The sequence below is a fragment of the Anaerolineae bacterium genome (genome assembly GCA_016931895.1).
Taxonomy (GTDB): Bacteria; Chloroflexota; Anaerolineae; order 4572-78; family J111; genus JAFGNV01.
On the sequence record JAFGDY010000007.1, the window covers coordinates 1 to 49,503 of the forward strand.

31 protein-coding genes and 1 tRNA gene are annotated in these 49,503 nt (G+C 55.9%); 17 read left to right on the forward strand and 15 right to left on the reverse strand.

What is annotated here, in order from left to right; genetic code table 11:
• The 3 genes from JW953_00405 to JW953_00415 all read right to left on the reverse strand — a co-directional run.
• Positions 1-318: hypothetical protein (locus tag JW953_00405; GenBank protein ID MBN1991134.1), on the reverse strand; the 318-nt coding region annotated here is incomplete at its 3' end.
• A gap of 20 nt (positions 319-338) precedes the next feature.
• Positions 339-2,090, reverse strand: coding sequence for an aldehyde dehydrogenase (locus JW953_00410; GenBank protein ID MBN1991135.1), 1,752 nt, complete (start codon positions 2,088-2,090; stop codon positions 339-341).
• A 146-nt stretch (positions 2,091-2,236) separates the two neighbouring features.
• Complete coding sequence (locus tag JW953_00415) at positions 2,237-2,893, reverse strand: FHA domain-containing protein (GenBank protein MBN1991136.1); 657 nt, start codon at positions 2,891-2,893, stop codon at positions 2,237-2,239.
• A 199-nt stretch (positions 2,894-3,092) separates the two neighbouring features.
• Between JW953_00415 and JW953_00420 the strand changes: the two genes are divergently transcribed.
• Positions 3,093-4,079 carry a serine/threonine protein kinase gene (locus JW953_00420; protein ID MBN1991137.1) on the forward strand — a complete coding sequence of 329 codons (987 nt, stop codon included), beginning with the start codon at positions 3,093-3,095 and terminating at the stop codon, positions 4,077-4,079.
• Between the two features lie 38 nt (positions 4,080-4,117).
• Here the strand turns inward: JW953_00420 and JW953_00425 are convergent, their stop codons facing one another.
• Positions 4,118-6,931, reverse strand: a complete 2,814-nt coding sequence (locus tag JW953_00425) for a hypothetical protein (GenBank protein ID MBN1991138.1) — start codon at positions 6,929-6,931, stop codon at positions 4,118-4,120.
• A 59-nt stretch (positions 6,932-6,990) separates the two neighbouring features.
• On the reverse strand, positions 6,991-7,218 hold the full coding sequence (locus JW953_00430) for a hypothetical protein (GenBank protein MBN1991139.1): 228 nt from the start codon (positions 7,216-7,218) through the stop codon (positions 6,991-6,993).
• Positions 7,219-7,583: 365 nt separating this feature from the next.
• Between JW953_00430 and JW953_00435 the strand changes: the two genes are divergently transcribed.
• The 3 genes from JW953_00435 to JW953_00445 are packed head-to-tail and all read left to right on the forward strand — an operon-like array spanning position 7,584 to position 10,893.
• Positions 7,584-8,615 carry a FeoA domain-containing protein gene (locus tag JW953_00435; GenBank protein MBN1991140.1) on the forward strand — a complete coding sequence of 344 codons (1,032 nt, stop codon included), beginning with the start codon at positions 7,584-7,586 and terminating at the stop codon, positions 8,613-8,615.
• A complete protein-coding gene (locus tag JW953_00440) occupies positions 8,615-9,460 on the forward strand; it encodes a 50S ribosome-binding GTPase (GenBank protein ID MBN1991141.1) in 846 nt (281 codons plus the stop codon). Before JW953_00435 ends, JW953_00440 begins: the two co-directional genes overlap by 1 nt.
• The gene (locus tag JW953_00445) at positions 9,457-10,893 is read left to right on the forward strand and encodes a ferrous iron transporter B (protein MBN1991142.1); all 1,437 of its coding nucleotides are present in this window, start codon (positions 9,457-9,459) and stop codon (positions 10,891-10,893) included. The genes JW953_00440 and JW953_00445 overlap by 4 nt, the downstream gene beginning before the upstream one ends.
• Position 10,894: 1 nt before the next feature.
• Here JW953_00445 and JW953_00450 read toward each other — a convergent pair whose 3' ends face one another.
• Positions 10,895-14,815, reverse strand: coding sequence for a cyclic nucleotide-binding domain-containing protein (locus JW953_00450; protein ID MBN1991143.1), 3,921 nt, complete (start codon positions 14,813-14,815; stop codon positions 10,895-10,897).
• Positions 14,812-16,185, reverse strand: a complete 1,374-nt coding sequence (locus JW953_00455) for a hypothetical protein (protein ID MBN1991144.1) — start codon at positions 16,183-16,185, stop codon at positions 14,812-14,814. The genes JW953_00450 and JW953_00455 overlap by 4 nt, the downstream gene beginning before the upstream one ends.
• 160 nt (positions 16,186-16,345) lie before the next feature.
• Between JW953_00455 and JW953_00460 the strand changes: the two genes are divergently transcribed.
• The 4 genes from JW953_00460 (at position 16,346) to ftsY (ending at position 18,833) form a co-directional block, all read left to right on the forward strand.
• A tRNA-Lys gene (locus tag JW953_00460) sits at positions 16,346-16,418 on the forward strand.
• A 48-nt stretch (positions 16,419-16,466) separates the two neighbouring features.
• Positions 16,467-16,808 (forward strand): hypothetical protein, encoded by a 342-nt coding sequence (locus JW953_00465; protein ID MBN1991145.1) that lies wholly within the window; start codon positions 16,467-16,469, stop codon positions 16,806-16,808.
• 72 nt (positions 16,809-16,880) lie between these two features.
• Entirely contained in the window at positions 16,881-17,831 is a 951-nt protein-coding gene (gene mvk, locus JW953_00470; protein ID MBN1991146.1) for a mevalonate kinase, read from the forward strand.
• An 87-nt stretch (positions 17,832-17,918) separates the two neighbouring features.
• On the forward strand, positions 17,919-18,833 hold the full coding sequence (gene ftsY / locus JW953_00475; protein ID MBN1991147.1) for a signal recognition particle-docking protein FtsY: 915 nt from the start codon (positions 17,919-17,921) through the stop codon (positions 18,831-18,833).
• Positions 18,834-18,837: 4 nt separating this feature from the next.
• Here ftsY and JW953_00480 read toward each other — a convergent pair whose 3' ends face one another.
• On the reverse strand, positions 18,838-19,407 hold the full coding sequence (locus tag JW953_00480) for a hypothetical protein (protein ID MBN1991148.1): 570 nt from the start codon (positions 19,405-19,407) through the stop codon (positions 18,838-18,840).
• A gap of 67 nt (positions 19,408-19,474) precedes the next feature.
• On the opposite strand from JW953_00480, the gene scpB reads away from it, so the two are divergent.
• Both scpB and JW953_00490 read left to right on the forward strand, forming a co-directional pair.
• Positions 19,475-20,035 carry an SMC-Scp complex subunit ScpB gene (gene scpB, locus JW953_00485; protein MBN1991149.1) on the forward strand — a complete coding sequence of 187 codons (561 nt, stop codon included), beginning with the start codon at positions 19,475-19,477 and terminating at the stop codon, positions 20,033-20,035.
• Between the two features lie 96 nt (positions 20,036-20,131).
• Positions 20,132-22,045 carry a GAF domain-containing sensor histidine kinase gene (locus tag JW953_00490; protein ID MBN1991150.1) on the forward strand — a complete coding sequence of 638 codons (1,914 nt, stop codon included), beginning with the start codon at positions 20,132-20,134 and terminating at the stop codon, positions 22,043-22,045.
• Between the two features lie 66 nt (positions 22,046-22,111).
• Here JW953_00490 and JW953_00495 read toward each other — a convergent pair whose 3' ends face one another.
• Positions 22,112-22,681: a 50S ribosomal protein L9 gene (locus tag JW953_00495; protein MBN1991151.1), complete on the reverse strand. Its 570-nt coding sequence runs from the start codon at positions 22,679-22,681 to the stop codon at positions 22,112-22,114.
• A 265-nt stretch (positions 22,682-22,946) separates the two neighbouring features.
• Between JW953_00495 and JW953_00500 the strand changes: the two genes are divergently transcribed.
• Positions 22,947-24,317: a dipeptidase gene (locus JW953_00500; protein MBN1991152.1), complete on the forward strand. Its 1,371-nt coding sequence runs from the start codon at positions 22,947-22,949 to the stop codon at positions 24,315-24,317.
• Here JW953_00500 and JW953_00505 read toward each other — a convergent pair whose 3' ends face one another.
• Positions 24,318-26,093, reverse strand: a complete 1,776-nt coding sequence (locus JW953_00505; GenBank protein MBN1991153.1) for a hypothetical protein — start codon at positions 26,091-26,093, stop codon at positions 24,318-24,320. It lies immediately after the preceding gene.
• 265 nt (positions 26,094-26,358) lie between these two features.
• Here JW953_00505 and JW953_00510 point away from each other — a divergent pair, with 265 nt between their 5' ends.
• Positions 26,359-29,052, forward strand: a complete 2,694-nt coding sequence (locus tag JW953_00510; protein MBN1991154.1) for a hypothetical protein — start codon at positions 26,359-26,361, stop codon at positions 29,050-29,052.
• Here JW953_00510 and JW953_00515 read toward each other — a convergent pair.
• The 5 genes from JW953_00515 to JW953_00535 form a co-directional block, all read right to left on the reverse strand.
• Positions 29,049-30,938, reverse strand: coding sequence for a hypothetical protein (locus tag JW953_00515; protein MBN1991155.1), 1,890 nt, complete (start codon positions 30,936-30,938; stop codon positions 29,049-29,051). The genes JW953_00510 and JW953_00515 overlap by 4 nt on opposite strands.
• A complete protein-coding gene (locus JW953_00520; protein ID MBN1991156.1) occupies positions 30,935-33,907 on the reverse strand; it encodes a hypothetical protein in 2,973 nt (990 codons plus the stop codon). Before JW953_00520 ends, JW953_00515 begins: the two co-directional genes overlap by 4 nt.
• 29 nt (positions 33,908-33,936) lie before the next feature.
• Positions 33,937-37,017, reverse strand: a complete 3,081-nt coding sequence (locus tag JW953_00525; GenBank protein MBN1991157.1) for a glycosyltransferase family 39 protein — start codon at positions 37,015-37,017, stop codon at positions 33,937-33,939.
• A 267-nt stretch (positions 37,018-37,284) separates the two neighbouring features.
• Positions 37,285-41,982, reverse strand: a complete 4,698-nt coding sequence (locus JW953_00530; protein ID MBN1991158.1) for a LysM peptidoglycan-binding domain-containing protein — start codon at positions 41,980-41,982, stop codon at positions 37,285-37,287.
• 614 nt (positions 41,983-42,596) lie between these two features.
• Positions 42,597-42,974 carry a DUF2294 domain-containing protein gene (locus JW953_00535; protein ID MBN1991159.1) on the reverse strand — a complete coding sequence of 126 codons (378 nt, stop codon included), beginning with the start codon at positions 42,972-42,974 and terminating at the stop codon, positions 42,597-42,599.
• A gap of 370 nt (positions 42,975-43,344) precedes the next feature.
• Between JW953_00535 and JW953_00540 the strand changes: the two genes are divergently transcribed.
• The 5 genes from JW953_00540 (at position 43,345) to JW953_00560 (ending at position 49,396) form a co-directional block, all read left to right on the forward strand.
• Positions 43,345-46,005: a cation-translocating P-type ATPase gene (locus tag JW953_00540; GenBank protein MBN1991160.1), complete on the forward strand. Its 2,661-nt coding sequence runs from the start codon at positions 43,345-43,347 to the stop codon at positions 46,003-46,005.
• 130 nt (positions 46,006-46,135) lie between these two features.
• Positions 46,136-46,477 carry a DUF2294 family protein gene (locus JW953_00545; GenBank protein ID MBN1991161.1) on the forward strand — a complete coding sequence of 114 codons (342 nt, stop codon included), beginning with the start codon at positions 46,136-46,138 and terminating at the stop codon, positions 46,475-46,477.
• Positions 46,478-46,492: 15 nt separating this feature from the next.
• Positions 46,493-47,536, forward strand: coding sequence for an AI-2E family transporter (locus JW953_00550; GenBank protein MBN1991162.1), 1,044 nt, complete (start codon positions 46,493-46,495; stop codon positions 47,534-47,536).
• Between the two features lie 172 nt (positions 47,537-47,708).
• Complete coding sequence (locus tag JW953_00555) at positions 47,709-48,938, forward strand: cation:proton antiporter (protein MBN1991163.1); 1,230 nt, start codon at positions 47,709-47,711, stop codon at positions 48,936-48,938.
• 194 nt (positions 48,939-49,132) lie between these two features.
• Positions 49,133-49,396, forward strand: a complete 264-nt coding sequence (locus JW953_00560; protein MBN1991164.1) for a hypothetical protein — start codon at positions 49,133-49,135, stop codon at positions 49,394-49,396.
• Positions 49,397-49,503 lie beyond the last annotated feature (107 nt).

Below are 49,503 nucleotides of genomic sequence, written 5' to 3' on the forward strand. Positions count from 1 at the left end.
TGCCGTATAGAGCAACAGCCGCCCCAGCATCCGTTTGCGCATTTCCGGATTAAAAATAAAGGTGACGAGCCATAAAATCAAAAGGCTAACAACCAGGTAAAAACCCAACCTGCCAATATCTGGGGCGGGTGTTATTTCTTGGGCTTCTGCTTGTTCAATGGGCGTTTCGCCGGCCAACAGGTCTTTAAAGAGCCAAACCGGAAAAGGCTGGCTGGTCTCATGCAGGGTAGAACCGGACAGGCCTGCCGCCAAAAGTATCGTCGCCAGGGTGGTGATCCCTAAAAATAAGAACGGCCACAGTTTCACAGTCTTTGTCACGTTTTGTCTCGAATCCAAACCTAACCCCGCAGCGCCGACCAGAAGATACTCGGTAACTGCCAGGGAGAGGGGGATTTTTGAAACTTAATCAGTTTTGGGCCAAGCTCGTGGCCGGTTTTGTGCGTCACAAACCAGATGGGCGTGGGCCTAAAAATAAACGGCGCGCGAATAACCGACTTTTGGGGCCGGGAGAACATGAGGGTGTTATGCACCACGCCTATCCCCGACTGCACGTCGTAAATATCGTGGCCGGGAAAGCCGCCCCAGGTGGGCGTTACCAGGCCGTAGCCAACCACAGCCCATTGATTAATGGCCACCGTGCCATACCGCAGATTGGCCACCGCTCGTTCAACAGCGGCGGCAGTGGCCGGGTCTTTGAGCGAGGCCGGATGGACGATGAGGGTGGCGTTGAGCGTGCCCCAGAGACGATTGTTGGCAAATTCAACCGCCTGGTCTATGTAGGCCGGGATAGTGGGCGCGTCAAGAGCGGTTTCGGCAAAAACACTGCAAAAGGCTTCGGTGGTGAAGCAGATGTCATTTTGACTGTAGGGGTCAATATTGGCAATCAGGGTCCAGGGTAGTTTGCCGTCAATGGAGGGGCCAAACTGTTCGGCCTCGGGATGGGCGGAAAGAAAGGCCCGGTAACGTTCTGTTGCGCCGGTATAGTAAGCTGTACGCGCGGGAATTTGGCTGAGGCGCTGGCGGATTTTGTCTAAAAGTTGGTCTCGTTGGGGCCAGGCCCGCTGATTGATGATGACCCGCGTGGTGAGGCAATTGAAACCGGCGTTAACGGCCAGCATGGAGGCCAAGTGAGTGGCATGATAAATCAGATCGTTTTTAGACCAGGGACCCGGCACCACAATGGCCGGGCTGACGTTGCCCAGTTCGCCCGTAACTCGTTTGGTGAGCAGCGGCCGGCGTTCGGCTTTTCGTTTGGCCCCTGCCGGGCCGGCCCCAAAAACAATGGCCTCAAAGGTTTTGTCGGAGCCGGTCAGGTGAATCTCGTCAAGGCCGGGGTGATGGGCCAGGTAAGCGCCTTCAGTCGCGCCGCCGGTGACCACCTGTAAAAAACCACGCTCAATGAGGGCGCGGAAGGCCTCTTTAAACAGCGGGTCCAGGTAGGCATTGATGGGATTAGTTTTGTAAACCACCACCTGATTTTCCACAAAAAGTTTGTACAAAAAATCGGCGGGGCCAAGGCAGGAGTAATTTCCGGCTCCCAGGACCAGGGCCACTTTGCCTGTGCCATTTTTATGTTGATAAACCAGGGCCTGGGTTTGGGGCAGTTCTGCCGGGGTAAGGCCTGACTCCATCCACACTTCGGCGCTGATGCCGGGATAAAAGAGGCGGTCGTAAAGCGTTTGGGGAAACACCCGGGCCACTACCTGGCCGTTGGGCCGCACCGTAACCGGCCCGGGAATCCGGGGATGTCCATAGGTTTCAATGTCCAGCAAAGATTGTCGCAGCAGCCGCAGGTTTTGCAGCACCAGGTAAGGCCCGCCCAGCCACTCCTCAATAGCCGCCGGATGGTTTATAGAAATTCCTTTGGCCTCGCAGCACAGCGCAACCCACGGCTCGGCAATGGCTGCCAGGTGGTCAATGAGCGTATCTATAAGGTCAATCCGCTCCTGGACTCCAACTGCTACCCAGGCCTCCTTACGGGCCTGGAGTGTTTCTACGGCAGCATCCAGAGCCGGCTGGGATGGCGGCGGACTGGGCTGAATAACTTCAGAAAGGGGGGCTGATTTGGGCAATGTTGTAGCTAGAGACATAACTGTTTCCTTGTTCAGGAGTGATTATCTACCATTTCAATGAGCCGCTGTTTTTTCTTCAACGGTATCTGCATTTTAGGCTAGCATTGGGTAAATGAGCAAAATCGCAGAGAGGCAGATTGGGGTGAATCCAATTCCAATTTGGCCTAAACAATGCTATTATCCAATCTGAAACCATAACCCCGCACTGTCACAATAAAGTTGTGCTCCGGGTCTATCTCGGCCAGCCGCTGGCGTAAGCGGCGGACCAGGGCGTCAATGGCGTCGTCGGTTACGCCGGCGGGGTCTTCATCCGGCCAGGACGCTTCCACTACCTCGGCCCGACTGTAAACCTTGCCCGGTTTTTCCACCAGCAGCGCCAGCAATTGGTATTGCTGATTGCTGAGCGGGGGGCTGACCAACTGGCCGTGCACGTAAACTTGCCGTTCGGTTGGGTCAACGTGCAATCCCAGCCCTTTTTGGCCGGGCAAAGGCGCTGTGGCTTCGCTATCTACATAAAGCAGTTCCAGGCCGGGGGCCAGTTGAATTACATCGCCGTCGCTCAAGGGGTGGGGCTTAACCACCCGCTGTCCATTGATAAAAACCCCATTTTTACTGCCCGCGTCTTCCAGCACAAATTGCCCCCCCCGGCGATGCAGCACGGCGTGGGTGCGCGAAATCCAGCGCACCGGAATACTGACCGCGCAATCGGGCGAGCGGCCAATGCTGATGACCGCCTCGGTATCGTGCAAAATCCATTGGTCTTTAATAATATCCCCTTCCCGCCAAATCAAAAGCGCCTGTTCAGTTTGTAGATTTTTCATATTACCCTCCTGTTTGACAACTCCCGCTGAGTTGATAGATTTTTTGGGTAAGTCTACGTGCTTCTTGCCAACCTTGAATATCTTCAAAACGTTTGATTAAAGGCATTTCAGTTTCCTCGATAGCCGGATTTTCTTCTTGGTGAGAGATGAAATATAATATCTAAATACTCAATACCTGACACCTTTTACGGAGTATGCTTTGCCCACAAATCTCCAACCTGGCGACATATTACGCGAACGATATAAAATTGCCGGCTTGATTGGGGCCGGGGGGATGGGCGCGGTTTATCTGGCCGATGATACCCGGCTGGTGGGACGTCAATGCGCCATCAAAGAAACTCAACTCCTGCCGACCCTTAATGAGAGGGTCATTCAAGCTGCGCGCAAACAGTTTTACCAGGAAGCCTCAACCCTGGCCCGACTGGACCATCCCGGCCTGCCCAAAGTGAGCGATTTTTTCTCCATTGATGAACGTGATTACCTGGTGATGGACTTTGTGCCCGGCCAGGATTTATTGGAAATCGTTAACCGCGTTCGCCGCGAGGGCCGGTTTTTGGACCAAATCACTGTTTTAGATTGGGCCGACCAATTGAGCGATACTCTGGCCTATCTGCACTCGCGCCAGCCGCCGGTGCTGCATCGTGACCTCAAGCCGGCCAATGTTAAATTGACCCCGGACAATCGCCTCAAACTGGTTGATTTTGGCCTGGTCAAACCGCTCGACCCCGATGACCCCAGCACCCTGACCGGCCTGCAAGGCGCGGGCAGCCTGCCCTACGCCCCCCTGGAGCAGTATGTTGACCATTTGGGCCATACCGATGCCCGTTCCGACCTGTACGCCCTGGGGGCCACGCTCTACCACCTGTTATCCGGTATCCAACCGACCAGCGCCCAGGAACGTTTCCTGGCGCCGGAATCTCTGCCGCCGCTGCGAGAAGTCAATCCTGATATTTCGCCCGGCGTGGCCGACGCCATTGCTGCGGCGATGGCCCTTCATCCCAAAGATCGTCCTTCTTCCATAACGCATTGGCGGCAAATGTGCCGCAGTTCCATCTCTACTGCGCCGATGGACTCCAGCCAAACCTCCAATCGTAATTGGCCCCTGTTTGTGCGCGAAAACTGGTGGCTGATTGGCCTGGCGATTGTTTTGCTGGCGGCGTCGTGGTGGGTGACGTTTGCTCAATGAAGGATCAGGTGGCCACTTCAGGCTGAAGGAAAATTCTTTCAACGGCCAGCCCTTGACGTTTGCCGATCTTCTCCTTTACTACTCAACCCCGCCGCAGCCAGGCTAAAGACAAAAACCAGCCCCCCTACCGCCAGCCGGCCTGCCCATAAATCCGGTTCTGCCAAAAGCCACTCCTCCGGCCGCAGCCAGCCCAGCCCGTAAAGCAGATAGGCCAGCAGGCCGCCAATCAAGGCCCACAAAGCCACGCGCGCCTGGCGAGGCAGTGGTTTGTAAAATTGTTGGCCCAGCCAGAAACCTGCCAGCCCGGCCAGGACAATGGCGCTCAAGGCTAACAGAAAGTCAAGGCCATCCACTTGACGGATGGTGGGGGAGGCAGGTGGGAGGATCTCATCGGTAGGTGGCATGATCGGAGTAGACGTGGGCGTGGGGGTTGGGGTGTCGAGGGTGGGCGGGGGGGGGTCGGTTGCGGTGGCAGCGGGCGGCGCGGTGGTCTCGGTGGGGGCGGGCGTGGGCGGCGCAGCAATTATAATCGAGATACTCTCAGCGGCGATTGCCGATCCCGCCACGGCCACAATCTCAACCTCACCTGGCTCGGTCAGGGTGAGTCTGGCTTCGGCCAGGCCCGCCGAGGTGGATGCAATTTCGGCGGCAAGCTGACGCTCGCCCAGCAGCGCCTTGATTTCTACCGGCGTATCGTCCGGGACAGGGTTGCCGTTATGATCCTGGATAGGTCCCACTCGCACTCGCACCGACACGGGCGGTTTTCTGTTTTCCGGCAAAACCTCCAGCAGTTCTATGGCAATATTTTGGGTGGGATCGGGTGCCAGCACATCTACCAGTTCATAACCAATCCCTTCTACCGATACCGGCGCTGCGCCCGGCAGATCGGCCTCGCCAAAGAGGGCGCGCGCGGCCATTTCAAGGTGAGGCGTGATTTTGCTGTAAACGCCATAGTAGGCGGTCAGTTTGGTCACTTCGGTGGTGTCCAGGTAGTAAGGCGCGTTGAAGGCCAAAACCACGGTGGTTTTGTTTAGTAACGTGCCGCTTTCCTGGGCCAGAAAGAGCTTAAGGGCATCGGAATCGCTATAGCGGCTGGTATTCAAATCCAAAATGGCAAAAATCAGCCAATCAGCCTGCTGGATATGTTGGCGGACTTCCTCCGCCGACAATTGAATGAGTGGGTTTTCGGTAGGTTCTGCCGGCGCTTCGGGGGGGGCAATGGTTCCAGCCAGGGCCAGTTTCAGTTCTGAAAAGGTGATTGTTCTGATCTGTTCCGGCTGAATTTGGCCGGTTGCGTTTGGCCCGTACAGGCGCAAGATTGTCTCTTCAATGGCCGCGTGGGGAATGAACAATTCCTGGGGCTGGCAATTATCGGTAAAACACTCCCGCGCCAGGCGAGCGTCAACAATCACCAGGATATTTTCGCCAGGCCGCGGCGGTTGGGGCAGGCGCAAGCGCAGCTCGTCGGGGGAGGGGTAGAGTAGGGTCAAACTCTGCCGGGCGATGGTGTTGATGGGAGTTTGGGATTGTCCGGCGATTTGGAGGGCCTGGGTTGGATCGGTGTTGAGGGCGTCGAGATTGAGCTGCGGGTAGAGTTTGAGCTTGGTTTGCAAGATACGGGCCACTGCCGCGTCTACCTGGGCGGCAAAGGTGGGATTGCGGGCGTATTCGGTGCGGAAGAAAAAGATAGTGTCTTTGATATTAGCAAACTGATCGCTCCAGATGGATTTTAAATCGAATTGGACCAGGCTCAACACATCGTTTCCGGCCAGAAATGCTTCTTTGGCAATGCGGCGATGGGGAAAACTTTCCAGGGTGGGGTCAAAGTGTTTGCGTACGGCGGGCACGCCCAGGGCGTCGCTCACAATCAGCCCGCCTTCTTCATACCAGGGCGCAATTTCGGGCAGGCTGAGCAGGGTTTCCATGCCGGCGGCGTCAAAACTGATGGGCGCGGTGAACTGGCGGATGTCGCCCTGGAAGCCGCGATAACGAATATGGCTGGACATCAAAGCATCGGTTTGGCCCAGCAGGTCGTCTGGCAGAGCGGCAGTGACGTGGAAGAAGGGCGGCAACTCAATCCGACGCAATTCTTGCAACGACTTGTCTACTGTGGCCACCTCGTTATCGGGCAGGCGGTCGCTGCCGCCGTGGCCGGGAAAATGTTTGGCCACCGTGGCCAGGCGTCCCCGGCTACCCAGGTGCACCCCCCGAATGTAGGCCCGGCCCATCTGGCTCACCCAGTACGGGTCGCCCCCAAACACCCGGATGCCAATGTCGCCCTGGCCGGTAGGACGCGGGGCGTGCAAAACATCCAAGCTGGGGCCAAGCAGCAGGTTGACGCCCATCGCTGCTAACTCCTCGCCCACAATCTGGCCCACTGCTTCGGCATTGGCTGTGTCCCAGGTGGCCCCAATGGCCATTTGACCGGGGATAGGCGTTACCCCGCCGGTAACGCGGGTGTAGGGATAACCGTCGCCCTCGTGGTCAAGGGCCACAAAAAGAGGCAGGCCGTTGGTGTTAAAGGCGGTGGTTTTGAGGGCATTGGCCAGTTCGGCTATCTGGCGCGGGGCCGAGGCGTCGTTATTAAAGTTGCTGTTGGCGGTGAGCAAAATAACACCGCCCACTTTGTATTCGGTGATGAGCTTCCACACGTCAGTGTCCGGGTTGGCGCTGGCTCCCACAAAAGGCACCAGGAAGAGCTGCCCCACTTTGTCTTCCACCGACATCCGGCTCATGAGTTCGGCTACCTGGGCCTCGGTTGTTTGGGCGCGGGCGGCAGGAGCCGCAGCCGGCAGGGCCTGGAGCAGGCAAAGAATGGCAAAAATCAGGATTATCTGTTTGGCAGTCTGCATACCCCCATGATACTCCAAGCCGGTCTGTGCGCCAAATAAGTGGTCGGTTGGGAGAGAGGTCAGGGGCCGGGAAAGATTTGCCGCTCAAACCCCGATTCCTGTTCTGTGCTTCCCGTTAACGTGGGCAGCACCTGAGCGCCTGGACGGCTGGTCGCATTGCTAAAAATAGTTATCCCCGAACCGGCCAGCATGAGCAGGAGCAGGGCGGTTAAAACCAGCCGCCACAAAACAGATTGCCAGGTTAATGGCATGCTGGCCAAGGAGGGTTGGTTTAGGTTGTTAACCATGAGCGGACTCTTTTGGAAATTATCCTGAGATTAATTTGAAGCCGACACTTTCCGTAAAGATGATAACCATGTCATTTCGACCGAAGGGAGAAATCTCCTGAAAACCGTACCGTATCGGCGGTTGACGCAAATCTTCTTCATGGAAGAATCCTACCATACCCTGCCAGATTCTTCCGGCCCCCAAACCCATATCAGGCTGACGATCCGGCTGACGGTTGGGCGACGGCTAAACGTCGGGTTTGTTTGAGTCGGGCAATACCCCTTGACAGTTTTGGAAACAGTGGTATAATAAACTACAAATTTAGTCTAGGCTAAATTTTTATTTAGTCTTAAATAATTTTTTTGATAAATGAGGATAAAAACCAATGTATGACCCATTAATTTATCTCCTGATCGCTGCCCTTTTGGCCGGAGCCGGCTGGTTGCTCTTTTGGCCGGAGCGTGGCTTCTTCTGGCGCTGGCAGCGAGCGCAGAAAATGACCGAACGGGTGCTGCGCGAAGATGCGCTCAAGCACCTGCATAAATGCGAGCGGCATCATCGCCAGGCTACGGTGCAAAGCATTGCCGGAGACCTGCAAATTACCGTTGACCAGGCCGCTAACGTGCTGGCCACCATGCAAGCGCATGAATTATTACGCCTGGAGGGAGACGAGATTCATCTCACCCCCCAAGGACGGGATTATGCTCTGCATATCTTGCGGGCGCATCGTTTGTGGGAACGTTATTTGGCCGATGAAACCGGCTTTGCCGAAGCCGAGTGGCACGGCCAGGCCGATTTTTACGAACATACCCTGTCGCCGGACGCGGCCGATGCTTTGGCCGCCCAGTTGGGACATCCCATTTACGACCCGCACGGCGACCCCATCCCCGCGCCCGGCGGCGAGTTGGTGTTGCCCGAAAGCCAACCCCTGACCGCTCTGAGTGTTGACGAGCAGGCCCGGATTGTTCACCTGGAAGATGAACCGGAAGCCGTTTATGCCCAACTGGTGGCCGAAGGACTTCATCCCGGCCAGGAAATCCGCCTGCTGGAGCAATCGCCGCGGCGGGTGCGGTTTTGGGCCGGGGGCGATGAACACGTGCTGGCCCCGGTTGTGGCGGCCAATATTTCGGTGAGAGCATTGCCCCAAGAGCCGGTGATTGAAGAATGTTGCCCCGAACGCCTGAGCGCGCTCAAACCCGGTGAGCAGGCCCGCGTATTGGATATTTCCCAGGCTTGCCGCGGGTTGGAACGGCGTCGTTTTCTGGACCTCGGCATCCTGCCCGGCACGCTTGTTGAGGCCGAGTTCGCCAGCCCCGGCGGCGACCCCACCGCTTACCGCGTGCGCGGCGCCCTTGTTGCTTTGCGTCAAGGGCAAGCTGAGATGATCAATATTACCCGCCGGCAGGAGGTGGCCTGATGAACGTCAATATACCCAAACCTTCAGCTACGGCTTGCGAAACTTGCCCGGTCCACCACGCCGCCAATTTGCATAAACTGGGGGTGAACATGGATGATTGGGATTTTGTAGTGGCCCTGGCCGGTAATCCCAATACGGGCAAAAGCACGGTGTTTAATGCCTTAACCGGCCTGCGCCAGCATACGGGCAATTGGCCGGGCAAAACAGTGGGTCGAGCCGAAGGCGGTTTTGTGTATGGCGACCATCGTTATAAGTTGGTTGACCTGCCCGGAACCTACTCTTTGCTCTCAACCAGCGTTGACGAGGAAATTGCCCGCGACTTCATCCTTTTTGGCCGGCCGGATGTAACCGTGGTGGTGGTGGATGCCACGCGCCTGGAACGAAATTTGAACCTGGTTTTGCAAGTTCTGGAAATCACCGACCGGGCCGTGGTTTGTTTAAACTTGATGGATGAAGCCCGGCGGCATAAATTGCAAGTTGACGAACGTCGCCTGGCCCGCGATCTGGGCGTGCCGGTGGTACCTACGGCGGCGCGTTACAACAAAGGATTGCCCAACTTGCTGCAAGCAATGAGTGAGGTGGCAACCGGCCGGTTTGTGTGCCGGCCGCACCGCATCAAAAACGAGCCGTCGGCCTTAAAGCAGGCGGTGGCCGCGTTAGTGGCCCAAATTGAAGCCCTTCATCCCAATTTGCCCAATGCGCGGTGGGTGGCCCTGCGCCTGCTTGATGGCGACCCCCGTATTGCCGAAGCCTTGCGCAAAGGCGAATTGGGCGACCTGAGTCGCGGTCAACCTGACCAAGCCGAAGGAGCTAATTTGACCTTAACCTTGGAGGCAGCCTCATGAGTGGAGTTAAACAAGCTACTGCTAAAGACATTCTTAATACCGCCGAGTCGCTCCGCTGGCAGATTGGGGGCAATATTCACGAACATTTAGTCGAGGCCATTTACACCGATGCCGCCCAGATTGCCGACCGCGCCGTTACCCGCCCCGACACGCCGCCCCGCTTTGACCTGGATCGGGCCATTGACTGGCTGGTGACCAGCCGGTTATGGGGATTTCCGTTGATGCTGCTGTTGTTTACCCTGGTTTTCTGGCTAACCATTGAGGGGGCCAATTATCCTTCTCAATTTTTGGCCTGGATTCTGCTTGACACGGTTCACCCGGTTTTAAAGAATCTGGCGGCCACAATAGGTGTGCCCTGGTGGTTGGACGGCCTGCTCCTGGATGGCATGTACCTGGCCACGGCTTGGGTGGTTAGCGTGATGCTGCCGCCGATGGCTATTTTCTTTCCCCTGTTCACCCTGCTGGAAGATTTTGGCTATTTGCCGCGGGTGGCCTTTAACCTGGATAATGTTTTTAAAAAATCTGGGGCGCACGGCAAGCAGGCCCTGAGCATGATGATGGGTTTTGGCTGCAATGCGGCCGGAGTTATTGCTACCCGCGTGATTGACAGCCCGCGCGAACGGCTCATTGCCATCATCACCAATAATTTTGCCCTGTGTAACGGGCGCTGGCCCACCCAAATCCTCATCGCTACCATTTTTATTGGGGCGCTGGTTCCGGCCTATTTGGGCGGGCTGATTTCGGCCCTGGCAGTGGTGGGGATTGCGGTTTTGGGGGTATTGTTGACCTTTGTGGTGTCGTGGGCGCTCTCGCGGACCTGGCTGCGGGGTGAAGCGTCAACCTTTAGCCTTGAGTTGCCGCCCTACCGCCCGCCGCGTATCTGGCAAACTATCTACACCTCTCTGATTGACCGCACCATGTTTGTGCTGTGGCGGGCCATTGTTTTTGCCCTGCCGGCCGGGGCGGTCATCTGGCTCATTGCCAATATTCATCTGGGGGGGAGCAGCGTTACCGAATACCTGATTGACTTTCTCAATCCCCTGGGTTTTTTGATTGGCTTGAACGGGGTGATTTTGGTGGCCTACATTGTGGCTATCCCGGCCAACGAAATTGTTATTCCCACCGTGTTGATGCTCACGGTGCTGACCGCCGGTCTCAAGGATGTTGGCGCCGGCGCAGGGGTGATGTTTGAGCTTGAATCCAAGGCCGGGGTGATGGCCATTTTTAGCGCAGGGGGGTGGACGTTGCTGACCGCCGTCAACTTGATGTTATTTAGCCTGATTCATAATCCCTGCAGCACCACCATTTATACCATCTATAGGGAAACCGGCAGCGGAAAATGGACGACTGTGGCGGCTTTGCTGCCCCTGGCGATGGGTTTTATAGTGACCTTTGTAGTGGCTCAGGTTTGGCGGCTGGTAGCCGGGGGGTAATTTATTTTTGACGGATAACGCGGTACGCTTCTAGCTCAACTCCTACCTTCTTTTTGATATAGATCGGGTCAAGGGGTTCGGTCAAAAAGGCGTCACCGACCAGTTCGCGGGTATAAGTGTCAAGGTAAATTTCGCTTTCGTTGCGCCCTTTAATGGCCATTTTGCTCAATTTGCTAGACATATTGACGGCCGGGCCAACCATAGTTGTTTCAGAACCAACCGTGCCGGTTTTGACCTTGCCGGTGCTGATGCCAATCCCCATGCCGGTGTTGGCAAATTCTGGGCTTTCGCCTTTCCAGCGGTCGCGCAGGCCAGAATAGGCCTCGCGCATTCTGAGAGCCGCCATTAAAGCCGATTTGGTGGCGGTGATTTGATCATCATTACTGTGTTGGCCGGGCGTGTTGCCAAATACCCCCATCACGCTATCGCCCAGGCTTTTATCTATGGCGCCACCGGATTGAACGATGATGGCCGACATAGTGAGCAGATATTCGTCCAGAAAAGCCACCATTAGCTCCGGGCCGATGGAATGGGTGAGAAAGGTGGAGCCGTGAATGTCGCCCATCACTACGGTTACTTTATCCTGGTGGGTCAGTTCGGCAATGTAGCCGGGGTCGTAGTAACGGTCCAGGGCGGCGCGACGGCCAATCTGGCGGTCGTGCAGCAGGCGCAGGTCCGAGGTTTCGGCCAGGCTGTGGGCAATAGAAGGATATTTCTGCACCACCATGTCAAAATCTTCGCGGCTGATGGCTAACAGGCGGGTGGGGGTAACGGTGCGGATGGTGGCCGTGCGAGGGACGGCCCGCAGCAGGGCAATCTCGCCAAAAAAGTCACCCGGCCCTAACCGATTGATGACGCCCACGGATTGTTCCCTCATATCCGGGGCCAGCACTTCCACTTCGCCCATTTCGATAACGTAGAAGGTGTCGCCCATTTCACCCATGTGGAAAACAATTTGCCCGGCCCCATACTCGGCCACCTTAATGCGATTGGCCAGCAAAACGCTCTGTTCCAGCGTCATTTTGCTGAGGATGGGAATATTTTCCAGCACCCGGACCACGCCCGTGGCCAGCGCCTTTTCTAAAATGGAGAGCTGGGTTCTGGCTTCGGAATAATCGGGTTTTAGCTTTAGGGCCGAGCGGAAAGACTCGCGGGCCGGTTCGTAGTCGCGCAGAATCTTTTGAATAGTGCCTAGGTTATAAAAGTGGTGCGCGTTGGCCGGTTCAAGCTGGGTGGTGGCCTTAAAAACGGTCAAGGCTTCAACATATTTACCCTGGTCGTGGTAAGTGATGCCCAGTTGGTTATAGGCGTCCACAAAATCGGAGCGCAGCCGGATGGCTTCTTCCAGGTGCACAATGGCCCGTTCGTATTGGTCCACCTGGCGGTAGAGCGAGCCGAGTTCATACTGAATTTCGGCGGAGCCGGGATTTTCTTGGGCCGCCATGTGCAGGTAAGCGAGCGCTTCGGGATAACGGCCCAGTTGGCGGCAGGCCAGGCCCACACTGAAGAGCAGGGCAAAATGCTGCTGTAGCGGCAGGCAGCGCTCAAAGCTTTGCAGGGTCAGGGTAATATCTTCGCCGGAGTTGGCCAAACATTGCGCCGCTAACCAGATGCGGGCGTAATCATTATTTTCCCCCAAGATATTTGAGTAGAGGCCGGCTTTATCGTGGGCAATGCCATAGAGCAGGATGATGGTGCCCTGCCAGCGGCGGCGGCTTTCGGGGGTATTAACCCGAATCTCTATATCCTGTTCCTGATCGCGTTGGGCCAGGGCGGCAAAAAATTCCTGATAAGTTTGGTGGGCAAACTCTATCCAGGCCCGGTCGTCGGGGTGGCGAATCAAGCCGCTGTGTTTGATCTCTTCATCAACGTCTTCTGAGGTGATGTATTGCACCTCAACCCGTTCGCCGGGCGTGGACCTGGCCCGATATTGGACCAATTCTTGCGAGATAAGATCCGCCCACCGGCTGCGCGGAAAGGCCCAAACCTCTTCTTCTTGCATGGCCAGGCCCAGTTTAGCCAGCACGTTGCGGCGCAAGCGCAGCGGCACCTGGGATTTGGAGCGGCCAAAAATTTTCCACCATTCGCTGTCGGTTCGTTCCAGCAGGTTGTCGGTAAATACTTCAAAAAGGATTCCCCGGTTTTTGGGCAAGGCTTCGTCGCTGTTTTTGGCAATTTGAGCAAACATGTAAAGGGCCAGGGGAGTTTGGGCCAGGTCTTCCAGTTGGGGGTCGCTGTAAATTTCTTTGGCCACTTTGCGGCCCTGTTCGGCGCGCAAATAGTTTACCAAAAAGGCTTCAATATCTTCTCCGGCCAGCCGTTGTAACATGGCGGTGCGAAAACCCTGTAAAGAGGTGTAGTCTTGCAAGCGACAGGAAAGAACAAAGTGGTATTGGGCGTATTTACGGATAAAGTGATTCAATACCGGGCGGGTATTGTGTTGAAACGGCATTTCGTTGAGGCCGTCCATTAGAAAGAGGATGGAATGGATGGAACTGTGGGTAGGGTCCTGGCCGGTCAGCAGCACTTCAATATCGGCCTCGGTTTCAAACTCGTAAATTTCATAACTGCGAAAAACATTGAGGATGAGGCTTTCAATGGACTTGCCGGGATTGAGGGCGTTAAGTTTAATGTAAATTGGCAGAACAATCGGTTCCGGCGAGGTGCTCAGGATGTGTTCGGCCTGTTCGGCCATATCCAGCGTGAGCCGGCGCAAGACGGTGGTTTTTCCGGCGCCGGCGTCGCCCAGGATCACGGTGCGGTAATCGCGGGCAATCAAATCGCGGACATCGGTGGGGGTTTCTGGGGTAAGGCTGGAGCCTTCTTGGGCAAAACGGCGCAGGGGGGAAATAAATTCTTGCGGGTCGTGGGCGCGAGCTTCCAGGCGGCGTTGGGCAATTTCGGTGATAATATCCAGCACGGTCGGCGCTTTTTGGTTGATGAGGTTGAGCGAGCCGGGGGTAAAGGCCACAAATTTACACGGCTGGATGGTGCGCACCGTAGCGGTGCGAGGCACTTTTTTGATCAGGGCAATCTCGCCAAAAAAGTCGCCCTTACCCAATTTTGAAACAACCATTTCGTTGCCCAGGGCATCGGGCACCAAAACTTCCACCTCGCCGCTGACAATCACGTAACATTTATCGCCGTGGTCGCCCCGCTTAAATATAATTTGATTGGCGGCATGAGGTTCGGCGTGGGGGAAGAGGGGGGCCAGTTGGCGCAGTTCGTCGTAGGTGAGGGTGTGGCGTGGGGGGAAGGGGGTGATGGTTTCGGTGGCGCGTTTGGCCTTGAGCGGTAAATACAAATCTTTCCAGATGGCGTAATCCGGGTCTTCGATGATGCGGCGCAAATAGCGGCGGATGGGCGGCAAATTGCTGTAGGGGTCGGTGGACTCGAGGGCTTCTTTGCCGTTGGCGCCCGGTTGGGCCGGGGCAAAGCTAAAAAAGTGCTCTTTCCAACTCCAGAAGTCTGGGGCGTTCCGGGCCATTTGGGTTACAAAACCAGACGTGCCCCAGATGACCACCGGCTGGGCGATCATGGTCAGCCGGTCGCGCAAAAAGTTGAGCAATCTGATAAACCTGTCCCGCTGTTCGGTATTGAATTTTTCTATGCCGTACACAAAGATGACAATAGATTTATATTTGCCGGTCAGTTCCAGGTTTTTGAAGCGGGAGTGGTCGGTGAGTTCGGTCAGGCTGCGCACCAGGTTTGTATCTCGCACCCCCACTTCAAAATTAAAAAGGTAGATGCCTTCGGCGTCCAGCCGGCGGCGGAAGTAATCCAGCAAGCGGGCGCGCAGGCTCAGGTCGTCGCACTCGGCCACGGCCAGGCCGCCCATATTGCTCATGCGCAGCATGGCCAGCAACATTCTAATTTCGTCGGGAAAACGAGAGGTAAATTCGTCCACCTCTGGCGAGATCATTCTAACTCCTTGACAAACTGATCATGGCCATTGGGCACCAAGAGGGTATTGCGGTATTCTATTTCCCATTCTTGTAAAAGTTCAGTGACTACGGGATGCACGTCAAACCAGCCTTTGCCGTTAGGATAGTATAACACGCATAACGATTCCAGGTGGCGCATATTCACATCGGCCCGGCTTTTGGTTTGTTTTACCCGGCGCAGCCATTGATAGTCTTCGTGTTCCAGCATGCGGTAATATTCGCTTTTGAGTTTATTTTTTTGAAACTGTAGCACATTGTGGGTGATTTGGCTAACGCCGTATTCTTCACAATAAACGCTGCATCCCCGCACCACCCGGATCAGTTCGCGCAAAATGCCGCCGGTCATTTGAATGGCAGTTTCCACCACGCCTTTGTCAAAGAGTTGGGGATGGACGCGGCGATAGATGATCTCGCGCAGGGTGTTCACGTCGGGCGAGCCGGTTGGTTCGGGCGCGCCGCCTTTGGTATGCACGCGAAACATGGGCATGTAGTGAACTTCCAGAAACTGGCCGATGTGTTTTGAGGCCGCGTCGTACAACAAAGAAATAGGGGCGGTGTAGATGGCGAAACAATCGAATGAGGCCAGGCTTTTAACGTGTTCTCTGAAAATGTTGAGCGCCGTATCAAGCGGCTGAATTTTGTCCAGGTCGTCAATGATCAGCAGAATGTTTTTGCCGGTTACGGCAGAAACTTCGTAAATAATTTGGTTGATCAGGTTGATCAACTCTGGCACGTATTTGCGGATGCGCGTCCGAATTCCTTCGCGCACTTCACCTTCGCTTTTCAAACGCACGTCAATCAGGCGGATAAGACTGCCCAGGCCAAGTTCAAAGTCAAGGCCGGGATCGGTAAAGGGGATTGGGGAGGGCGTGGCGGGGCCGGGTTGGTAGAGCCAATCGTAGACCCGCCGGGCGGCGGAATCGTCAACCACGTAGCCCAGGCGTTCCATTTCTTTGTAGATGCCCAGAATGATAGAGAGGGCAATATCTACAAATTCAATGTTATAAAGCCCCACCACCTCGCTTACGGAGTATTGAATGGGTAAAAAATTTTGCCGCAAAAATTCCGCGCGACCAACGCCGGTTTCAATGAGATTGGCCAACCGAAAGAGTTCGGTGCTTTTGCCACAGCCGGTGTGGCCCACAAACAGGAATTTGGTGTTATTGGGGGGAGCAGTTCTGGCCCCGGCTTCCAACTCGCCCATCAGCGACTTTAATTCCGAGTGAAAGCCACGATTAACGTAAAAACGCTCCATATCTTTGCCCTTGAGCGGGCGTAGATAGTTGGTATTCGCATAGGCATCAATAAAACTTTGGGCCGCGCCTGGATATTGTTCAACATCTGGCATAACTGACTCCTGAAAAAGATGATGCTTGGTGAATGGCCAAAACAATCATTAATCTTATGTTAAAAAATTATAACATCTCTACCGGCACATGTCAACGCTAACCTTAAAAAAGGCAACATCCTATTGACAATCCTGATTGCCTGTGTTAACATCTCTCGTTGAGCCGTTAGCTCAGTCGGTAGAGCAACTGCCTTTTAAGCAGTGGGTCATGGGTTCGAGTCCCATACGGCTCATTTTTTCAGTTAGATGGCAATTTTTGGATAAAAGCGAGAGGTTGCTGTATGTATTCCCATTGTGAGATTTTATTTCCGCACTCGCGCGTGCGTGGGTTGAGGAAACTCAAGGGAGAGGAGTGGAAAGAGTTAACCGAGAGTATCGCCCGTTTGCCCGAAACACATCTGGATGCCCTGGCCTTTTCTCACATGATGATTAAATTGTGCGACTGCCTAAATTGTGACCTGGGCAGCTACAAAGCCGCGTTAGGATGTTCGGCCTGCTCGCAGCGCACTATTAACGCCCTGCGTGATACCGACCAGCAGTTGTTGCGGCGTTTTGAAAAATCCCGCAAAGACGTGTTGAAGTATCTGAATGAAGTTGGCTTGGATGAAGAAATGGCGGCTTGAACCAATGATAGGAGCAGCAGCGGACATCCGAGAGGATGTTCGCTTTTTTTTTGACCGGGTTGAACAGGTAAAATGAAAACTGTGCAAGCGACCGCTCCTGGTAAGGTTATTCTTTTTGGCGAACATGCGGTGGTTTATGGACGGCCGGCCATTGCCGTGCCGGTTACGCAAGTTCAGGCCACAGCGGTGCTGCAATCTGCCGAAGCAGGCGCAGATTTTAGAATTATCGCGACTGATTTAAACCGGGATTATGAACTGGCCCAGGCTCAAGCCGATGACCCGCTGGCCGTTATTGTACAAACCACACTACAACACTTGGAGCAAACACATCCGCCCGCGGCCACTTTGCAAATAACTTCCACTATTCCCCTGGCCCGGGGCATGGGTAGCGGCGCGGCTGTTTCCGCGGCCATTGCGCGCGCCCTGGCCAAATTTTCGGGTCATTCCCTGCCGGCCGCCGAGGTATCCGCCCTGGTTTATGAAGTGGAAAAGATTCATCACGGCACGCCCTCCGGCATTGACAATACAGTGGTCACTTTTGCCCAGCCGGTTTATTTTATCAAGGCGGAACCGGCCCCTAAAATCCGGCGGATGCGCGTGGCCCAACCTTTTACCCTGGTGATTGGCGATACCGGCCTGGTTTCGCCCACCCACAAAGCCGTGAGCCAGGTTCGCGCCCGCCGGCAAGCCGAGCCGGAACGCTACGAAGGATATTTTGATGAAATGGCGGTTATTGCCGACCAAGCGCGGGTGGCTATTGAGACCGGAACGTGGGACTTGTCCGCCCTGGGTAAGTTGATGAACGAGAACCAGGAATTGCTGGCCACCATTGGCGTTTCGTCGCCGGAGTTGGAGCGATTGATTCAAGCAGCCCGCCAGGCCGGGGCAGCAGGGGCCAAATTGTCCGGGGCGGGTTTGGGCGGCAATATAATTGCGCTGGCCTCTTCTAAAATTGCCCCCGCTGTGGCTGAGGCTTTAACTGAAGCAGGCGCTACCGGCGTGATTGTTACCGAGGTGCAGTAGTCGCCTTGCCGCCGGTTTTTGGATGAGAATAGAGGGTGTTATATAATTGGCCTTAAAATTTAAGGCCATAAAACTTGAGGTGTAGGCGTGTTTAGTTTTGGCGCGAAAATCAAAGATAGTTTAAGCCGTACCCGCCATTCTGTTTTTGGCCAGATCAGCGGCCTGTTTGGGGGCGGTCAAATTGATGATGAATTGTGGGACGACCTGGAAGCATTGCTCATTCAGGCTGATGTGGGGGTTGAAACAACCTTAGCCTTAATCGGGCAGGTGCGGCAACGGGTAAACCAGGAGAGCGTGGCCGATCCGATGCAGGTGCAGGTGATTTTGAAGGAAGAGATGCGCCGCCTGCTTGATGGGTATGCTTCTTCGGGCATTGAAAAAGACCGGCTGCTGACCGTCATCCTGGTGGTGGGGGTTAACGGTTCCGGCAAAACCACCAATATTGCCAAACTGGCCCATTATTATCGCCGGCAGGGCAAAAGGGTGGTGCTGGCCGCAGCGGACACGTTTCGGGCGGCGGCCATTGACCAGCTCAAAATTTGGGGCGAGCGAGCCAATTGCCCCGTGATTGCCCACCAACCCAATGCCGATCCCGGCGCCGTGGCTTTTGATGCCATCAAAAGCGCGCAGGCGCGCAAAGCCGAGATGGTAATTATTGACACGGCCGGCCGGCTGCACACCAAGTACAATTTGATGAAAGAATTGGAAAAACTGCGCAGCATTGCTCAAAAACAGGTGCATGCCGCCCCGCATGAAACCTTACTGGTGTTGGACGCCACTACCGGCCAAAACGCGCTTTCTCAGGCCAGGCACTTTAAGGAAAGGATTGGCATTACGGGCGTGGTGCTGGCCAAGTTAGACGGGACGGCCAAAGGAGGGGTTGTTTTTTCTATTGGCAAAGAGTTGGGCGTGCCGGTGCGTTTTGTGGGTACGGGAGAGGGGCTTGACGATTTGATCCCCTTTGACTCTCAAGCCTTTGTGGATGGCCTGTTTGCGGAGTAGCGTTCTACGGCGTCCGGCGCGTGCCCATCACAAACATTTCACCTTCCAAAATTTCCAGGCGGGTGATTTCCAGATCAATGAGAATGCCGGCCAGGGTTTCGTTAATGGTTTCGGTGATTGATTGCAGCAATTCATCTGGAAAGTCAAACGGCCCCATTTGCGCTTCTTGCACTTTTACCACCAAACCACCGTTATCAACCACCGCCGTGGCCACAATCAGGGAATTAAAGTTAAAGAAGCCAAAGGCTTTTACTTTGCCCGTAATATAGATTCTGCCGGCGGTGAACCAGATTTGCGGTTCGGTGAGGGGAATTTGACCCGTCCGGGTCAGCTCAATGGCCACCAGAGAAGTGACTTCTTCATTAGTCACCCGCAATTGCGACTCGTGATTGCCGCTGGCTTCTTGCAACGCCTGGTTAAAATTTTGTTTCAAGCGGTCGGTGGCTTCCTGGCTGATGGGGATTGGCCCGCCTGGCGGGCCAATCTGTTCACTCTCGCGGCTAAGCCCGCAGGCCAGGCCGGATAGAATCAGCACCATCATGACAACATTCTTGAAGAAGTAAGATCGAGACACGGAAATATTAATCACTCCTTATAGAACCCTAAATTCAAAAGCAAGATTATAGCATCCTTTAAATAACATGACAACAGGTATGAGTGATAAAGAATTGGTAAAGATTGTCGAGGGTCTTTTGTTTGTGGCCCCCGAACCCGTAACAATAAATCATCTGGCCGCCGCCGTTGAGGGTGAAGCAAAACAGGTTGAAGCAGCGTTGGCCCAATTGCAAGAATCTTACCGGCACCGGGGCATCCGGCTCCAACAGCAGGGTCAAAAAGTGCAATTAGTTAGCGCCCCGGAATTAACGGACTATATTGAGCGTTTCCTGGGGTTGTCCATCTCCGGCAAGTTGTCTACTGCGGCCCTGGAAACCCTGGCCATTGTGGCTTACCGCCAACCCGTAACCCGGCCCGAGATTGAAGCCATCCGAGGGGTGAACAGTGATGGCGTGCTGCGCACCCTGCTCAGTAAAGGTTTGGTGGAAGAAGTGGGCCGGCTGGACACGGTGGGCCACCCCACCTTATTTGGCGTTACCTTTGAGTTTTTGCGTTATTTTGGCCTGGAAAAAATGGAAGATTTGCCGGAGTTAGAGTTATCGGCAGAGGGGGCCGGCGAAGATGAAGCGCATGATGAAGCCCCTTAACCAGTATCTTTTCGCCATGTACAAATTTGGGGTAAACGTGTATAATAGTAACCAGGTTTTTGTCACCCTGATATTTTATTTTTGCCGGAGACTTCTATGGCTGCCTCACAACCATCTGCCAGTGGCATTCCGCAAACAGTCCATCCACCATCTCTAAGCCGCCAGGGGTCTGCTGATATTTCCCCCGAGTTACAAGCCGTTTTACAAAAGATCGTTGATGATGTGGTTAAGACCCTGGGCTGTGTGGGGGCCATGGTTGCGCCTTTAGAGCCGGGTGATTGTTTAAGGGTCCGCGCTTATGCGGTTGATATTGAGTTTGGCCTGTTGGAGCATTTAGAGAAAACCCTGGGCGTAAGTATGCTTGGCCCTCAATCCGTGGCCTACCTGGGTGATGAACGGTTCAAGAATAATCTGAGTGTGCGGGCGGTAAAAGGGGCGAACGGCTCGCCCGGCGTGTTGGTGTCGGATAGTTTATATGACCTGTTTCGACCGGTGGTAGATAGGGCGCTGTCGGACCTGGCCCAACGCCTGACCAATATCCGGCAGGTGGCGGCTATTCCCTTTTTCCTTGAAGACGAAGTGGTGGGTAATTTGTTTGTGGCCGCCCGGCAAGAGTTTTCTGAGCGTGATATTGACTTTCTGATAGCGTTTGGCCGGCAGGCAGCCATTGCCATCCAGAGTCAAAGTCGCTTGTCCAAAATCCAGGCCCTGGAGCAGGTGAGCCTGGCCCTGCAAACGCACATCACCGACGAGACCCAAGTTTTACAGACCATTGTTAACGCCGTAGTTCAGATATTGGGTTATGCCGGAGCAATGGTGGCGCCCCTGGAGGCCAATAATACGCTGCCGGTGCGGGCTTATGCGGTTGATATTGCGCCTGACCTCTTTGAACGGTTGGAAAAACAGTTGGGGGTGAGCATGCTTGGCCCTCAATCTGTGGCCTACCTTGATGACGAACGTTTTGCAGATAATCTGAGCGTGCGAGCGGTGAAAGGGGTGGCCGGACCGCCGGGCATTGTTATTTCTGATAGCCTGTATGATCTCTTTCGACCGGTGGTCAACAAATCGTTGGCCGACCTGGCCCAACATTTAACCGGCATCAAACAAGTAATTGCCATTCCCTTTTTCCTTGAAAATGAGGCAGTGGGCAATTTATTTGTGGCCACGCGCAAGCCCAAATTCTCCCAAACCGAACAGGAGATGTTGCGCACCTTTGGACAGCAGGCGGCGGTGGGCATTCGTAATGCCCGGCTCTATCGTAAGGCCGAGGAACAACAGCAGATTGCCCAAATGTTTGGCAAAATGGCCTTCAGCGCCGCAGCCTATATTCACACGCTGCGCAATCACGTGGGGGTGGCCCTGAATTATTTGCAATTAGTGGAAATGATCCCCAGTTTGTCTGAAGAGCGACGAGCGCGGGCGTTTCAGTCGGCCCCTGAAGTGATTGCTCATTTAAATGAAGCGGTTGAGGTTTTGGATAACCTGCACAAGCCCTGGCGCCAGCCTGAGGATGTGCTCACAAATGTTAATGACTGTTTGGCCCGCGCCCTGGGTAAAGTGTTCCCAGAAGCCATGTTCAGCTCAGACCAGGCGGCAGTGGAAGATGAACGGGGTATCGTGGTGCATCGTTTGTTATCGCCAGATTTACCCCCTCTCAAAACAATGCCCGATATGTTGACCGAAGCCTTTAGAGTGTTGATCAGAAACGCCGTCGAGGCCATTGAGAGAAAAGACGGCGGCGGCGAGATTTGGGTTGAGAGTCGTTTGGCCAAAGGCGGCGTGATGCAAATATCAATTCGAGATAACGGCATTGGCATCAAGCCCGAAAACCTGGCCAAGATTTTTGAAATGGGCTGGTCAACCAAAGAGGGCCGGGGTATGGGCTTTGGCCTCTTCTGGACCAGGGATTATGTGGAAGGCTTGGGCGGCAGCGTTAACGTGGAAAGTGTTTGGCAAGAAGGCGCCACTTTCTGCATTCATCTCCCTATGTTGGCGGCCAAACAAGATTAAATGAACCTAAAAACAGAAAAAAAGCCCGCGCGCCAGGCGGGCTTTTTTAGTGGTTAAACAAAGAGCCTATTCAGACTCTTCGGCTTCATCTTCGCCGGTTTCAGTTTGCTCCTCGGCGGGTGTTTCCACAGCCGGGGGAGCAGCCTCTTCTTCTGCCGCTTCCTCCAGCCCCTCGCGTTCCAAAATACCGCCTTCGGGCACAACCGTTACTTTAATGTCGGCGCTTACGTCAATCATCAGTTTGATCGACACTTCTTGCTCGCCGAGGGTGCGGATTGGCTCAGGCAGGGCCACTTTGCGCCGGTCAACCTCAATTTCGGTTTTGGCTTGAATGGTGTCCACAATATCGGTTGAGGTGACCGAGCCGTACAATTTCCCGGTTTCACCGGCCCGCCGCTCAAACACAAGCTCCAAACCGGCCAGTTGATTGGCTATGGCCTGCGCATCGGCGGTTTGTTGCGCCCGGTGCTTCTCGGCGGCTTTGCGAATAGTTTCGGCCTGCTTTAAGGCGCCGGGCGTGGCCAACACGGCCATATTTTGGGGAATCAAATAATTACGCCCAAAGCCGTTGGCTACATTTTTGACATCACCGGCATAACCCAGGTTGTCAACATCTTGAATTAATAAAACCTTCATTGCTCATTCTCTCCAATTGCCACTTTATGTTGGGTCTTTCTAAATACGCACTTCAGAAAGACAGGTTTACTAACAAGGATTGTCTCACTTCCTGCTTAAAGACACAAACCAACAGTATACTTTAAAACAGCGCATTATCCAAATTTTGGGGTTAAAAAGGGGACGGTTTCGCTTTTGAGTCTAACCTCGCCGGAGCGCCCGATTATCCCCCCCACCGGACTTATGTTATAATCTCAAAAAATCAAAGCGGAAAGGATGTCTATTCATGCGTGAAGCCCTAACTTATGCCCAAACCCACCAAACCGAAACCCTGAACGATTTGCAGGCCCTGCTTCGCATCCCCAGCATTAGCACCCTGCCCGAAAATGAAGCGGACATGCAGCGGGCCGCTCACTGGCTGGCCGATAAGTTGGCCGGTATCAGGTTGGAAAACGTTAATATTATGCCCACCGCCGGGCATCCGGTGGTTTACGCCGATTGGCTCCAGGCCGGCCCGGCTGCGCCCACCCTGTTGATTTACGGCCATTATGACGTGCAGCCGGTTGACCCGCTGGATGAGTGGTTGACCCCGCCGTTTGAGCCAACCATCAAAAGCGACGACATCTTTTGCCGGGGGGCCACCGACGACAAAGGCCAGTTGTATGTCCACCTGGCGGCGGTTGAGGCGTATCTCCAATCAACCGGCCGTTTGCCCTTGAATATTAAATTCATGCTGGAAGGCGAAGAAGAAATCGGCAGCCTGAGTCTGAACGATTTTGTGCCCCAACACCGGGATTTATTAAAAGCCGATGCCGCCCTGATCTCTGATACGCCCATGCTTGACCCGCAAACACCCCTTATCGTCGCCGGGGTGCGCGGATTGGTTTACATGGAAATTTTTATGCGCGGTTCCCGGCAGGATTTGCACTCCGGCGGGTACGGCGGCGTGGTGCAAAATCCGCTCAACGTGATGGCCCAGATATTAGGCTCCCTGCACGACGACCGGGGCCGGGTGACGATTCCCGGCTTCTATGATGCGGTTCAAGAATTGTCCCCCGCCGAACGCGAGGCGCTTAATAACGGGGCGGTGACCGAGCAGACCATTTTGGCCGAAACCGGCGCGCCGGCCTTGTGGGGCGAGGCCGGTTATACGGTCGCCGAGCGCAAAGGGGTACGCCCCACCCTTGACATTCATGGCATCAAAGGAGGGTTCATTGGCGCCGGTCAAAAAACCGTTATTCCGGCCATGGCTGCGGCCAAAGTGAGCATGCGTTTGGCGCCGGATCAAGACTCTGCGGAAATTACACGCCTGTTTAAGGAACATATTCTCAAGATCACGCCCAAAACAATGGAAGTTTCCGTGGAAACCCTGGCCCAGGCAGATAGCGCCGTGGTAGACATTTCTGCGCCGGCTATTCAAGCTGCGGCCCAGGCTTACGAACAAGGGTTTGGCCGGCGCCCGGTTTATGTGCGCGAGGGAGGCACGTTGCCGGTGGTTAGTATGGTTCATAAAACGCTAAACGCCCCGGTAGTGATGATGGGCTTTGGCCTGCCCGATGACAATCTCCACGCCCCCAATGAGAAGTTTCATTTACCCAATTTCTATCGGGGTATTGAAACGGCTATCCGTTATTACGATATTTTTAGCCGGGTTTAGTTACGGCTGGGGCAGATTGTTTGAGATAGGGCAGACCATATAGAAATCGTTTTTTATGGCCGGATGGGGGCACTGCTGCTCAACCAGGTTCAACAAATCTTGCCGTTGAATGGGGTCTTTCCAGGGCGAGATGATAGAGGGCGAGATCAGTACTATGTCGGCTGGATGGGGGGTAACGTAATCACGCCGCTGAAGGGGATAATGAATCCGGCCCGTCTGGGGCGTAATTTCGGCGCTCTTGTGCTGGCCGGGATAGTAGATACGCGCTTCGGGCGGCAGGTGGTTGATGTAATTGACCACCTCGGTTTGGGTTGCCCGCGGAATTATGATCCAGGGCAAACTGGCGTTGTATTTGTTGCTGATCTGTTTTTGTTGCCAATAAGCCACAATCTCATCCGGTAGAAAAAAGCCCCGCACGTGCGGCTGGCTCATGAACCCCCAGCCAAGCAGCATTAGTAGCAGGCTGCCGGCTGCCATAGACAAGGTTCTCCGTAGTCCAATATTCAGGCCAGGCTCCACTTTTTTAAGCGTTTGTTTGGAACCCGCAAAACCGTATTGGATTGACCTGGCCGTAATCACGCTCAATAGCAGCACCGCTAGCACCAGCCCAAACCAAAAATGACGTGGCCAGCCGGTTTTGGCCAAAGCCACAAACCAGGCGGTATTGGCCAGCCAGCCCAACCAGATGGGAGCGATGAGATTTTGCTTGGCGGATTGGTAACGCCATAACCACAGCAGGGCCAGCCCGCCTAAAAAAATGACGACAAAGACAATGGCTGTGACCCATCGCTGCGGGTGGGCGATTTCTGCCAGTAGGAAAAATTTGTCCCAGAAAAATTCTGCGCCGGAGTGGATGCGCAAGCCTACCCCGCTGCCGTCGTCCAAGATGAATTGGATGCGCCCTTGCAGGTTTTGCCGGTACAAGTCAAAACTGAACAGGTGGGTCAAAACAACCAGATGCACCAACTCCCACAATGCTACCGGCAGAATTGCGCCAAACCCCAAAGCTATAACTTCTCTAAAATGGAGCGAGGTAGCGCAAATTTTATGGATTCGTCCTTGAGCCAACCCCGCCAGCCAGAGCAGGCCGGCCCACCCCAAAATGCCGCCAACCGACCATAACGTAATGAGTTTGGCATTAATGGCCAGGCCAATTACCAGCCCGGCCAGCAAAAAGTGCCCCCATTGCCGGTGTGGTTTGGAAGCAACTGTGGCAAAAGCCAGGTAAGCCCACAGAATATAAACCATACCGGGCACTTCGCCCATAGCTTCGTAACTGAGGGGAATAGACAGGTGGGGATAAAAAAAGAGAAAGGCGTGGAACAGGACAATCGCCCCCCATCCGGCCAGCCGATAGAGAATGAGCGCGGCTAACAGCAAAAAAAGGGTATAAAAGATGAGCGGCCCCAGCCGCAAAGCCCAAAATCCGGTGCCAAAGAGTTTTAGCACCAGGGCATCGGGCCCAATGCTGGCCGGTCCGATCCCGTTACCCGTAAAAAACCAGACCCGGCCGTCCGCCGCCTGGACATCAAATTTTTGATCAACGTTAATGCCGCCCGGTAAGGCAGGATCGGCGATGGTGCTGACCAGGGTGGTATAATCGCCCTGGTCGGCCAGGGAGCGCGAGATAGAGAGCATCCAGCCGCCGTCGTGCTCAATGCCGCCGTATACGTTCACAAAGGCCACAATACGGATAAGCTGGTAGGCGGTTAAGCTAAACGTCACCAGGAGCGCATAAAGATAGTTTTTGGCGCTGCTACGCTTGAGTAAAAGCATAAAAACCAAACTGCCTGAGTGCAGATACCCCCAAAACAGCAATTATCAGGCATCAAGGATTAATTGTCAATTCTGATGGCTCTGCCCCAATAAGGTAGGGGCAGACATTGTCCTGTTCCTACCGCCAAAATTTTAGGGCGCACCCATTCTGATTAAAGGGGGCGCGAGGATAACCCTACCCGGTTTTGCCACTTCTCGCCTTTTGCTTATGATAAGGCTTTGTTTGCCCTCCGTGGCTTAATTTCTAAGTAAAAACCGGCAAGGTATGATGCAATCCCGTCTATCATCTCAGTGGTTCAAACGAACCGTCTATTTTACCCTGGGCGCCATCCTGTTCACCTTTGTGCCTTTCTTTCCGCTGGCTGGCGCGGGTGGTTTAGCTCTGCTGGCCATTTTACCGGGCGCGCAGTTGATGCGCTGGTTGGGCTTGTTCAAACAGCGGTGGGACTTTGCCCAGGTGGTGTTCAGCGTGGTGTTGGGCATGGTCACTTCGCCCATTTTGATCTATTGGAGCAGCCTGCTGTTTGGCCTTAGTCGCTGGCTGCTGCTGATTGTGTTTCCTTTATATATTGTCGCCCTGGCCGCCTGGGTGAGCCGGAATGACCCCACTCCCCCACCCTTCCCTCCGGCTGAACCAGCGGATGCCACGCCGCGCACCTGGTGGGTGGCGGCGCTATTGATTGGGGTTACGGCGTTGGGCGTTTTCCTGGCTTATTTTGAACTGGAAACAGCGCAAGGTTATTATCCGGTGCAGATGGAGGATTGGCAAAAGCATTACGGCGTGGCCTTTGCCTTACGCTATACCGGCATTCCCCCGACCAGTATGTTCTTTTATGGTATGTTCCCCCATGATGAACTGGTGTATTACTATTTTCTTCATCTTAACGGGGCGGCGCTTGACCTGCTGCACAGCGGCGGGCCGATGTTGCACCACACCTTTGTGATTTTTATTGTGCTGGCCTCGCTCGGGTTTAGCAGCGTATTTTTTCTGTTGGCTCGCACAGTCTTGGGCAGTCAAAAGGCAGCGGTGTGGTCGTTGGCATTTGTCACCGTGATTGGCGGGCTGGATGTGGTGCCCATTGTCCATCGCACTATTCAAAAATACCGGGAGCATTTTCCCGACGGTCCGCTGCCGGCTGGCGTGTTTTTGCCTCGTGAGCATATTGACAACTGGGTGTCGGCCCTGTCGTTGCGCCTTAACACCTTTTTTGCCCATCACATCTGGGTGCCTCAACACCTCACCGGCCTGACCATCCTTTGCCTGGGATGTTACCTTTACCTTAAGGTCACAGATCGGCGCAAACTGTTGGTGATAATGCCCCTGCTCCTGTTTGCCCTTTTGGGGCATAGCACCTGGATAGCGGCTGTGGTGGCCGGTTGTCTGTTTTTGTTTGGCCTGGGCCAGGTTGTCGCCGCTTATCGGCAACAAGGCTGGGCGCCGGCCCGCCGTTTGTTTATGGGTTATGCCTTCATTGCCCTGGCCTTTGGGGTTGTGGCCGCGCCCTTCATCCTGTCGTTGCTTGGCCCGCACGCGCCTAAATCTGGCCTTGTGTTTGAAATTCCCCGGCTGGATAGCTGGCCCCTCTTACGCCCTATTCAGGCTTATTTTGGCGACGCCCTATGGGCCAGGCTGCTCGATCTGCCCCTGCATTTTTTTATCGAGTTGGGCGCGCTCCTGGTAGCCGGTCTGGCCGGGCTGATCCTCTTTTGGCAAAATAAACCGGTTGATCTGCAAACCGGCCAGCCGCGATCTTTTGCTCCCTTCCCTCCTCCCTCTTCCCTCCTCCCCTTCTGGACTCTCCTGTTGCTGGCCGGTCTCCTCACCGTCAGCTTTTTTGCCTCTGGCCGGGGCTGGGCCGACCTGGGCCTGCTGTTGAACAACGACTTGGGCCTGCGCGCCATTATGCCCGGCCAATTGGTGTTGGGCCTTTTTGCCGGGTATTTTATGGCGCGTCTCTCTACCCTGGCCCGCTGGGGGCGGGTCGTGCTGGCCGCCGGCCTGGGGTTGTTGCTGGTCTTGGGCGTGGCCTATGCCGGGTGGGAGTTTATAGCCATGGGCCTGGCCAAGTATTGGTCCGAGCCGGCCTTAGGCCCGGACGTTTACCAGTCTCTGCGCGCCTTGCCGGAAGTAACTTATGCCCAGGATAAACTTTTGCCCGTGGTGCAGCACCGCTTGTATCGTGGCGCGCCCCGGTTTCAGCTTTCGTTGGGCAGTCGCCCGGTCAGTTTTGCCACCGGGGAGGCCGTGGTTTTTCACCAGGCCCTGCCGGAGCTGGCCCTGGCCCATACCTTGAGCCAGCAGGCTTTTGACAACGGCTTGCCCTTATGGAGCTACCAATTGTTCCGCAACCTCGGCGCCGATTACGCCTTTGTTGGCCCGGCAGAACGGGAGACGATGCGCCATCCCGAAAAGTACGCCCACGCTCAATACTTTCAACCCGTTTATCGCCAGGGGGACTTTGCGCTTTATCAGGTCAAACCGGCCTTGTACGCCGGCCAGGCCCAGGCCACTTTTGACCAGGGCGCCATTGAATTCTGGGGATACTTTGTTGATCACCAGCCTGTGTATCCCGGCGCAGACCCGGTTTCTCCGGGGGATAACGCCGGTCAAGGGCTGGTCACTGCTTGGCGCTTGACCCGTCCCGCCGAAAAGAACTACACCGTCTACCTCCACCTGGTAGACCCTGCCGGCCAGGTGCTGGCCCAGGCCGACCATCAACTCTGGGCCTGGGATGTTCGGAGCGAAGGTCCAACCGCCACCTGGACGCCCAAACTGATGCATCTGGACATCACGCCATTGCCGGTGGCCGTCTTGTCCGCCGCCACCCCCTTGACTCTCCGCCTGGGCTTATGGCTGCCGGATTCCGGCCAGCACTTCCCGGTTGAGTCAACCCTCCTGGTTGTTGACGAAGAAGGCCGCTTGGTGGTGGGAGCATGGCCCCGGCCAAGCCAGCCTTAAGGTGGGCCTTCGACCCCATACACCACCATGTTTTCCCCCTCATAAACCACCGGCCAGCCGACGAATTGTTCAATGAACGGCCCGGCCAGGTGGTCGTGATCAATGATGTAGCGGACATTGCGTTCGGCCAGGGCGGCGCGGATGGCGGCTTGCCGGGCGGCGGGGTCGGTGATGGTTTGGCCCGCCGGGCCTAGCAGCAAATACAAAAAGGATTGGTCCAGGCCGCCCTGGTTCAGATAAAGGGCCTGTTCTTGCGGCAGGCGGGCCAGCCAGCCGCCAATCAGGGGTTTGTGGTGAACGGTTTGGGCGTGCAGGAGAAAGTTGGCGTCCCATTTGATGTCCAAAAGGGCGTACTGATTGGGATCTGCGGCCAGGGTGTGGTAGAAGTCATCCACCTCGGTTGCACTCAGGCGGAGAGGAACGGCCAGGTATTCCAGCGTGATGAGTAGGGCGATGATAAGACCTAAAATAAAGCGGGACAGCAGGGGAGCAGAGAGGCGGTTTAGCGCGCTGTTCTTTGGTTTATTGAAGCGCTGAATTATTTTGTCTTGCCCCCAATCGGTCAATGTCGCCAGACCATAAGCGGCCAGTATGGCCAGGGCCAGGCTGGTCATCACCACAAACCGGCCGGGGATGCCGGTGAGTCCAAACACAGGAAAAAGGATGGTCAGCCAGTGATAGGGCAAGGGAACGTCCAAGATTTGCCCGTCTATTTGCAGGTGGGGTCCCAGCGCCAGCAGGGTAAAGCCCACCGCCACGGCCAGCCACCAGCGGGCCTGCCGCCGCCAGCGAGCGCCCATTAACCCAATGATACTTAGCCCCAACACCGTGTAACCCACATAAGCCGAAGCGCCCGGTTCTCGCTGCTGCGCGGCGTAAGCAATCCACACGCCTTTAAACCAGGCGGCCCAGGTAGAGGGCGGGCCGGGCACCCAAAAGCTGTACAGGTCAACCGAGTGGCGCAAAGGGTTGTGCTCGCCAACCAGGGTAGTGGTTTTGAGCAATTGGCCCATGGGCAGCAAGAGGGGAGAGAGAAAGAGCAGGGCCAGGAGGAGGACGAGGGCGATGCGGGCGGCGCGAAGGAAGTAATTGTGAATTGTGAATTGTGAATTGTGAATGGTGAATGGAGAAGGGAGAGGTTGGTTGGCGGTTGATTTGGGGCGCGGCCAGAAGAGCAGGGCCAGGGAGAGCAGGCCGCAGTAGACAACGTAATACCAGGAGTTGAGGGCGGTAAAGGCCAAAAAGAAGATGGCCAGAGCGGCGCAGCGTTTGGAGCCTTGTTGGATAAATTTGAGCAGGCAGAGGACGTAAAAGGGAATCCATTGCAGGCTGGCCAGGTTCAGATGGCCCAGGTCAAGGCGCAGGAAATGGTAAGGCGATAGGGCAAAGATCAACCCGGCCACAAAGCTGGCCTGGCGCTGCCCGGTTAAATAGAGGGCCAGCAAATAAGCGCCCCACCCGCCCAATACAAACGAGAGCAGGACGATGCTATTGTAGGTAAGGTCGCTGCCCAGCAGCCCGTACAGCGGCAGGGCCAACAGGCCGTCAGACACGTCCAGCGGGTGAAAGAGCAGGGTGACGCCGGCCGGGTAAAAGAGATAATGGGTAAAAAAGGGAGATTGGGCCAGGGCCAGCAGGGCGTGGCGCGTCCACCACAAGGCCCACATATTTTGTCCCCAGTCGCCGGAGCCGGGCACCCAGCCTTGCAGATGGGTCAGTAGGGGCCAGGTGACAAGGAGACTGAGGAGGAGGTAGACGACGGGGGCAGGAAGGATGAAGGATGAGGAATGGGGGATGAAGCGCGAACGTCCTGCATACGATAAAGAAAGGGAATTATTGCATGTATGTTTGCTGTTTGCGTTTTGCGTTTCTTCAACTTTGCTCATTCCACTATCACTGTGCCTATTTCCACAAAATCTGCGCCGGTTTGGGTGGGGAGGCGCTGCTGGGTGTCGCGATGATACAGCCCCACCACCAGGCGATAGGGGCCGGGCGGCGCGCCGGTTTGGATTTGAAAGGCGTAATCGTCAATAACCGGCTGGCCGGGCGGCCATAACGGGGTGCTGTACCAGCCGCCGCCGGGTTGGTTGTCGCGCTGGCCCCACACCTGGCCGTCGGGACCAAGCAGTTGGGTGAATACGGTCAGTTCTGTTTCTATGGATTGCTCTGCTTGCCACACCAACGAGAAGCGCAGCCAGTCACCGGCCCCCACCTGCTGCTGGGTTAACTGATGGCCTAACAGACTAACGGCCCGGCCAAACACCGGCGGTCCGGCAAGTTCATGGATAGCCATCGCGTGCGGGCCGGGATGAATGACCACCGGCAGCGGCGGAATCTGGTCGGTGGGGATGGTAACGCCGGTATCGGTGACCGGCAGGCGTTCCGAGCCGTCGTCCGCTTTGACCAGAACCCGCAGGCCGTAGCGTCCGGGCGGGAGCGGACCGGGCAGGGACAAAGTGCGGGTGTCAAGCCCACCGGCGTTGTTGGTCCAGGGTTGGGCCACATGTTCAATAGCCACGCGGCCAAAAGGATCGAGCAGTTGCACAATGGCGGTATCGCCGGTTCGACCGCCTGTCCATTGCAGGGATACGGCTAGGGGGCCGCAAGCAGTCGGACTCTGGGGCGTAAAATCATAGGCCAGCAGCCGGGGTCCATCGGCAAATTGCAAACCAAGGGGCTGCCCCGGTTCGTCTCCATCGTCTGGGGCAGGGGCCTGTCTTTCGCCAGCGGCCGGGGTTTCAAGCGAGATGGTGCGGTTGAGCGTAGCCAGCCAGGCCCCGGCCAGGTTGGCTGCTGGCGCTGAATTTTGTAAGGGAATGATGACGGCTTGGGTTTCGTTGGCGGGAGTAACCAGCGGTTCGGTAAAGTTTTTCCGGGAGCCTTTGGTAAAAGTTAAATAACTGACCTGCTGCACATCGGCCACAAAAGCCGCCGCTCCTTGATTGTGATAGGCCACCTGGGCAGCGTAGGGCAACCCGTCCAGTTTAGTTGGGGTGAGGGTGGCCTGCACCAGGCCGGGTTCGGCCTGGCAGGACGGCTCGGCCAGGTGCAGAACCAGATCGTCGCCCACCTGGGTAATTTGGGCAATCGCCGGCAGATAAAGCGGCAGGTCGGCCAGCGCGCGCTGCCAGTTTTCCGGGCTGTAAGAGGTTGGATGCAAAATAACCAGGTCAATGCCCAGTTGTTGGGCCACGTCCACCGAACGAGCATCGGGGAAGGCGTTGAACCATTGGCGCAATTCTTTGTAAATAGGCGGGGTGTAGCCCGTGCCGCCGTTGGCCAGTCGCCGCCAGTGGTAGGAGGCATAGTATTCGTAAATAAATTCTGACGCGCCCTGAAAGGGTAGTTCCAGCACCACCGTCTCCGGCGGCGTTTCCTGTTGCAGCCAGGAATATACCGGCGCAATCTCCCGTCCGCCCGGAAACTCCGGGCCAACCAACGGCGCAGACCAATACTCTACTAAAATCAGCCCGGCCAAGACAATCACCAAAAGATTAGCGATCTTTCGACTGCTCCTTCGGCTTCGCTCAGGACAAGGCTCAAGATGGGTTGGCCATTGGCGATTCATAATCCAGGCCACTCCCCATCCGGCCAAGCCAACCAAACCCAGCACCACCAAAATCCCGTACCGGCCCGGCACACGAATGCCTTGAAATAGGGCTACGTGTTCATAGAGCCAGGCGTAGGGCGAATATCTTAAGAGCGGAACCAGCCCCGGGCCGAGGGCTTCTTCGTTAAGGCCAAAGGAGAGCAGCAGGCCCAGCAGGGTGAGAAGAAGCAAAAAGAGGGTGGTGGAGAAAGCGTAGGTTGAGGCGATTGGCGATCCTTTGACTGCTCCTTCGACTTCGCTCAGGGCAAGTTTGCGCCTGGCCTTTGGCCAGAAGAGGGCTGCCAGGCCAAGCAGAGCCAGCAGCAGGCCGGTCACCCCTACCGGCATTAAGGGCTGGAATTGGTGGCCGGCCGGCTGCCAGCGGCCAAAGGTGCCCAGCAGTTTGCCGTAGATAAAGTTGTGGGGGATGCTGGTGAAATAGTCGGTGAGGGCGGCGCTGTAGATACGCACTTCGCCGGGCGTGCGGATAGCGCCCATATTGTCGCTGAAGCGCAGGTACATGCGCCACACCGGCCAGTTGAGCAGCAGGGTAACGGCCAGGGAAACAGCCGCAGCCAGCCACAGCCCGCGCCGCCAGGCAATGCGCCGGGTGAGGGCGTAAACCAGGGTCAGTAAGGCGCAGGCAATTGTCAGGTTAAAAGCGTAGTGCGTGCCTGACAGGGCTTGCAGGTTAAAGAAGATGATGAACAAGGCCGGGTAGCGCCGGCCAGGCCGGGTCAGGGCCCAGTGGAGGGTCAGTAGAGTTAAAGGCAGCCATTGAGTGACCAATAATTCCAGGTGATTAAGTTGGCCAAAACGGTGGGGCGAGAAAGCAAAGAGCAGCCCGGCTACCAGCCCGGCCCAGCGCCGGCCGGTCCAGGCGGCAACCAGCAGGTACATGGCGTAACCGGACAGGATAAAGGTAAGGAGTACGGATACATTCATACCCCATAAATGCCCCTCGGCCAGCAGCAGAAAGGGCAGGGCCTGGGCCGTGATCATTAAAAAGTGTTCACTGTAGGCCAGGGTCAGGGGGAAGGGATAGAAGATATTGGCGTTGAATAAGTTGGCCACGCCGTTTGGCCCGTTGAGAAAGGCGCGCGCGTTCCACTGCATGCGCCATACATTGAGCAGGGGGTCGGTGGGGTCCGGGACCATGCTGCTCAGGTGAGTGGAAAGCGGGTAGAGCATCACCAGGCTGAGCAGGATAAAGAGTAACAGGATGGCCCCTTCTCTGGGGTAAAATGTAAAACGTAATTTGCGCATAAGGGTTTGTTGCCCTGTTGAGGGTTGTTTTACTGTTCTACCACCTGCACGCGGGTCAACCAGACCCGGTTGTTGGACACGGGCGCGTTGGGGCTGGATAGGGGCAGGCGTTCGCCGGTGAGGGGGTCGTACATGCCCACAAAAATGTCGTACTTCCAGGGCGGGGCATCTTTGGCCATAGGTATCTGGTAGGAGTCTTCCACCACCTCGCCGGGTATCCAGCCGCTGGTTGGCGCTTCGCCTTGCGCCGGCTGGCTGTCCCACTGGCCGCGGATCACCTGGTCGGGGCCAACGGCGTGCACAAAAACGGTGTAGTTGGTATCGGCAAAGTTAAGGCTACGCCAGTAGAGCCTTAAGCCAAAGGAATGGCGGGGGGTTACGGTATGGTCCACCAACTTGTAGCCCACCAGTTCAATCTCGTCGTTGAGATAGGCCGAAATAGGCGTAACGCCCGCGGGCAATTCAAAATTTCGGTCCTGGGCCTCAACAGTAATATTGGCCAGCACCGTGACCGGGCCAAGGCCCTGCCCGGTTTGAGGATCAACCACATTCACGTAGAGGGGGTATTGGCCCGGGGGGGCAATGGCCGGAATGCGAAAACGATAGGCCCCGGCCACAATCTCGGAACGCCGCCATTGTGAAGGCGGGTATGCCGGGGATAGGGGCATTTCGGCAATCACGTACGCTTTGCGGTCAGGCGTGACCAGGGAAAATTCAAGCCCATAATCGGGGTTGCCGGCTTTGGCGGCCTGCCAGAAGATTTTGCCCACCACCTCTGCGCCGGGCGGAAGTTGGGTATCCCGGTAATTGTGCCCCACCAGCGTAAGCGATGGGTTGAGCGCCGTGGACAAGGTGGTGGGCAGGTTGAGCGGGTTGGGTGGGGGAACCCGGCGGGGCGCGGTGAGGGTAAGCTGGCCAATATTTTTGGCCACGCCATAGCTCTGGCCGGTCACAAAATCGTACATCCCCACTTCAAAGTGATACGCGCCCGGGGGCGTGGCCGGGTCAATGGCCAGTTTGTATTCATCTCGTAAAAAGTAGCCGGTATACCAGCGGTCGGGGCGCCACAGGCCGCTCAGGATCATGCGGTCAACCTGGCCCCAGACGTTGCCGGCGTCATCCATCAGGCGGATATAAATGTTGTGTTCCCCGTGGATTTTGCCGACGGTTTCCCAATAAAGGGTTACAGGCAGTCCCTCAACTGGGCCGTAGGGCAGTTCAGCCGCCGCCTTTTTCTCCTGGGGGGAGAGGGCATAAGCGTCAACCGGCATGGTGGTTTGGGGGATATCCAGGCCAATCAGGCCGGCGCCGCCGCCCAACAAGGCCTCAACCGGAAAAGCATAACGTTTGGGCGGGTTTTGACTGATCACCGGCCCCGGGTAAATCCAGGCATACGTTATCCCGCCCAGCTCGATGACGTGCAGCGGGTTGCGCTGCTGGAAGTAGGCCAGCAGTTCCCGGCTGGGAAAACTGCGCTGTACCTGGTTGATGTAAAATACCGTGTATTCCCCGGTCAGGGCCGCGCTGTGGTTAGAGAGGTCAATGGTTGGGCCGCGATAAAACGGGGCAAATTGGCCGCTGTACCAGGCGGCCACCTGGGGTTTTGGCAAGCCCGTAGTTTCATTTAAGTACCGGGCGGCCAAATCCAGCCCTTCGCCCCAACCAATGTTGATCCGGTAAGGGGCCGTGCGCCCTCCCCCCATGAGGGGGTTGAAGTAAGCCAGGTAATAGGGATGGTAGAACAGAACCAGGAGGGCCTGGACGAGTATCGCCGCGCTCACCAGCCGGGTTGGGGTGAGCCCAAATCGGTTGACCAGGCCGGGCGGCAGATATTTGAGGGCCAGCGCGGCCAGCCACCACAGCGCCAGCGCCGAAAGCAGGCCGGTGGCAAAAAACACCGGCAGAATGTAACGGTCGCCGCGCCGGGAGATGGCGGACACCGGGATGATGAAAGCAATAACGTAAACCACCAGGCTCAGGGCCAGGGGCAGGCTGCGACGGAGCCAGTTATTCAGCGCGTCGTTGGTTTTGCGCCAATAGGCCACCAACCCGGCTCCTATCAGCCCCACTGCCCCCATCACGCCGACGGTGGTGAGGGGGGTGAGATGGTAAGGAAAAACAATTAAGTAATAGAGCGGGTTCTGGTCGCTTTGCCGGTTGCCCCAAAAAATGCCCGTGGTGCGGTGGGCGGTGCGGTTGACGCTCTGGATATTCTGGATAATCCATTGCAGGGCGTAAGCCGGCCTGGCCCACATAGAGGGCCACAGGGCAAAAAAGGCCGCTGCGGCCACCAGGCCCCACACTACCAGGGCAATGCCCAGCCTTTTCCAGCGGGTTGAACGGGCCAGGCCGGATGGGGGCCAGAGGGCGTAAAATAAACCGCTAATCACCAAGATGGGGCCAAGCAGAACTGCGGGCGTTTTGCTGAGGGCAGCCAACCCGCCAAATAGACCGGACAGCACCAGCCATTTCCAGCCGCCCTGGTCTAAATAAAGCAAAAAGGCCAAAAAGGAGAGAAACATAAAGTAGGCCAGGGGGCCGTCTACGTGGATCACGCGGGTGTGGGCCAGGATAAAGGGGTCAAAGGCAATGATCAGGGTGCCTAACAGGGCCAGCCGTTCATCCAGTAGCCGCCGGGCCAGCCGGTAAATGCCAAAAATGCTCAACGAGGCGACCAGGGCCAGGGGCACGCGCACCCACAGCAAAAAGTCCAGGGGATAGGCAAATACGCCAAATTGGGGGGTCACTTGCTCCAGGGTGGTCAGCAGATCAGCGGTGACCCAGGGCAGGGGCAGCCACCCCATATAATGAAAGAGATAACGCAGGCCAACCCCGCCGGCCCCCAAAATCAGGGTGGGCACGCCGGGATAACCCAATACCAGCGCCCCACTCCAGTCGCCCTGTAAGGCTGATTTGAGAAAAAGATGGGCAAAGTTGATCTGGTCGTCTTCGTCGGCGGTGAGAAAGGTATTGAGGGTGAGCAGGCGCGGTAATAGAATGACCAAAAAAACGCCCAGGGGCAGGGCCAGTTGCTGCCAGCGGATATTGAGGGCCGGCTTTGATTTGACCAAGCCGCGAGACGACGTTTTATCAATAAATATATCAGTCATAGGCGCAAATGGCCAGGCTGCGGATAAGTTCTTGGAAGCTCAAGCTGTCCCCAAATAATAGGTTTCTTCTCCCAAAAGGTACAGCCAGTTAATACTATTGAAATGGGGAAAATACGCAAACAGGGCCGGATGTTTTGTTGTAACTATTCGCCTTCTTGGCTTGTCATTGCGAGGGCATAGCCCGAAGCAATCTCCAATGCCGGATGGAGACTGCTTCGCCTCTGGCTCGCAGTGACATCGGAAACAGGGTGAATAGTTACGTTTTGTTTATGGTTTGGCCGGCACTTTGAGCACCTGGCCGGGCCGGATGCGGCCGGGGTCATCCAGCAGGTCGCGGTTAGCCTCAAAGATCAGGTACCACAGCCCGCCGGTGCCGTATACTTTAACCGCAATCAGCCATAAAGTGTCGCCCGGCTGGACGGTGTAAGTGCCGGGTTCGGGTTCAGGAGGTGGGGGTGGTTCCGGTTCCGGCTCCGGGGTGGGCGGAGGTTCGGGCGCGCCGGCCAGAAAGCGATGCCCTGAAGCAGCCAGCCGGTTCAGTAAGGTTTTGGTCCCGGCGATGGTGTCGCCGGCCACGCGCTCCACCCAGGCCCCGGCGTTGCGCAGGGCCGTTTCTTGGGCGGCGCTAATGCTGCTGCTATCGCCCCCAATGGTCACGTAAGGCCAGCGTCCCACAGCCTGGTGGGGTTGGAAACTAACGTCGGGCCGGAAGGCATCCAGGTAAGCCCGGGCCGCGTCCAGGTGAGCCTGGGTATCGGGCAGCAGGATAACGTGCTCGCCGGGGCCGGGTTGGGGGATTTGGCCGGGTTCCGGCGGTTGAGGTTTTTTGGCCCCTTTGGCCATCACGTAAGTTTGGTTGGCCTGCACCGTCCAGGTGGCGCGCTCGTCTGCCGGAAAAACGTTCAGGCGAATGCGTTGGCCCTCTTCCAGGCGGTACAAAATAGAAGCATGGCCGGCCCAATCCGGCAGCAGTTCCGGCGGGTTAAGGGCAATTTGTCCGCCGGCCATGGCTTTAACCGTGATATTCTCGGCCCAGGCCAGGTAAAGGTGGGTGCCTTCACTGGCCTGCCAATCCAGGGCCAAATCCTGGTGCCGCCCCCCGCCCATAATGGAAACGCCAGGCAGGGTGTGGCGATACGCAATCTCGGCCAGCGGGTCATCCCGCAGGCTAAAATCGCCGGTTTCGGCCCGGTGCGACCATAAGGTGGCGTAGTTTTCAATCACTTTGGCCACCACTTTGGGCTGGTCCCCGGGACTGTACACCCCCAGGTTGGCTTCAAAGGGATTGTCCAGGCCGGTGGCGTCGTTAAGCATCCACTTCATGCCCCCGGCCAAGCCGTTGGCCCGCAGGTAGGCCATGAGCGCGCCTTCGTAAAGGGCGGTGATGGTTTGGGAGACCAATTGCGACCGGGCCGGGTTACTGCCGGTGGCGTTGGAGTAACCAAACTCGCCCACCATCACGGGCATATCGGGGAAGCGGCGCTTCAGGCTGTCCAGCATGGCCAGGAGCGCCCGCAGACCGCCCAAACTGCGCGGGCCGTATAAATGGAACTGCTGAAAGTCGAGGACGTGATTGGCAGAGAGGGAGGCAAAAAAGAGCCAGTCCCAGCCAATGGTGGCCAGGGCCGTGGGGTCGGCGGCGCGGAGGGGCGCCAGTTGGGGCGTGATCCAGGCTGCTACGGTATCGTTCATTACCTGGAGGTAGGTTTGCCAGGGGGCTGCGGCGGGCGACGTGATGAACTCTGTTACCATTTGTCCGGTCTGGCGCTGCCATTCATTATAAGCCTCGTTGAACTCCAGGAAGAATTGCAGGGCGTTGGCGTAATAGTAGGCCATGTCGCCGCTGAGCGAGGCCGGGATGCGACCCTCCTGGCGCATTTGCTCCACCCCGGCCCGGCTGACCCGCTCGCCGTAATGGTCAGTCAGGGCCGGGGATTGCACCGGCGCGGGTTGGTCGTCGGCGTAACGGGCCACCAGCAGGTGGTACAGCTTGGGTTCGTTTTCCAGGTCGTAGCCCAATAGGGCGGGATGGCCGCGATAATGCCCGGCAATGGCCGCGTTCAGTTCGCCGTTGCGGGTCAGGTGGCCGCTGTGGTCGTCGTTGAGGGCCAGCAGCACAGCCAGTTTGTGGCGTTGGGCCAGTTCCAGCACCAGGTCCAGTCGGTCAAAATTGCCGGCGGCCAGTTCTTTTTCCAGCGGGGTTTGCACAAACAGGCGCAGGGCGTTGAAGCCCACCTGGCGGGCCTTGCGGAAGTCTTTTTCAATCAGGGCCAGGTCGTATTTGTCTTCATCCCACATGTGCCAGGCCCGGTCAAAGTAGCCCTCGTAGTTGACGCCCACAATGAAAAAGGGTTGGCCGTCCGGCCCGATCAGGCGCGGCCATGGGTGGGGGTCAACGTGGAAAGCGGCGGCCTGGCTTTCCGGCGTCTCGCCGGAGGGGAGACTGACCGCAGCCAGGGTGACCGTGGGGGTCTCGCCCTCGCCGCCGTTGGAGACGTAGTATAACTCCGGGTGGCGCTCGATATGGGGCAGCCATTTATCCAGTTCTGGCTGGTAAGCCTGCACGCGGGGCAGGCGGTAGGGGTCAAAATCAGGCGAGAAGGGCGACGGGGCCGGCTGCGCCCCCACTTTCACGGCGCACTCGTATTGGTAGGCCAGCCCGGCCGACTCCGAGTAGCCTTCTTTGAGCAGGCCAATGTCGGCCGGGTACGCGCCAAAGGGCGGGTCAAAGGAGCGCACCCGGTAGCCGGGCAGCAGGGCCTCCAGGCGATTCTGGGAGACGGCCAGTTCCCATTTGATTTGTTCCGGCGTGGCCTGGCCCAGGTGACGGTGGTTAATGGTGTGGCTGCCAATTTCCATGCCCCATTCCACCAGGGCGCGCAGTTTTTTCGGGCCGCTGTCGCCCTGGCCAAAGAGAGGCGGGCCCGGCTCGTCGGCGTTGAGCAGCACAAAAAAGGTAGCCCGCAGGGGCCAGTCGTCGCCGTGTTGTTGGTGCATAACCTGGAGGATACCGGCAGCGCAGTCGGGGTCAAGGCTGCCGTCGGCCAGGTAGCGGAATTGCCCGGCGGTGGAGTCGTCAAAGGTAAGCACCACCGGCCGGCGGCCTTTGGGCACGTGGCCCAGGTTACCGCGCACCACGTCAATCAGATTGACCGGGTAAAAGCCGTGGCTGAGTAAATATTCCAGGTCCTGGCGGAAGTTGGCCGGGGTGCGCGTCCAGCGCCCTTCGGGTTCGGCAATGTTGTGGTATTCCAGGATAAGAATATTACCCATGAGGTTAGGCGGGTAGGCGGGCAGGGTGAGGGTGGGCGGGGGCGCCGGTTCCGGCTCCTGAGCGGAGGCAAGGGCCTCGCGGGTGTAGAGGTTGCGCGGGTCCCACAGCATCCAGCCCCGGGAGCCACCCTCAATGGCCCCGCGTATCTGGGCGCGGATCTCTGCCGGGGTGTAGGTGCGCCCGTCAAAACGGTAATCGGGAAAGTCTTGAATCCAATCGCGCACAACGGCCTGGGGATTAACTTTTTTCAGCCGCTCCACGGCCCGGACGGTGCTGAGGTAAACCACCTCGTAGGGGAAGGCAATGGCCTGGTTGTATTGGGGGTAGCCGGGCAGACCCGCGCCAAAGGTGGAGGGGTAGAGCATGGGGCACAACACGTCAATGTGGGGGGCCAGGCTTTCGATGACCTGGCCGATGCCGGGGTCGTCGGCGCGCCAGCAGGGATAGCCAAACATATCCACGGCCATTTTGACCGGGTTGTTTTGGAGGGTGTCGCGGGTGAGGGCCAAAAAGCTGCCCAGGACAGCCTGCCGGGTTTCGGGCGTGTTTTCGGCGGCGTATTGGGCGTATTCGGTAGGCCCGTCGGTGGGGAAGCGGATGTAATCGTATTGGATTTCGTCAAAGCCGTGTTGGGCGGCGGCCAGGGCAATGTTGGCGTTGTATTGCCATACTTCCGGCAGAAAGGGGTCGGTCCAGGCCACGCCTTTATCATTGCGCCAGGGCTGGCCGGTGCGGTTGTCTTTAATGGCCAGATCGGGCCGTTGTTGGGCCAGCACATCGTCTTTGAACACCACAATGCGGGCAATGGTGTAAATGCCGTGGGCCTTGAGCCAGGCCATCAGCGAGCTGAAGTCGCGCACCTCGTCGTAGGTTGCGACAGCGGCAGTGGTTCGCGCCCAGGAGAGGTCAAGCTGCTCGTATGTTTCCCCTTCGGCAGTGTGCATGACGGCGGCCAGTTCGGCCTCGGTGAGGGTGGGGGTGGTGAAGGCGGAAAAGAGAAAGTCGCCAGTATCGCTTTTAATATCAATCACAATGGCGTTCAGTTCGGTCTCGGCCAGTAATTCCAGGGCGTGGCTGCGCAGCCCGGCGTGACGGGCCGCCCAATAAGTCAGGTAAAGGGCTTTGACCGGTTCGCCTGTGGGCGGGAGTTCCGGCTCCGGCCTGGGTGCGGGTGTTGGTTCTGGAATTGGCTCCGGGGTGGGTTCCGGCGTTTCAGGGCGGCGGGGAATGCGCAGGATTTGGCCCACCACAATCAGGTTGCGATCCTCGAGCTGGTTGAGGTCAACCAATTTTTGCACCGTGGTTTCAAAGTGCTGGGCCAGTCGCCAGAGAGTGTCGCCGGGCTGGACCTCGTAGTCAAAATAGGCCTCGCCGGGCGGAGGAGTAGGCGGGGGGGCGGGTGTTGGTTCTGGGGGGGGCGCTGGCGCGGGTTCCGGTTCCGGCTCAACTTGGCCGGTGGGAATGATGAGCCGCCGGCCCACAATGATGAGGTTGGGGTTTTCAAGATGATTGGCCTCGGCCAATTCCGGCACGGTCGTGTGGAAGCGCTGGGCCAGCCGCCACAGGGTGTCGCCGGGTTGGATGACGTAATAGCGGGGGATCGGCTCGCTGGCGGCGCGGGCGCGACTGCCGGGGATCGCTCCGGCGAGCCGGTTGAGCATGGTTTTTATGGATTGCCAGAGTGGGGCCATGGCTGTTCTCCTGGCGCGAGATTTTCGACGAACGACGAACGACAGACGACGAAATTTAATCATTGGTCATTGGCCCTTCGTCGTTGGTCGTTGGTCGCCGGTCGTCATAAACCCGGCGCCACTATGTTTTCCTTAATATTAACATAACCTGTGGTACGATACAAGCGGCTGGGGCATATTTTAGGAGAAGAAACATGTCTACTTACGTTTAGAATTTGTGTGTGTCATTAGTGAGGGTGTACGGCTGCCTACGGAAACGGACCGACGCCTGGTTGGATTTACTTGACGGTCTGACCGTATTTGATCCCAGCACAATCAAAAATTATGTATTCAGGCTATCACAAAATACCCAATCCGGCTGTACAAAGAAAGCTTACGATTTTTTATAGCCGAACTACCAAAAATCGGTAACGGCTATGTGGTATATTGTTGCCAATCCGAAATGGTCAGCTTATAGATTATACTCACCCTTTACTCACGTTATACCCAAGCTGTAAGTGGGTTGAAAGTGACCTATAGGTGAAATAGTCATGTTGGCCAGCCTATCATGAAATGGGATAAAGCAGGCGTACTATCATCAACACCAAATCAGGAGTTTGGCCCGATGAGTTTTTCTACGATGTTGGCCTAACCAAATCATCCAGCTTGGTATCAACCGTCAGCACAATGATTCGTTCACCCGTTTTTGTACTCATATCGGTATGCAAACTGATAACATTGCAGCCAACAATCTCTCGTACCGCATTTTCAAGTAAAAATCGGGAAGACTCAAACAAGCAGCGGCGAGTTTCTTTAACCAGGGCTTGTCCCTCAGTGGTTTTACACAATTTTACTTCCGCCTGCGCTAAAATGCCACGCAGGCGCACCACGATCATATCATTCAGAAAGAAGGTGCGTATTTCTACCGGGCCGCGTCCAAAATATTCCTTCTCCAGCCTGATAATCGCCCGGCTAAATTCATCTTCATATTCCCCGCGGGTTTTTTTGCTCATCTCTTGACCTCAACGCTGCACCGTCGAACTCGGCCGCGTAAATTAGCTTGTTATTTAAGTCAGAACTTTGTCTGCCGCTTTCAGACCTCATTTTAACAGGGGGTTATAGAAACAGCAATTTCTGATTGCCTAAACCAAATTTCACTTGCTGGTTTTGCCTGAGAGAACAATCAAGCTATAATCTATTTTAATCAATTGAATAACTGTCAGTTTGGCAGATAAGACGGAAGATAGGCTATTGAATCAGGGCAGATTAGCCGTAATTTAGGCCAACACCTTATCACCCGGCAGGGTAATTTTTGGTGTTGGCCTTTTTGTTTACCTGACAAAGCGTGGCGAATATTTATTAACATATTTTGAGGGACAAACAATGATTGATTGGTATCAAAAAGAAATAGCCGAAATCTTTAAAGAATTAGAGACTGATCCCAAAGGATTGAGCGACGTTGAAGCGACCCGCCGCCTGGCCCAGTACGGTGTAAATGAGTTGCAGGCCGAAGGCAAGATTTCACCGTGGACTATTCTATTTGAGCAATTTAAGAACGTGCTGGTAATCATTTTGCTTCTGGCCACCCTGGTTTCGGCCTTTCTTGGCCACGGGGTTGAGGCCATTGCCATTTCTGTTATTGTGCTGTTTGCCGTGTTGTTGGGCTTTGTGCAAGAGTATCGCGCCGAACGAGCCATTGCCGCCCTGCGCCAGATGGCCGCGCCCACAGCCACTGTGTTGCGTGATGGCGATGAGTTTGAAATCCCGGCCCGCGATCTGGTGCCGGGGGACATCATTCTTTTGCGAGCGGGCGATAAAGTGCCTGCCGATGCCCGGTTGGTCGAATCAATCAACCTGCAAGTGGAAGAAGCCGCGCTTACCGGCGAGTCGGTGCCGGTGAGCAAACACACCAACCCGCTGGCCGACGGCCAATTAGCCATTGGCGACCGCAAAAATATGATCTATTCGGGCACGGTTATTACGTATGGCCGGGGCCAGGCTGTGGTGGTAGCCACCGGCATGGAGACCGAATTTGGCCGGATCACCGGGCTGCTGCAAACCGTAGAAGTTGGCAAAACGCCGCTGCAAGAGAACTTGGATAGAGTAGGCAAAACCCTGGCCAAAGCGACGTTGGGCATTGTATTGCTCATTGTTATTTTGGGGTTATTGCGCGGCCAGCCCGCTTTAGAAATGTTCATCTTTGGCATTGCCCTGGCGGTGGCCGCCGTGCCGGAGGCGCTGCCGGCGGTAGTCACTATCTCGCTGGCAATTGGCGTGCAGCGCATGGTCAAACGCCACGCCCTGGTGCGCCGCTTGCCCATTGTGGAAACGCTGGGCAGCACCTCAATAATCTGCTCCGACAAAACCGGCACCTTGACCAAAGACGAGATGACGGTTCGCCAAATCTTTGTCGCCGGGCATACCTTTGAGGTGTCCGGGGCCGGTTATAGCCCCAACGGCGCATTTTCCCAAAACGGCTCAACCGTAACGCCCTCTGCGCCCTTGCTGGCGTTGCTGCGCGGCGGCGCCCTGGCTTCTGATGCCCGGCTGGTGCAAAACGATGGCCGTTGGGATATTAAAGGCGACCCCACCGAAGGAGCGCTGGTCGTGGCCGCGGCCAAGGCGGGGCTGGACAAGGCCGATCTTGAGACCCAATTTCCCCGCACTAACGAAATTCCATTCACCTCTGAAACCAAACGCATGACCACGCTGCACGCCACCCCCGATGGCCCGGTGGCCTATACCAAAGGCGCTCCCGAGATCATTCTGGACTCATGCCGGCAGCAGTTGAGTGAAAATGAAGCATTGATGCTTGATGATGCGGCCCGCGAATCTGTTTTGGCCGTCGCCCAACAAATGGCCGGTGAGGCCCTGCGGGTATTAGCTGTAGCCTATAAGCCCACGGCCGAAATTGAGGATGCGGAACGCGATATGGTTTTTCTGGGCCTGGTGGGAATGATTGACCCGCCTCGCGTTGAAGTGGCCGCTGCTATTCGAACGTGTGAAGAAGCGGGTATCAAGCCGGTCATGATCACGGGCGACCACCCCCTGACCGCCCAGGCCATTGCCCGCGAGTTGGGCATTCTCAAAACGGGCCGGGTGGTGACGGGCGTAGAATTGGAAGCTATGAGTGAAACGGAATTTGAGCGTGAAGTGGAGAATATTGAAGTTTACGCCCGCGTTTCTCCGGCCCATAAACTGCGCGTGGTTACGGCCCTGCAACAAAAGCGCCACATTGTAGCCATGACCGGCGACGGGGTGAACGACGCCCCAGCCCTCAAAAAAGCCGATGTTGGGGTGGCCATGGGCATTACGGGCACCGATGTCAGCAAAGAGGCGGCCGCCATCACCCTTACCGATGACAATTTTGCCTCAATTGTCGCGGCGGTAGAAGAAGGGCGCGGCATCTTTGGCAATATCAAAAAATATTTAATGTATTTGCTTTCGTCTAACGTGGGCGAAATTGGTTTGATGGCCGGAGCGACCCTGTTGGGCCTGCCCCTGCCGTTAACGGCGGTGCAAATTTTATACGTGAACCTGGCCACCGATGGCCTGCCGGCCCTGGCCCTGGCCGTAGACCCGCCGGAAAAGGGACTGATGCGCCGCAAGCCGCGCGACCCGCGGACAGGCATTTTTACCCGGCCAGTGGTCATCCTGTTAATGGTGGGCGGCTTGTGGTCAACGCTGGTCAACCTGGGATTGTTTGCCTGGGCGCTCAATTCCGGGCGCAGCATTGCCGAGGCCATGACCATGACCTTTGTCTCGCTGGTGCTCATTCAGTTTTTCAAAGCCTACAACTTCCGTTCCGACCGCCAATCGGTATTCAACCGGCCCTTGGCCAACAAATGGCTCAACCTGGCGGTAGGGTGGGAACTGCTGCTGCTGGCCTTGATTGTTTACCTGCCTTTCCTGCACGCCCCGTTTACCACCTACAGCCTGCGGTTGACTGATTGGATTATTGTGGGGGCCCTGGCTTTCACCGTTTCGCCGGTGTTAGAGCTGGCCAAGTGGATGGAGCGACGCGGTTGGTTGGGGCAAATATAAGAAGCAAGATGTGTTTGATATCCATTATTCGGTGTTGATGGTCAGGCCGGATAGAACAATTGCACCGGTGTAGTCAGGTAAAGAGATAATTTTTGGCACGTAACCAACCAGAGAAAGGTGGCTGCGACTAATGACAACCAAAACTCAGGCGTTGCAATTAAAAGTGGGGCAAAGCCTCCAGGATTTCTGGGAAAATTACACAGGGAATCGCCCCAGCCGGGCCGTTGTGGTTATGAACCGGCAGGCCATTACAGTTTTGCTGGAAGGCGTGTTAACCCCGGCCGAACAACGGATAGTTGGCACCGAGGCGGGGCGATCAACCCTTAAGAAATTTGGCGAACACATTATGGAACAGGTTGGACCTCAGTGGCAGCAGATTATATCAGAAGCGGTGGGTGAAGAGGTCAACCCGGTCAAGATTGATTTGGACGTGGTTAGCGGCACCATTTTAGGGTTCTTTTTACGCGAATAAAACAAAGGTACCTTGATGGATAGATTTTGGTTTTACACAGCCCGTATTTTGGCGGTGGCGGCTGTCCTGGCTGGAGCCGTTTTACTGGTAGTGCTGGCTGGCCCGCTGTTGGAAGCGTTAACTATTGCTGCGCTTTTGGCGTATCTGTTGGCCCCTGCGGTCCGGCTGCTCACTCGCTGGACGCGATTGAACCGGCCACTGGCCGTGGGCATTGTTTACCTGATGTTTCTGTTGATTCTGGCAGGGATTCCGGCAGGTCTAGGGGCGATAGCCGTCAACCAGTTTCATTATCTTGAGTATGAACTGCTAGAGGCCATAGCCGAATTGGAAAATTGGTTGGCTCAACCAATAGTTTTACTGGGATTTTCTTTCTATCCCCGGCTCTTATTGGAAAACCTGGAACAGGTGGGTGGAAATCTTTTCGAAACCGTGTCAGAAAGGTCGTTCCATATTCTTTCAGGAGTAACAACCAATCTGTTATGGGGCTCGGTGATTTTGGTCAGTCTCTATTACTTGCTTAAAGACGGTCCCAAAATCAAACCCTGGCTGGTGGGGTTGGCTCCGGCCCGTTATCAAGATGACACCCGCTTTCTTTTGGATGAGATTGACGAGGTCTGGAGCTTATTTTTACGCGTCCAACTCTTTATTTTCCTGGTTTTAACCATTTTGATGGCGCTTGGCACGCTATTGGTCATCTGGCTGTTTCGGGCCGGACTGGTGCCTTTTTCGCTTGTTGGCCTGGTGTTGATGTTAATTCTGGTCTACACCCTGGTTCAACAGGTAGACAACCTGTGGCTGCGTCCTCAACTGATGGGGCGGAAATTGCACCTGCATCCGGGCCTGGTTTTTGTGGGTCTGATTACGGCCCTGGCCTTGAGCGGTGTTTTGGGCGCGTTGATTGTGGTTCCGGCTATGGCTACCGTAAAAGTTCTGGGGAGTTATCTTCATCATAAGCTGGTGAAACTGCCAGCGGAACAGCCATCGGCCATAGTTCATTCAGATCCCGAGAAAGCGGTCACGCCGCTTACCGAAGAGCCGGAATCTACCATTTCTTTGTAAAGCTCAAGATGAAATATGACTCTCCTGAAAAAAGGGTGAAAAGTCGGACTTTTGTGCATTACCATACTACATATAGTAGGTAAAGGTCGATTATATGCCTAGATATAGTGGCTGCTTCTAAAAGTCCGACTTTTTTCAGTGGAGTCAAATATGAGATAAGGAGTCAAGATTTATGGATCCCCTATTACAATTGTTATTGGCCCTGGTCATTATTATTGTAGCCGCCAAAGGGGGGGGCTATCTGAGTACCCGGGCAGGACAGCCGGCAGTGTTGGGTGAATTACTGGTTGGCTTGATTCTGGGGCCGACAGTGCTGAATATGCTCCATTGGCCCGTGTTTAGCGATGAGCATTTAGAAGAAACTATCCGCCAGATGGCTCACCTGGGCGTTTTGTTTTTAATGTTCATTGCCGGAATGGAGATAGATATTGAGGCCATGCGACACGCCGGGCGGCCGGCGCTGCTGGCCGGGGTTATGGGCGTGGCAGCGCCGGTGATTTTAGGGGCAATAGCGGCCATCCCCTTTGGTTTTGATCTGCAACAGGGCTTTTTCATTGGCCTGGTACTGGCCGCTACCAGCGTCAGTATTTCGGCTCAGACCTTGATGGAATTGAAGGTGCTGCGCAGCCGAGTGGGCGTGGCCCTGTTGGGGGCAGCCGTGGTTGATGATGTATTGGACATTGTGCTTCTTTCGTTTTTTATTGCTCTGGTTGGAGAGGGGGGCGGGGGGATTGGGGCCGTTTTGTGGGTATTGGTTAAGATGGTCGCTTTTCTGGTAGGAGGTATCTGGTTGGGAATGCGTTTTGTTCCCCGCCTGACTGCCGCCATTGACCGGCTGCCCATCAGCCAGGGCGTGATCGCGTTGGTTATTGTAATTACGCTACTTTATGCCTGGACAGCCGAAGCCCTGGGCGGCATAGCCGCCATTACCGGCGCTTTTTTGGCCGGGTTGTTTTTTACAAAAACGTCGTTGCGGCGGCAAATTGAAACATCCATTCAAAGCCTGGCCTATGGCTGGTTGGTGCCGATATTTTTTGTGAGCATTGGCCTGGAGTCCAATGTCCGGAGTCTGGGAATTGGCGGCTTGCCTTTTGCCTTAGTCATTGTTGGCATTGCCATACTCTCAAAAATAGTTGGCGGCGGCCTGGGGGCGTTGTGGGGAGGCTTCTCCCGGAGCGAAGCGCTGCGGCTGGGGGTAGGGATGACCTCCCGCGGCGAAGTAGGGCTGATTGTGGCTTCGGTTGGGCTTGGCGTTGGCCTGGTTACGGAAGAGGTGTTTACCAGCGTGGTGTTGATGGTCATTGCCACCACGTTGCTGACGCCAATTATGTTGCGGGCGCTTTATCCAAAAACCACTGAACAACCGGAGCCGGTAAAAGTTTCCCAAAAACTTGAGACGTGAAGCAGGTTGTTAGGGTTAAGAAATGGTCACATACCAAATGCCCGCCGGTAAATGATCAACATAAATAGATGATACCTTGTATGAAGGAGAAATAATTATGGCTTATATGTTGGTTTTTGTATTGGATAACCTGGAACAATGTTCTTCCATTTTGGATGCCTGGGAAGAGGTTGGGGCCCGCCGGGATAACTATCTTGGAAAGCACCGGGGTGGGACATCTGCGCAAGGCTATGCGAGATGATGTTCCTCTGTTCCCTTCTATTCGCGATCTTTTGGTCAGCCGGGAGTTGCATCACCGCACGCTTTTTAGCGTAATTGAGGACGAAACAATTCTGGAACAGGCCATTGCCGCCACCGAGCGGATTGTCGGCGACTTTACCCGTCACCATACGGGCCTGCTGTTTGTTGTTCCCGTAATCCGGGTGTTGGGGCTGGAGAAACGGGACATAGATAGTTAAATTGAAATTAGCGAATAATAGATACTGTTGGTGAATTTATGTTAAGTAGCAGGCGCCAGAGCCAGAAACTTGGAGCGGCGTGTTCGTGCCTTTGGCCTTTCATCCAA

What these genes read in the sequence shown, in the direction of transcription:
- JW953_00410 (MBN1991135.1), bottom strand. Translation starts at nt 2,090, where the DNA reads ATGTCTCTAGCTACAACATTGCCCAAATCAGCCCCCCTTTCTGAAGTT.
- JW953_00415 (MBN1991136.1), bottom strand. Translation starts at nt 2,893, where the DNA reads ATGAAAAATCTACAAACTGAACAGGCGCTTTTGATTTGGCGGGAAGGG.
- JW953_00425 (MBN1991138.1), bottom strand. Translation starts at nt 6,931, where the DNA reads ATGCAGACTGCCAAACAGATAATCCTGATTTTTGCCATTCTTTGCCTG.
- JW953_00430 (MBN1991139.1), bottom strand. Translation starts at nt 7,218, where the DNA reads ATGGTTAACAACCTAAACCAACCCTCCTTGGCCAGCATGCCATTAACC.
- JW953_00435 (MBN1991140.1), top strand. Translation starts at nt 7,584, where the DNA reads ATGTATGACCCATTAATTTATCTCCTGATCGCTGCCCTTTTGGCCGGA.
- JW953_00440 (MBN1991141.1), top strand. Translation starts at nt 8,615, where the DNA reads ATGAACGTCAATATACCCAAACCTTCAGCTACGGCTTGCGAAACTTGC.
- JW953_00445 (MBN1991142.1), top strand. Translation starts at nt 9,457, where the DNA reads ATGAGTGGAGTTAAACAAGCTACTGCTAAAGACATTCTTAATACCGCC.
- JW953_00450 (MBN1991143.1), bottom strand. Translation starts at nt 14,815, where the DNA reads ATGATCTCGCCAGAGGTGGACGAATTTACCTCTCGTTTTCCCGACGAA.
- JW953_00455 (MBN1991144.1), bottom strand. Translation starts at nt 16,185, where the DNA reads ATGCCAGATGTTGAACAATATCCAGGCGCGGCCCAAAGTTTTATTGAT.
- JW953_00465 (MBN1991145.1), top strand. Translation starts at nt 16,467, where the DNA reads ATGTATTCCCATTGTGAGATTTTATTTCCGCACTCGCGCGTGCGTGGG.
- mvk (MBN1991146.1), top strand. Translation starts at nt 16,881, where the DNA reads ATGAAAACTGTGCAAGCGACCGCTCCTGGTAAGGTTATTCTTTTTGGC.
- scpB (MBN1991149.1), top strand. Translation starts at nt 19,475, where the DNA reads ATGACAACAGGTATGAGTGATAAAGAATTGGTAAAGATTGTCGAGGGT.
- JW953_00490 (MBN1991150.1), top strand. Translation starts at nt 20,132, where the DNA reads ATGGCTGCCTCACAACCATCTGCCAGTGGCATTCCGCAAACAGTCCAT.
- JW953_00495 (MBN1991151.1), bottom strand. Translation starts at nt 22,681, where the DNA reads ATGAAGGTTTTATTAATTCAAGATGTTGACAACCTGGGTTATGCCGGT.
- JW953_00500 (MBN1991152.1), top strand. Translation starts at nt 22,947, where the DNA reads ATGCGTGAAGCCCTAACTTATGCCCAAACCCACCAAACCGAAACCCTG.
- JW953_00505 (MBN1991153.1), bottom strand. Translation starts at nt 26,093, where the DNA reads ATGCTTTTACTCAAGCGTAGCAGCGCCAAAAACTATCTTTATGCGCTC.
- JW953_00510 (MBN1991154.1), top strand. Translation starts at nt 26,359, where the DNA reads ATGATGCAATCCCGTCTATCATCTCAGTGGTTCAAACGAACCGTCTAT.
- JW953_00515 (MBN1991155.1), bottom strand. Translation starts at nt 30,938, where the DNA reads ATGAGCAAAGTTGAAGAAACGCAAAACGCAAACAGCAAACATACATGC.
- JW953_00520 (MBN1991156.1), bottom strand. Translation starts at nt 33,907, where the DNA reads ATGCGCAAATTACGTTTTACATTTTACCCCAGAGAAGGGGCCATCCTG.
- JW953_00525 (MBN1991157.1), bottom strand. Translation starts at nt 37,017, where the DNA reads ATGACTGATATATTTATTGATAAAACGTCGTCTCGCGGCTTGGTCAAA.
- JW953_00530 (MBN1991158.1), bottom strand. Translation starts at nt 41,982, where the DNA reads ATGGCCCCACTCTGGCAATCCATAAAAACCATGCTCAACCGGCTCGCC.
- JW953_00535 (MBN1991159.1), bottom strand. Translation starts at nt 42,974, where the DNA reads ATGAGCAAAAAAACCCGCGGGGAATATGAAGATGAATTTAGCCGGGCG.
- JW953_00540 (MBN1991160.1), top strand. Translation starts at nt 43,345, where the DNA reads ATGATTGATTGGTATCAAAAAGAAATAGCCGAAATCTTTAAAGAATTA.
- JW953_00545 (MBN1991161.1), top strand. Translation starts at nt 46,136, where the DNA reads ATGACAACCAAAACTCAGGCGTTGCAATTAAAAGTGGGGCAAAGCCTC.
- JW953_00550 (MBN1991162.1), top strand. Translation starts at nt 46,493, where the DNA reads ATGGATAGATTTTGGTTTTACACAGCCCGTATTTTGGCGGTGGCGGCT.
- JW953_00555 (MBN1991163.1), top strand. Translation starts at nt 47,709, where the DNA reads ATGGATCCCCTATTACAATTGTTATTGGCCCTGGTCATTATTATTGTA.